The organism is Kitasatospora sp. NPDC101183 (assembly GCF_044767945.1).
Lineage (GTDB): Bacteria > Actinomycetota > Actinomycetes > Streptomycetales > Streptomycetaceae > Kitasatospora.
This window is the reverse complement of the sequence record NZ_JBIWOW010000007.1, coordinates 1-54443: the sequence shown is the minus strand read 5'-3', so window position 1 is coordinate 54443 and position 54443 is coordinate 1. Positions and strand designations below refer to the sequence as shown.

56 protein-coding genes, 1 pseudogene and 1 riboswitch (1 of these 58 running past the window's edge) are annotated in these 54443 nt (G+C 72.8%); of the genes and pseudogenes, 27 read left to right on the top strand and 30 right to left on the bottom strand.

Features of this window, described 5'->3' with window-relative positions; translation table 11 throughout:
* Both ACIRRS_RS11270 and ACIRRS_RS11265 read right to left on the bottom strand, forming a co-directional pair.
* Positions 1-933, bottom strand: partial view of a sacsin N-terminal ATP-binding-like domain-containing protein gene (locus tag ACIRRS_RS11270; protein ID WP_402968129.1) — the beginning only. The gene continues 2370 nt to the left of window position 1, outside the view; only the first 933 of its 3303 coding nucleotides appear in the window; the start codon lies at positions 931-933; its stop codon lies off the left edge, out of view.
* 139 nt (positions 934-1072) lie between these two features.
* The gene (locus tag ACIRRS_RS11265; protein ID WP_402968127.1) at positions 1073-1954 is read right to left on the bottom strand and encodes a DUF3027 domain-containing protein; all 882 of its coding nucleotides are present in this window, start codon (positions 1952-1954) and stop codon (positions 1073-1075) included.
* Between the two features lie 608 nt (positions 1955-2562).
* Between ACIRRS_RS11265 and ACIRRS_RS11260 the strand changes: the two genes are divergently transcribed.
* The 4 genes from ACIRRS_RS11260 to ACIRRS_RS11245 all read left to right on the top strand — a co-directional run bounded on the left by ACIRRS_RS11260 (position 2563) and on the right by ACIRRS_RS11245 (position 6153).
* A complete protein-coding gene (locus tag ACIRRS_RS11260; protein ID WP_402968788.1) occupies positions 2563-3915 on the top strand; it encodes an MFS transporter in 1353 nt (450 codons plus the stop codon).
* A 73-nt stretch (positions 3916-3988) separates the two neighbouring features.
* On the top strand, positions 3989-4519 hold the full coding sequence (locus tag ACIRRS_RS11255; protein WP_402968125.1) for a hypothetical protein: 531 nt from the start codon (positions 3989-3991) through the stop codon (positions 4517-4519).
* A 10-nt stretch (positions 4520-4529) separates the two neighbouring features.
* Entirely contained in the window at positions 4530-5306 is a 777-nt protein-coding gene (locus tag ACIRRS_RS11250; RefSeq protein WP_402968122.1) for a futalosine hydrolase, read from the top strand.
* A complete protein-coding gene (locus tag ACIRRS_RS11245; protein WP_402968119.1) occupies positions 5299-6153 on the top strand; it encodes a 1,4-dihydroxy-6-naphthoate synthase in 855 nt (284 codons plus the stop codon). Before ACIRRS_RS11250 ends, ACIRRS_RS11245 begins: the two co-directional genes overlap by 8 nt.
* A gap of 12 nt (positions 6154-6165) precedes the next feature.
* Here ACIRRS_RS11245 and ACIRRS_RS11240 read toward each other — a convergent pair whose 3' ends face one another.
* Entirely contained in the window at positions 6166-6549 is a 384-nt protein-coding gene (locus ACIRRS_RS11240) for a cold-shock protein (protein WP_402968116.1), read from the bottom strand.
* A 479-nt stretch (positions 6550-7028) separates the two neighbouring features.
* On the opposite strand from ACIRRS_RS11240, the gene ACIRRS_RS11235 reads away from it, so the two are divergent.
* Complete coding sequence (locus tag ACIRRS_RS11235) at positions 7029-7259, top strand: hypothetical protein (RefSeq protein ID WP_402968113.1); 231 nt, start codon at positions 7029-7031, stop codon at positions 7257-7259.
* Here ACIRRS_RS11235 and ACIRRS_RS11230 read toward each other — a convergent pair.
* Positions 7256-7885 carry an HAD family hydrolase gene (locus tag ACIRRS_RS11230; protein WP_402968110.1) on the bottom strand — a complete coding sequence of 210 codons (630 nt, stop codon included), beginning with the start codon at positions 7883-7885 and terminating at the stop codon, positions 7256-7258. The two genes, ACIRRS_RS11235 and ACIRRS_RS11230, sit on opposite strands and share 4 nt — an antisense overlap.
* 152 nt (positions 7886-8037) lie before the next feature.
* Here ACIRRS_RS11230 and ACIRRS_RS11225 point away from each other — a divergent pair, with 152 nt between their 5' ends.
* Complete coding sequence (locus ACIRRS_RS11225; protein WP_402968107.1) at positions 8038-9012, top strand: ABC transporter substrate-binding protein; 975 nt, start codon at positions 8038-8040, stop codon at positions 9010-9012.
* Here ACIRRS_RS11225 and ACIRRS_RS11220 read toward each other — a convergent pair.
* A complete protein-coding gene (locus ACIRRS_RS11220; RefSeq protein WP_402968104.1) occupies positions 8975-9790 on the bottom strand; it encodes a DUF6597 domain-containing transcriptional factor in 816 nt (271 codons plus the stop codon). The two genes, ACIRRS_RS11225 and ACIRRS_RS11220, sit on opposite strands and share 38 nt — an antisense overlap.
* A 67-nt stretch (positions 9791-9857) precedes the next feature.
* Here ACIRRS_RS11220 and ACIRRS_RS11215 point away from each other — a divergent pair, with 67 nt between their 5' ends.
* Together ACIRRS_RS11215 and ACIRRS_RS11210 are read left to right on the top strand one after the other, a co-directional pair.
* A complete protein-coding gene (locus ACIRRS_RS11215; RefSeq protein WP_402968101.1) occupies positions 9858-10445 on the top strand; it encodes a TIGR03086 family metal-binding protein in 588 nt (195 codons plus the stop codon).
* A 37-nt stretch (positions 10446-10482) separates the two neighbouring features.
* Positions 10483-10725, top strand: a complete 243-nt coding sequence (locus tag ACIRRS_RS11210) for a hypothetical protein (RefSeq protein WP_402968098.1) — start codon at positions 10483-10485, stop codon at positions 10723-10725.
* Between the two features lie 27 nt (positions 10726-10752).
* Here ACIRRS_RS11210 and ACIRRS_RS11205 read toward each other — a convergent pair whose 3' ends face one another.
* Positions 10753-12261 (bottom strand): MFS transporter, encoded by a 1509-nt coding sequence (locus ACIRRS_RS11205; protein WP_402968095.1) that lies wholly within the window; start codon positions 12259-12261, stop codon positions 10753-10755.
* Positions 12262-12461: 200 nt separating this feature from the next.
* Here ACIRRS_RS11205 and ACIRRS_RS11200 point away from each other — a divergent pair, with 200 nt between their 5' ends.
* Together ACIRRS_RS11200 and ACIRRS_RS11195 are read left to right on the top strand one after the other, a co-directional pair.
* Positions 12462-12833, top strand: coding sequence for a YciI family protein (locus ACIRRS_RS11200; protein ID WP_402968092.1), 372 nt, complete (start codon positions 12462-12464; stop codon positions 12831-12833).
* Complete coding sequence (locus tag ACIRRS_RS11195; protein ID WP_402968089.1) at positions 12830-14050, top strand: RNA polymerase sigma factor; 1221 nt, start codon at positions 12830-12832, stop codon at positions 14048-14050. The genes ACIRRS_RS11200 and ACIRRS_RS11195 overlap by 4 nt, the downstream gene beginning before the upstream one ends.
* A gap of 4 nt (positions 14051-14054) precedes the next feature.
* Here ACIRRS_RS11195 and ACIRRS_RS11190 read toward each other — a convergent pair whose 3' ends face one another.
* Positions 14055-14930, bottom strand: coding sequence for a LysR family transcriptional regulator (locus ACIRRS_RS11190; RefSeq protein ID WP_402968086.1), 876 nt, complete (start codon positions 14928-14930; stop codon positions 14055-14057).
* Between the two features lie 70 nt (positions 14931-15000).
* Between ACIRRS_RS11190 and ACIRRS_RS11185 the strand changes: the two genes are divergently transcribed.
* Both ACIRRS_RS11185 and metG read left to right on the top strand, forming a co-directional pair.
* Positions 15001-15372 carry a nuclear transport factor 2 family protein gene (locus ACIRRS_RS11185; protein WP_402968084.1) on the top strand — a complete coding sequence of 124 codons (372 nt, stop codon included), beginning with the start codon at positions 15001-15003 and terminating at the stop codon, positions 15370-15372.
* 212 nt (positions 15373-15584) lie between these two features.
* The gene (metG, locus tag ACIRRS_RS11180) at positions 15585-17303 is read left to right on the top strand and encodes a methionine--tRNA ligase (protein ID WP_402968081.1); all 1719 of its coding nucleotides are present in this window, start codon (positions 15585-15587) and stop codon (positions 17301-17303) included.
* Between the two features lie 397 nt (positions 17304-17700).
* Here the strand turns inward: metG and ACIRRS_RS11175 are convergent, their stop codons facing one another.
* Positions 17701-18243: a DUF1707 domain-containing protein gene (locus tag ACIRRS_RS11175; RefSeq protein ID WP_402968078.1), complete on the bottom strand. Its 543-nt coding sequence runs from the start codon at positions 18241-18243 to the stop codon at positions 17701-17703.
* A gap of 4 nt (positions 18244-18247) precedes the next feature.
* Complete coding sequence (locus tag ACIRRS_RS11170) at positions 18248-19057, bottom strand: AraC family transcriptional regulator (RefSeq protein ID WP_402968075.1); 810 nt, start codon at positions 19055-19057, stop codon at positions 18248-18250.
* Between the two features lie 104 nt (positions 19058-19161).
* Between ACIRRS_RS11170 and ACIRRS_RS11165 the strand changes: the two genes are divergently transcribed.
* Positions 19162-19842, top strand: a complete 681-nt coding sequence (locus tag ACIRRS_RS11165) for an alpha/beta fold hydrolase (protein WP_402968072.1) — start codon at positions 19162-19164, stop codon at positions 19840-19842.
* Positions 19843-19939: 97 nt separating this feature from the next.
* On the opposite strand, the gene ACIRRS_RS11160 is transcribed toward ACIRRS_RS11165, so the two are convergent.
* Both ACIRRS_RS11160 and ACIRRS_RS11155 read right to left on the bottom strand, forming a co-directional pair.
* Positions 19940-20194 (bottom strand): hypothetical protein, encoded by a 255-nt coding sequence (locus ACIRRS_RS11160; RefSeq protein WP_402968069.1) that lies wholly within the window; start codon positions 20192-20194, stop codon positions 19940-19942.
* Positions 20194-20553, bottom strand: a complete 360-nt coding sequence (locus tag ACIRRS_RS11155) for an ATP-binding protein (RefSeq protein WP_402968066.1) — start codon at positions 20551-20553, stop codon at positions 20194-20196. The genes ACIRRS_RS11160 and ACIRRS_RS11155 overlap by 1 nt, the downstream gene beginning before the upstream one ends.
* Before the next feature lie 260 nt (positions 20554-20813).
* On the opposite strand from ACIRRS_RS11155, the gene ACIRRS_RS11150 reads away from it, so the two are divergent.
* Together ACIRRS_RS11150 and ACIRRS_RS11145 are read left to right on the top strand one after the other, a co-directional pair.
* Positions 20814-21677, top strand: coding sequence for a helix-turn-helix domain-containing protein (locus ACIRRS_RS11150; protein ID WP_402968063.1), 864 nt, complete (start codon positions 20814-20816; stop codon positions 21675-21677).
* A complete protein-coding gene (locus tag ACIRRS_RS11145; RefSeq protein WP_402968060.1) occupies positions 21670-21861 on the top strand; it encodes a DUF397 domain-containing protein in 192 nt (63 codons plus the stop codon). The genes ACIRRS_RS11150 and ACIRRS_RS11145 overlap by 8 nt, the downstream gene beginning before the upstream one ends.
* A gap of 155 nt (positions 21862-22016) precedes the next feature.
* On the opposite strand, the gene ACIRRS_RS11140 is transcribed toward ACIRRS_RS11145, so the two are convergent.
* Positions 22017-23066: a helix-turn-helix transcriptional regulator gene (locus ACIRRS_RS11140; protein ID WP_402968057.1), complete on the bottom strand. Its 1050-nt coding sequence runs from the start codon at positions 23064-23066 to the stop codon at positions 22017-22019.
* Positions 23067-23482: 416 nt separating this feature from the next.
* On the opposite strand from ACIRRS_RS11140, the pseudogene ACIRRS_RS11135 reads away from it, so the two are divergent.
* A pseudogene (locus ACIRRS_RS11135) lies at positions 23483-23827 on the top strand (hypothetical protein); the annotation flags it as partial.
* A gap of 337 nt (positions 23828-24164) precedes the next feature.
* The gene (locus tag ACIRRS_RS11130) at positions 24165-24689 is read left to right on the top strand and encodes a DUF6879 family protein (RefSeq protein ID WP_402968054.1); all 525 of its coding nucleotides are present in this window, start codon (positions 24165-24167) and stop codon (positions 24687-24689) included.
* 124 nt (positions 24690-24813) lie between these two features.
* Here ACIRRS_RS11130 and ACIRRS_RS11125 read toward each other — a convergent pair whose 3' ends face one another.
* Both ACIRRS_RS11125 and ACIRRS_RS11120 read right to left on the bottom strand, forming a co-directional pair.
* Positions 24814-25221 carry a hypothetical protein gene (locus tag ACIRRS_RS11125; protein WP_402968051.1) on the bottom strand — a complete coding sequence of 136 codons (408 nt, stop codon included), beginning with the start codon at positions 25219-25221 and terminating at the stop codon, positions 24814-24816.
* Positions 25222-25402: 181 nt separating this feature from the next.
* A complete protein-coding gene (locus ACIRRS_RS11120; RefSeq protein WP_402968048.1) occupies positions 25403-26563 on the bottom strand; it encodes an amidohydrolase family protein in 1161 nt (386 codons plus the stop codon).
* 283 nt (positions 26564-26846) lie between these two features.
* Between ACIRRS_RS11120 and ACIRRS_RS11115 the strand changes: the two genes are divergently transcribed.
* The gene (locus tag ACIRRS_RS11115) at positions 26847-27467 is read left to right on the top strand and encodes a peptidase inhibitor family I36 protein (protein WP_402968045.1); all 621 of its coding nucleotides are present in this window, start codon (positions 26847-26849) and stop codon (positions 27465-27467) included.
* Positions 27468-27511: 44 nt separating this feature from the next.
* Here the strand turns inward: ACIRRS_RS11115 and ACIRRS_RS11110 are convergent, their stop codons facing one another.
* Together ACIRRS_RS11110 and ACIRRS_RS11105 are read right to left on the bottom strand one after the other, a co-directional pair.
* Positions 27512-28555: a fatty acid desaturase family protein gene (locus ACIRRS_RS11110; protein WP_402968042.1), complete on the bottom strand. Its 1044-nt coding sequence runs from the start codon at positions 28553-28555 to the stop codon at positions 27512-27514.
* Between the two features lie 87 nt (positions 28556-28642).
* Positions 28643-29239, bottom strand: coding sequence for a TetR/AcrR family transcriptional regulator (locus ACIRRS_RS11105; RefSeq protein ID WP_402968039.1), 597 nt, complete (start codon positions 29237-29239; stop codon positions 28643-28645).
* Positions 29240-29294: 55 nt separating this feature from the next.
* Here ACIRRS_RS11105 and ACIRRS_RS11100 point away from each other — a divergent pair, with 55 nt between their 5' ends.
* The gene (locus tag ACIRRS_RS11100) at positions 29295-30167 is read left to right on the top strand and encodes an alpha/beta fold hydrolase (protein WP_402968036.1); all 873 of its coding nucleotides are present in this window, start codon (positions 29295-29297) and stop codon (positions 30165-30167) included.
* Here the strand turns inward: ACIRRS_RS11100 and ACIRRS_RS11095 are convergent.
* Positions 30139-30879, bottom strand: coding sequence for a DUF6193 family natural product biosynthesis protein (locus ACIRRS_RS11095; RefSeq protein WP_402968033.1), 741 nt, complete (start codon positions 30877-30879; stop codon positions 30139-30141). The genes ACIRRS_RS11100 and ACIRRS_RS11095 overlap by 29 nt on opposite strands.
* Positions 30880-31078: 199 nt before the next feature.
* Between ACIRRS_RS11095 and ACIRRS_RS11090 the strand changes: the two genes are divergently transcribed.
* Positions 31079-32020 (top strand): DMT family transporter, encoded by a 942-nt coding sequence (locus tag ACIRRS_RS11090; protein ID WP_402968030.1) that lies wholly within the window; start codon positions 31079-31081, stop codon positions 32018-32020.
* Here ACIRRS_RS11090 and ACIRRS_RS11085 read toward each other — a convergent pair whose 3' ends face one another.
* The gene (locus tag ACIRRS_RS11085; protein WP_402968027.1) at positions 32021-32593 is read right to left on the bottom strand and encodes a hypothetical protein; all 573 of its coding nucleotides are present in this window, start codon (positions 32591-32593) and stop codon (positions 32021-32023) included.
* Between the two features lie 511 nt (positions 32594-33104).
* Here ACIRRS_RS11085 and ACIRRS_RS11080 point away from each other — a divergent pair.
* Positions 33105-35606: a helicase-associated domain-containing protein gene (locus tag ACIRRS_RS11080; protein ID WP_402968025.1), complete on the top strand. Its 2502-nt coding sequence runs from the start codon at positions 33105-33107 to the stop codon at positions 35604-35606.
* Positions 35607-35622: 16 nt separating this feature from the next.
* Here the strand turns inward: ACIRRS_RS11080 and ACIRRS_RS11075 are convergent, their stop codons facing one another.
* On the bottom strand, positions 35623-35865 hold the full coding sequence (locus ACIRRS_RS11075) for a hypothetical protein (protein ID WP_402968022.1): 243 nt from the start codon (positions 35863-35865) through the stop codon (positions 35623-35625).
* A gap of 135 nt (positions 35866-36000) precedes the next feature.
* Here ACIRRS_RS11075 and ACIRRS_RS11070 point away from each other — a divergent pair, with 135 nt between their 5' ends.
* Positions 36001-38520, top strand: a complete 2520-nt coding sequence (locus tag ACIRRS_RS11070) for an ATP-binding protein (RefSeq protein WP_402968020.1) — start codon at positions 36001-36003, stop codon at positions 38518-38520.
* A 105-nt stretch (positions 38521-38625) separates the two neighbouring features.
* A complete protein-coding gene (locus ACIRRS_RS11065; protein ID WP_402968017.1) occupies positions 38626-40263 on the top strand; it encodes a DNA repair helicase XPB in 1638 nt (545 codons plus the stop codon).
* A 14-nt stretch (positions 40264-40277) separates the two neighbouring features.
* On the opposite strand, the gene ACIRRS_RS11060 is transcribed toward ACIRRS_RS11065, so the two are convergent.
* A complete protein-coding gene (locus ACIRRS_RS11060) occupies positions 40278-40436 on the bottom strand; it encodes a hypothetical protein (RefSeq protein ID WP_402968014.1) in 159 nt (52 codons plus the stop codon).
* A 290-nt stretch (positions 40437-40726) separates the two neighbouring features.
* Between ACIRRS_RS11060 and ACIRRS_RS11055 the strand changes: the two genes are divergently transcribed.
* Positions 40727-42778, top strand: a complete 2052-nt coding sequence (locus tag ACIRRS_RS11055) for a HelD family protein (protein ID WP_402968011.1) — start codon at positions 40727-40729, stop codon at positions 42776-42778.
* Between the two features lie 56 nt (positions 42779-42834).
* On the opposite strand, the gene ACIRRS_RS11050 is transcribed toward ACIRRS_RS11055, so the two are convergent.
* The 3 genes from ACIRRS_RS11050 to ACIRRS_RS11040 all read right to left on the bottom strand — a co-directional run bounded on the left by ACIRRS_RS11050 (position 42835) and on the right by ACIRRS_RS11040 (position 44944).
* Complete coding sequence (locus ACIRRS_RS11050; RefSeq protein WP_402968008.1) at positions 42835-43521, bottom strand: copper homeostasis protein CutC; 687 nt, start codon at positions 43519-43521, stop codon at positions 42835-42837.
* A 98-nt stretch (positions 43522-43619) separates the two neighbouring features.
* Positions 43620-44567, bottom strand: a complete 948-nt coding sequence (locus ACIRRS_RS11045) for a hypothetical protein (protein ID WP_402968006.1) — start codon at positions 44565-44567, stop codon at positions 43620-43622.
* On the bottom strand, positions 44564-44944 hold the full coding sequence (locus ACIRRS_RS11040; protein WP_402968003.1) for a PadR family transcriptional regulator: 381 nt from the start codon (positions 44942-44944) through the stop codon (positions 44564-44566). Before ACIRRS_RS11040 ends, ACIRRS_RS11045 begins: the two co-directional genes overlap by 4 nt.
* Before the next feature lie 65 nt (positions 44945-45009).
* Between ACIRRS_RS11040 and ACIRRS_RS11035 the strand changes: the two genes are divergently transcribed.
* Positions 45010-45633 (top strand): hypothetical protein, encoded by a 624-nt coding sequence (locus ACIRRS_RS11035; RefSeq protein ID WP_402968000.1) that lies wholly within the window; start codon positions 45010-45012, stop codon positions 45631-45633.
* Between the two features lie 7 nt (positions 45634-45640).
* Here ACIRRS_RS11035 and ACIRRS_RS11030 read toward each other — a convergent pair whose 3' ends face one another.
* The 6 genes from ACIRRS_RS11030 to thrC all read right to left on the bottom strand — a co-directional run bounded on the left by ACIRRS_RS11030 (position 45641) and on the right by thrC (position 50538).
* The gene (locus tag ACIRRS_RS11030; RefSeq protein ID WP_402967997.1) at positions 45641-45814 is read right to left on the bottom strand and encodes a hypothetical protein; all 174 of its coding nucleotides are present in this window, start codon (positions 45812-45814) and stop codon (positions 45641-45643) included.
* A 29-nt stretch (positions 45815-45843) separates the two neighbouring features.
* Positions 45844-46203 (bottom strand): hypothetical protein, encoded by a 360-nt coding sequence (locus ACIRRS_RS11025; protein WP_402967995.1) that lies wholly within the window; start codon positions 46201-46203, stop codon positions 45844-45846.
* Positions 46204-46288: 85 nt separating this feature from the next.
* On the bottom strand, positions 46289-47911 hold the full coding sequence (gene groL / locus ACIRRS_RS11020; RefSeq protein WP_402967993.1) for a chaperonin GroEL: 1623 nt from the start codon (positions 47909-47911) through the stop codon (positions 46289-46291).
* Between the two features lie 333 nt (positions 47912-48244).
* Positions 48245-48448, bottom strand: coding sequence for a cold-shock protein (locus ACIRRS_RS11015; protein WP_030289665.1), 204 nt, complete (start codon positions 48446-48448; stop codon positions 48245-48247).
* Positions 48449-48957: 509 nt separating this feature from the next.
* Positions 48958-49236, bottom strand: coding sequence for a ubiquitin-like small modifier protein 1 (locus ACIRRS_RS11010; protein WP_402967990.1), 279 nt, complete (start codon positions 49234-49236; stop codon positions 48958-48960).
* Between the two features lie 21 nt (positions 49237-49257).
* A complete protein-coding gene (gene thrC / locus ACIRRS_RS11005; RefSeq protein ID WP_402967988.1) occupies positions 49258-50538 on the bottom strand; it encodes a threonine synthase in 1281 nt (426 codons plus the stop codon).
* A gap of 17 nt (positions 50539-50555) precedes the next feature.
* Positions 50556-50692: riboswitch (SAM riboswitch) on the bottom strand.
* A gap of 141 nt (positions 50693-50833) precedes the next feature.
* Here thrC and ACIRRS_RS11000 point away from each other — a divergent pair.
* The gene (locus ACIRRS_RS11000; RefSeq protein WP_402967986.1) at positions 50834-51862 is read left to right on the top strand and encodes a glucosyl-3-phosphoglycerate synthase; all 1029 of its coding nucleotides are present in this window, start codon (positions 50834-50836) and stop codon (positions 51860-51862) included.
* Positions 51863-51900: 38 nt separating this feature from the next.
* Positions 51901-53367, top strand: a complete 1467-nt coding sequence (locus ACIRRS_RS10995; protein ID WP_402967984.1) for a trehalose-6-phosphate synthase — start codon at positions 51901-51903, stop codon at positions 53365-53367.
* On the opposite strand, the gene otsB is transcribed toward ACIRRS_RS10995, so the two are convergent.
* Positions 53354-54199: a trehalose-phosphatase gene (otsB, locus tag ACIRRS_RS10990; protein ID WP_402967981.1), complete on the bottom strand. Its 846-nt coding sequence runs from the start codon at positions 54197-54199 to the stop codon at positions 53354-53356. The two genes, ACIRRS_RS10995 and otsB, sit on opposite strands and share 14 nt — an antisense overlap.
* Between the last annotated feature and the right edge of the window lie 244 nt (positions 54200-54443).

The window sequence follows — 54443 nt, the reverse complement described above, 5'->3', positions numbered from 1 at the left end:
GCCGTCCTCGCGCACCGGCACCGCCCAGGTGACGGTCCAGTACGGGCGGGCGCGCTCCTCGGTGGGCCGGTCGGCGAGCAGGGGGGCGTCCAGGGTGCCGGAGGCGCCGGCGGTCTGCCAGACGGTGCGGCGCCCGGGCAGGCCCGGCAGGTCCGTGACGGTGACGACGACCTCGGTGACCCCGTCGGGGCGGGGCTCGGCGGCGGCGCGGGTGAAGGTCCGGGTGCCCTCGGGGGTCTCCACCACGACCTCGGCGAGGCCGGGCAGGGTCAGCAGCAGCGCGTCGTCCACGCCGTCGAGCAGGCGGCGCGTCAGGTCCTCGGCGGCGGCGTCGCGCATCGGCAGCACCACCACGGTGTCGTAGCCCTCGGGCGCGGGGCCCTCGGCGGCGAACGGCAGGCGCAGCAGCGGGACGTGGCCGTCGCGGCGGCGCAGCTCCTCGGCCAGCGCGGGCTGCGCCTCGGCCAGCGCCCGGGCCTCGCCGAGCGACCAGCGCACCCCGCCGGCGCCGCCGAGCACGGCCGGCTCGTCGGTGACGGCGAGGACAGCGGCGAAGCCGACGCCGAAGCGGCCCACGGTGGGCGCCTCACCGCGCTTGGAGGAGGCGCGCAGGGTGGAGAGCGACTCCACGGCGGCGGCGTCCAGCGGGGCGCCGGTGTTGGCGGCGGCGAGCACGCCGTCCGCCAGGGTCAGCCGCAGCCGGCCGGGGCCGTGGCCCGCGCGCAGGGCCGCGTCGGCCGCGTTCTGCGCCAACTCGACCACCAGGCGGTCGCGGTAGCCGCCGAGGGCCAGTTCCTCCTCGGCGTTGGCGTCCTCCCGGAACCGGGCCGGCGAGGCGGCCCAGGCGTCCAGCACCCGCCGGCGCAGCGCGGCGCTCCCGAACGGGTCCGCGAGGTGCTCGTCCGTGCTGCTGCCGATGATCCGAGGTTCCACGGGACCTGCCGCCTTCCGCCGCCCTGTACGTCGTAGGGCATTCTTCCCTGCCCCACCGACTGCTCCCGACCACACGCCTCCCGCGGGAACGCGCAGGCCCGCCCCACCGGGCTGGTGGGGCGGGCCTGCGCAAGGCGTGTCAGGAGTGGCCGAGCTCCTCGGCCGGGGCGTCCGGCTCGACGGAGCCGGAGGCGCGGTCGGGGTGCAGCTGCAGCGGCTCGACGACCAGCTCGTCCAGGATCAGCTCGGACGGCGCCGGCGGGGCCGGGATGACGGCGGCCTCGGAGTGCCCGCCGCAGCCGTACGCGAAGGAGACGATCTGGCCGTCGGCCGGGCCGAACTCGTTGCCGCAGACGCCGAAGGCCTGCCCGAGCGAGCCGCCGATCGGGATCAGGAAGCCGCAGCTGCCGCAGGAGGCCGGCGCGGACTGCGCCATCGGCGTCTGCGGGCCGTGGGCCTTCTCCCAGCGCTCGGCGGCCAGGTGCAGGCCGACCCGGGACAGCACCCGGCTGCGGCCCATGCCGAGCTCCTCGGCGACGGCGTTGATCTGGGCCCGGGCGGGGGCGGGCTGGACGTGCGGGTCGCTGACGACCACGTCCTCCTGGGCCACCAGGGCGACGGCCGAGTTCGGCGCGGGCTCGTCCTCGCCCGTCCAGCCCGGCTCCAGCCGCTCGTCGTCCGCGCCGGTGGGCAGCAGGTCGCCGGGGCCCATGTCGCCCGGACGCAGTCGCTCGCTCCACGGCACCCACTCGGGGGCGAGGACGGCGTCGTCGCCGGGGAGCAGCACGACCTCGTCGAGGGTGATGTTCTTCGCGCGCGGGGCGCGGGCGACGGTGACCGCCCAGTGCCAGCCGCGGTAGGCCGCGTCCAGGCACTCGAAGGTGTGGGTGGCGACGCGGTCGGCGTCCGCCTGGACCCCGAGGTGCGCTCCGACGACCTCTGCTCCGACGGCCTCTTCGGCTGCCTGGCGGGCGAGTTCGACGGCCTCGGCACAGAGCCGGTCGGGGGTACGGCTTCGCATCGCAGCACTCACGGCGTCGATTCTCTCCCAGTTCTTCTGTCACCCACGGCGTGTTTGCCTGTTTCGTCGCGGCTCGGTGGTCCCTGGTCCATTCTGCGTGACCCGGGCCCGCCGCGGTACCGGCCGCGCCGCTCGTCCGGGCCTGCCGGGCCCCCGGCGCCCGACGGGGCGGACCTTGGGCAGGCTACCCGCCGGTCGGCGCCCCGGCACAGTCCGGGGCGTACGCGGGCGCCGAGGCAGCCGCGCCGAGGGCTCCCCGATCCCGCGTCACCGCGGTGAATCTGGGGCAGGATGGGCTTGTGGCGGACGTGAACCCGTCGCAGCACGCACTGCGAGCCTCGCAGGCCGGCGGCCCCGACGAGGCGCAAGCCGTGCCGCGACCGCAGGGCCCGGTCCTCGCAGCGGGAGAACCGCAGCAGGAGGACGGTTCCGCGACGCCCGGCGCCCCCGTGGACCTCACCAAGCACGCGGATTCACCGAGCGACGGACCCGACGGCGAACCCGAGGACTTCGACGGCGACGCGGTCTTCGACGGCTTCGAGGACGACGAGGACGACGAGGACGAGGACTTCGAGGACTTCGAGGACGACGAACCCCACCGCCACTTCCTGCTCCGCACCGCCTCCGCCGCCGGCGCCCGCACCGGCAAGGTGGTGCACGGCACCGGCCGCCGCATCCGCCGCGCCACCTCCGCCGAGGGCGCGGGCGAGTCCGGCCTCGCCAAGCTGATCGAGCTGCACGCGCTGAACTCCTTCGGCGACATGCTGATCACCATCGCCCTGGCCTCGACGATCTTCTTCTCCGTCCCCACCGGCGAGGCCCGCGGCCGGGTCGCCCTCTACCTGCTGATCACCATGGCCCCCTTCGCCCTGCTCGCCCCGGTGATCGGCCCCCTGCTGGACCGCCTCCCCCACGGCCGCCGCGCCGCGATGGCGATGTCGATGCTCGCCCGGGCCGTGCTGGCCTGGACGATGGCCGGGGTGATCTCCGGCGGCGGCCTGGCCCTGTACCCGGAGGCGCTGGGCGTGCTGGTGGCGTCCAAGGCGTACGGGGTGGTGCGCAGCGTGGTGGTGCCCCGGCTGCGGCCGAGCGGGCTGTCCCTGGTGAAGGCCAACTCCCGGGTGACCCTGGCCGGGCTGCTGGCCACGGGCGTGGCGGCCGGGGTCGGCGGGCTGCTGCACCTGATCGGGCCGGGCTGGCCGCTGCGCGGCGCCTTCCTGGTGTTCGTGATCGGCACCCTGATGGCCTTCCACCTGCCGCACGAGGTCGACTCGGCCAAGGGCGAGCAGCGGGCCGTCCTGCACGCCGAGGTGCACGGCGAGGGCCCGCACCTGATCCCGCACCGCTCCGAGCCGGTGAAGGCCTCCCTGCGCGCGGTCGGCCCCTCGGTGGTGCTGGCGCTGCGGGCGATGTCGGCGATGAAGTGGCTGGTCGGCTTCCTGGTGATGTTCCTGGCGTTCCTGCTGCGCACCGATCCGATCGGCGGGCTGCAGCCCACGCTGGCCCTGGGCCTGGTGGCGCTGGCGGCGGGGACGGGCAACGCGCTGGGCTCGGTGCTGGGCGCCTGGCTGCGCACCCGGGGCCCGGAGGCGACGGTCACGGTGATGCTGCTCCTGGCGACCTGCGCGACGGCCTCGGCGGCGCTCTGGTACGGCGTGGTGACGGTGGTGCTGGTCGCCGGGATCGCCGGGATGGCGGCCTCGCTGGGCAAGCTGGCGCTGGACGCGCTGATCCAGCGGGACGTCCCGGAGGCCGTGCGCACCTCGGCGTTCGCCCGTTCGGAGACGCTGATGCAGCTGTCCTGGGTCGCGGGAGGCGCGGTGGGCATCCTGCTGCCGCTGAACGGCGTGCTGGGCCTGTCGGTGGCCGCCGGGGTGGTCGCCGTGGTGCTGCTGTGGACGGTCCGTTCGCTGCTGCGCACGGGCCTTCGGCGGCGCTCGACCGCGCCCCGGGTGGCCTGAACCGGGGCGCGGCAACACGCGGTGTCCGACCCCCGCGTAGCGTGATCGGCCGGGCCCGGTAGATTCTGATCCCATGAGCCTCGATTCCCGTGTCCTCGCCGCCCTCGGCGCCGTCGTCGTGGTCGGCGCCGCCACGGTCGGCGTGTCCGTCAACGCTGCGGCCGGCCAGACGGCGAACAGCGACCACCGCGTCACGCTGACGGTCGGCCGCTCGTCCTCGGTCCACAACCCGCTGTGCTTCAACGACGGCAAGCCGCTGTCCCTGGAGCAGCAGCGCCGGTGCACCACCGATGCCAAGAACGCGCTCAAGGACGGCACCCTGCCGAGCTCGGACGTCCGGCTGAGCGACCGCATCGGCATCGGCGTCACCCCCGAGGTCGCCAAGACGGGCTGGGCCTCCTTCAGCAACGGCGGCGCCGAGGGCGCGGGCGGCCAGTTCCCGATCTCGAACTTCGCCAAGAAGGTCACCTTCTCGGGCCTGCTGCCGGCCTCCTCCGTGGTCAACGGCACCGGCCAGACGCTGATCAGCGTCTACGAGGGCGAGAAGGACGGCGAGAACCCGACCGCCATCTGGTACTTCGTGCTGAACACCAAGGAGGACTGACGGTCCCGCGATGACCGTGCAGACCCCTGACGCACCCCGCGAGCAGTCGGGCCCCGAGCGGGCCCGGCTGCTCGTCGTCGTCGCGGTCCCCGCCGAGGCCGAGGCCGTCCTGCGCGGCCTGTGCGGACTGCCCGGCCTTCCCGACGGGGCCGAGGAGCTGCCGCTGCCCGGCGGCGGGCTGCGGCGCTGCTCCGGCGCCCCGGTGGACGTGCTGGCGGCCGGTGTCGGCCCCGCCGCTGCCGCCGCCGGCGCCTCCGCCGCGCTGGCGGCGCGCCCGTACGCCCTGGTGGTCTCGGCGGGCATCGCGGGCGGGTTCGCCCCGCACGCCCCGGTCGGCGCCACCGTGCTGGCGGACGCGATCGTGGCCGCCGACCTCGGCGCGCAGACCGCCGAGGGCTTCTCCGACGTCGCCGAACTGGGCTTCGGCACCGCGCGGCGCACCCCGCCCCCGGCCGTCCTCGCGCTGGCCGCGAAGGCCCTGGACGGCGCCGTCGTGGGCCCGGTGCTGACCGTCTCCACCGTCACCGGCACCGCCGAGCGGGCCGCCGCCCTGGCCGCCCTGCACCCGGGGGCCGCCGCCGAGGCGATGGAGGGCTTCGGTGTGGCCGAGGCCGCCGCCCGGCACGGCCTGCCCGCCCTGGAGCTGCGGACGGTCTCCAACCCCGTGGGCCCGCGCGACCGGGCCGCCTGGCGCATCGGCGAGGCGCTGGCCGCCCTGGAGCGGGCCTTCGCCGCGCTGCCCATCCCCGCACTCATCGCACTCATCGAGGAGGCCGGCCGTGGCTGAACGGCTGAGCATCGCGTACTCGCCCTGCCCCAACGACACCTTCGTGTTCCACGCCTGGGCCCACGGCCTGGTGCCCGGCGCGGACGCCCCCGAGGTGACCTTCGCCGACATCGACGTCACCAACGGCCTGGCCGAGCGCGGCGAGCTGGACGTCCTCAAGATCAGCTACGGGGCGCTGCCCTGGGTCCTGGACGAGTACGTGCTGCTGCCCTGCGGCGGCGCGCTGGGGCGCGGCTGCGGCCCGCTGGTGCTGACCCGCCCGGGCACGGAGCGTCCGGAGGACCTCGCGGGCAAGGTGGTGGCGGTGCCCTCCGAGCGCTCCACCGCGTACCTGCTGTTCCGGCTGTGGGCCGCGAAGGCCGTGCCGGGGGGCTTCGGCGAGATCGTCGTCCTGCCGTTCCACGAGATCATGCCCGCCGTCCGCGACGGCCGGGTGGACGCCGGGCTCGTCATCCACGAGGCGCGGTTCACGTACGGGCGGTACGGGCTGCACGGCCTGGCCGACATGGGCGAGGCCTGGGAGCGGGACACGGGCCTGCCGATCCCGCTGGGCGCGATCGTCGCCCGGCGCTCGCTGGGCGCGGAGCGGCTGCGCGCGCTGGCCGGGGCCGTGCGCGCCTCCGTCCGGCAGGCCTGGGAGGACCCGTCGGCCAGCCGGGAGTACGTACTGGCGCACGCCCAGGAGATGGACCCGGACGTGGCCGACCAGCACATCGGGCTGTACGTCACGGAGTTCACCGAGGACCTGGGCGAGGAGGGCTACGGAGCCGTGCGCGCCCTGCTCACCCGGGCCGCCGACGAGGGGCTGGTCCCCCCGCTCGGCCCGGGTGCGCTGGCGTTCGTCTAGGCCTCCTCCGGATCAGACGTCGAACTGGTCGGCCACCGCGCGCAGCAGGCCGGCCAGCTTCTGGCCCGTCGCCTTCGCCGGGTAGCGCCCGTGCTGGAGGCCGGGCAGGACGGCGTCCAGCGTGGTGATGAGGTCCTGGACGATCGGCGCCATGTCGTCCGCGCTGCGGCGCTGTGCGGCGGCGACGGAGGGCAGGGCCTCCAGCAGCTGCACGCTCATCGCCTGGTCCCCGCGGTGCCCCGCGACCACGCCGAACTCGACGCGCTGACCGGGCTTCAGCGACGTGACTCCGGCGGGCAGCGCCTTGGTGTGGACGAAGACGTCGTCCCCGTCGTCGCGCGACAGGAAGCCGAAGCCCTTCGTCTCGTTGAACCACTTGACCTGGCCGGTGGGCATCTCGAACAGTCCTCGAATGGGTGTGAGGGATTCCCGGCCCTGGCCGGGGATCACTGGGTGGAGGGAAGTGCGGCCGACCTCGGCTCGGCGCCCTCGGGCGCTCACGGCCGGCCCGCCGACGGGAGCAGACTAACGGTCCGTCAAGGCCTCATCCGCGTTCCGCGGGAGTTCGCGGAGGCCCGGGGCCCGCTCGGGGCGGTACGGACACGCGGATCTCTCGGGTGCGGGCGCCCCGGTACCGGTACGGCCGGGGCGCGGCTCAGCGATGTCCATCGGCTCACACCCCCGGGTCTGAGGACAGGGGGCACATCGGTTGCGGCCCCTCGGCACCCCGTGCATACCCCCGCCCAGCAGGGATCAAAACGCATCGCTGCCGGGAAACTGCGCAACGTGACCGACCCGCTCCGGTGGGCTCCGGGGCCCGGCGCTCTGCCAGACTGGGGGCACCCCCTGAGGCCCTTTCCGAGGAGCGAGCAGTCGTGAGCAGCCAGAGCGCCGATCCCGGCGACGCGTACGTCAAGGCCGGGACGATCGTGTTCGGGCTGGGCGCGCTCGCCACCCTGGTCACCTTCGTTCCGCTGTTCCTGCACCTGACGCCGCTGCCCAGCGCCGCGTACTGGCTGAGCATGCTGATGCCCGCCGGGTTCCTGGCGGCGCTGGTCGGGCTGCTGCGCAACGCCCGGGCCCAGCGGCGGCGGGTGGAGCCCTAGAGCGATCCGACGTGGCCGGCGAGCCAGGCGGGGAACTCGGTGAGGTCCTTCAGGACCACGTCGGCGCCCGCCTCGCGCAGCTCGTCCGCGCCGTACGGGCCGGTGGCCACCGCGACGGCGAGGGCGTCGGCGTGCCGGGCGCCCACGATGTCGCCGAGGTGGTCGCCGACGTACACGCTCGCGCCGTGCTCGCGCAGGGCGACGCCCTTGGTCTCCGCCCAGAGGTCGCCGGCCACGGCGTCCGCGACGATCCCGGCGTGCTCCAGGTGCAGGCGGGCGTTCGGCTCGTACTTGCCGGTGACGACCGCGACCCGGCCGCCGTGCTCGCGGACGGCCTCGACGGCGGCCAGCGCGCCCGGCAGCGGGACGGTCGGGGCGAAGGCGTGGTCGCGGTACAGCTCGCGGTAGCGGTCGACGGCGCGCCCGGCCTCGTCCGCCGGGAACCAGTTGCGGATCTCGTCCAGCAGCGGCGGGCCGAGCCGCGTCACCACCAGATCGGCGTCGATCGGGGTGCCGGTCTCGGCGGAGAGCGCCAGGTAGGTGGCGCGGATACCCGGCCGGGTGTCCAGCAGCGTCATGTCGAGGTCGAAGCCGACGGTGAACGGGGCGGGTGAGGTCTGGGGCATGCGGCCAGGCTAACCGGGCGGGCGGTCGGGCGGCGAGGGTGTTTCGTCCGGCTGACAGGGCGACCGGACCGGGACACTTCACGCGGATCGGACACCCGAACCGGACATAATCGACACGCCCCCAGACCGCCGGCCGCCCCCGAGGACCGCCGATGCACCGGATCACCCGCCGTACGCTGCTCACCGGCCTCGGCGCGGCCGGGCTCGCCGCCTGCACCCCCGGCCGCCCCTCCTCCCCGGCCGCGCCCGTGGGCGGGCTGGGCACGGCGGGCGCCGACACCCCGCCGCCGGTCACGGTGACCGCCGCCACCGGGCTGGTGCAGGTGCCGGGGGCGCCGCTGCGGGTGGTGGTGCTGGACACCGACGTGCTGGACTCCGCGCTCACCCTCGGCATCACCCCGCTCGGCGCCGCGCTGCCCGCCGGGGACACGGGCTTCCCCGAGTACTGGCCGGCCTCCCGGGTCGCGGGCGTGCGCCTGGTCGGCCCGGCGGGGGCGCCCGACCTGGCCGCCGTCCGGGCGCTGCGGCCGGACCTGATCCTCTCCAACCAGGCCCGCGACGGCGACCGCTACGACCAGCTGCGCGAGCTGGCCCCGACGGTGCTCACCCAGACCACCGGGGCGCCCTGGAAGGCGAACTTCCCGCTGCACGCCCAGGCGCTGGGCCGGGAGGCGGCCGGGGCGGCCTTCGTCGCCGCGTACCAGAAGCACGCGGGCCAGGTCGCGCAGGCGCTGTCGGCGGCGAAGCTGTCGGGCCGCAAGGTCTCCCTGGTGCGGTTCGTCGAGGGCGGCGGGGTGCGGGCGTACGGGAAGCAGAGCTTCCCCGGGATCGTGCTCTCCGACGCGGGGGTGGCGCGGCCGGACGCGCAGAACGTCGACCAGTCCGACGTGGAGGTGCCGCCGGACCAGCTCGGGCGGGTGGACGGGGACCTGCTGCTGTACTCCGTGTACGGGGACCGGGCGCGGGCCGGGGCCGACGCCGTGCAGGCGGGCCCGGGGTGGCAGGCGCTGGGGGCGGTGAAGGCGCACCGGGCGTTCCCGGTGGACGACCAGCTGTGGTTCCAGGGGCTCGGCTACACGGCCGCGAACTTCATGCTGGACGAGCTGCAGCGCTTCCTCGGCGCGTAGGACCCCCTGGCTCGGCGTAGCGGGCCGGGGAGACGCCCACGGCGGCGGTGAAGTCCCTGGTCAGGTGGGCCTGGTCGGCGTACCCGAGCTCGGCGGCGAGCGCCGCGAGGTCCAACCCGCCCGAGGCGGCGGCCCGTTCGGCGGCCTCGTGCAGGCGGGCGCGGCGCAGCACCCACTTCGGGGAGGCGCCGACGTACTCGGCGAACAGGCGCTGGAGGCGGCGCACGGACAGGCCGAGCTCCCGCGCCAGGTCGTCGACCCGGCACAGGTCGGGCGAGGCGGTGATGCGCGCGACCATCGCCGCGACCTCCTCGGCCACCGGGTCGGGCGCGGGCAGCCGGGGGCGCAGGAACGCGTCGAGCAGGGCCGGGTCCGGGTCCGCCCGCAGCTGCTCGTTGAGCCGGTCGGCCTCGGGCCCGAAGTAGTCGGCGGCGGGGACGGACCGGTCGACGAGGCGCCCCACCGGGTGCCCGGCGAAGGGGCGGAAGGCGCCGGGGCGGAACCGTGCTCCCAAGGCGTGGCCGACGCCCTCCAGGCGCCGGGTGAACACCGTGCGGTCCACCCCGTACAGGCGGGCGCGCAGGGGCTCGAAGACCAGGTGGACGTTGGGGTGGCAGAGCACCCGCTGCTCGTACGGGTCGTGGCCGGTCACGTTCCAGCGCACCAGCCAGTAGAACTCGACGAACCGGGCGACCTCGGGGTGGGGCGCCGGGCGGTCCAGGGTGATCAGCTCCGCCGCGCGGGCGGGGTGGAGGACGCCGCGGGCGAGGGGTTCCATGACGGCCAGGGTAGGCCGTGTCGCGTTTCTTCAAGACCGGGGCGCGCGGCCCGCGCAGGATCGGGGCATGACCGTTCACCCCCTGCACCCCTTCCTGGCCCGCGCCGCCTCCCTCGCCGCCGGGGCGGCCGCCGCCGTCCCCGCCGACCAGGCGCTGGACGCGCCGACCCCCTGCGCGGACTACGACGCCCGCACGCTGATCAACCACTGGGTGCTGTACACCTCGCACGGCCTGGAGCACCGCGCCCGGCGCGCCGAGCTGCCCGCGGAGCTGACCGCCCGCGACTTCACCGCCGACGCCGACTGGCGCGAGGCGTACGCGGCGCAGCTGGAGCGGGCCGTCGCCGCCTGGGAGGCGCCCGAGGTCTGGGAGGGCGAGGTCGACCTCGGCGGCTCGCCGTTCCCGGCGCTGGGGATCGCCCGGATGCTGATCCTCGAACTGGCCCTGCACGCCTGGGACGTGGCGGCGGCCACCGGCGGCCGCATCGAGGCGGACGCCGAACTCGCCGAGCTGGTGCGGGAGATCGCCGAGGAGTACGCGGAGATGTACCGCCAGTTCGACGGCTTCGCCGGCGAGGTCGACCTGCCCGAGGACGCCTCCGCGTGGGACCGCGCCCTGGCGGCCTCCGGGCGCGACCCCCGCTGGAAGGCCTGACGGCCGGTAGGGTCCCGGTATGCCGTCGAGGATCACAGTGACCAACCGGACCGAGCACCTGCGCTGCCTGTGGGTCGAGCCCTGGGGGACGGACCACTGGATGCGCCCCGGCGAGGAATTCACCGTCGTGGCGGAGCCGGCTCCGGAGGAGTCGCCGTTCGACGTGGTGCTGCACAGGCAGGACGTCACGGTCATGGTCAACGAGGCGTACTCCTCGACCGTCGTCGACCAGGACGGCGCGCCCGTCCCGTGCGGGCACCAGCGGCCGGCCGACCGGTAGCGCCGGGCCGCATCGGACGGGCGCCGCTCAGGAGACGCCGAGGGGTTCCTCCGCCTCCGCCTCGGCGTCCGCCCGGGCCGGGGTGCCGGGCCGCAGGGCGAGGACCAGGACGGCCAGGAGGGCGAAGATGCCGGCCGCGACGAGGCCGGTGGTGTGCAGGCTCGCGGTGAAGGCCGTACGGGCGGTGCGCAGCAGCTCGGCGGCGCGGTCGGCGGGCAGGTGGTCGGCCTCGGCGACGGCGGCGGCCAGGGAGTCGGAGGTGCCGCCCGTGCGGTCGCGGTAGACGACGGCGGCCAGCACGCCGAGCAGGGCGAACCCGAGCGAGCCGCCGAGGTAGTTGCCCGTCTCCGACATGGACGCCACCGAGCCGGCCCGCTCCGGGGCCACCGCGCCCATCACCAGCCCGGTGCCCAGGGCGAACAGCGGCCCGGCGCCCAGCGCCAGGACGGAGACCCCCGCAACCACCAGCGGCTGCGAGCCCGGCCCGTCAACGGCGGCCAGCAGCAGCCCGCCGAGCGCCGACACCGCCAGCCCGCCCGCGATCGCGAGCGGCTGCGGCACCCGGCGGGCGAGCAGCGGCGCCGTCATCGTCCCCGCCGCGACGGCCACGCCCATCGGGGCGAACAGCAGGGCGGAGGCGACCGGCGAGTGGCCGAGCACGTTCTGCAGGTACTGGGTGACCAGCAGGCCCGTCCCGGCCATCGCGACCCCGGCGAGGACGAGGGAGACGAGCACCGCCAGGAACGGGCGGTTGCGCAGCAGGCGAAGGTCCAGCAGCGGTACGTCCAGGCGCAGTTGGCGCCGTACGAAGACGAGGCCGAGCGCCGCGCCGACGACCAGGGCCGCCGCCGGTACGGCCCGTACGCCGTCGGTGCCCGCCACGGCCAGCTGCTTGACGCCGTAGACCATGAGCAGCATCGCCGCCATGGAGAGCCCGACGCTGACGAGGTCCAGCCGGCCGGAGCGCTCGCCCCGGAACTCCGGCAGCAGGAAGGGCCCGGCGAGCAGCACCACCGCCATCGGCGGGACGGCGGCCAGGAAGACCGAGCCCCACCAGAAGTGCTGGAGCAGGAACCCGGCCAGGACGGGCCCGAGCGCGCCGCCCGCGAACTGGCAGGAGGCCCAGAGCGCGATGGCCCGGCCGCGCTCGCGGTCCTCGCGGAAGAGGTTGGTGATCAGGGCGAGGGTGGACGGCGCGAGACAGGCCCCGGCGACGCCGAGCAGGGCGCGGACGACGATCAGCATCAGCGGGCCGGTGGTGAAGGCGGCCGCGACGGACAGGGCCGCGAAGGCCGCCGCGCCGGTGAGCAGCAGCCGGCGGCGGCCGAGGCGGTCGCCGAGCGTGCCCATGGTGATGACCAGGCCGGCGACCGTGAACCCGTAGCCGTCGCTGATCCAGAGCTGCTGGACGTTGCTCGCGCCCAGATCGGCGCTGAGGCGGGGCAGGGCGAGGAGCAGGGCCGTGGTGTCCAGCGCGACGATCAGGGTGGGCAGCATGAGGACGGCCAGTCCCAGCCGTGCCCGGGTGCTTGTCATCTCGGGGGCTCCGTGTTCGTTCTCCGTGTGACGGGTCGGGGGTGGGTCGGAGCGGCGCCGCAGATCTTGACGTCCGGGGCCCGGAGAATCCGAGCGGAGTTTCTCCCGGATTTCTTCGGCGGGGACGTCAAGACGGCCGCCCCGGCTCCGACCACCCGGCGAGAGGCCCGCCCGGGCCGGTGAACGCGAGGAGACGCGAGATGAAGTTCGTCATCAGCATGATCATGAACCCGGCCGTGCTGGACGCCCTGACGGAGGAGGAGAAGGGTGCGCTCGGCGCCGGGCACGGCAGGTTCATCGAGGAGATCAAGGAGTCCGGCGAGCTGATCACCACCCTGGCGCTGGTCGACCCGTCGCAGGCCGCCGTGGTGACCGTCCGCGAGGGCCGCCAGGTCGTCACCGACGGGCCGTACCTGGAGGCCAAGGAGTTCCTCGGCGGCTTCTACCTGATCGACGTCGAGAACCGGGAGCGGGCCGTCGAGCTGGCCTCGCACATCCCGGACGTCGCGATCGAGGGCCTCGGTGTCGAGGTGCGCCAGGTGATGTTCTCCGACGGACACTTGGAGGCGTGACAGCTCCCGACCACGAGGGCCTGCTGCGCGAACTCGCGCCGCAGGTCCTCGGCACGCTGGTACGCCGCTACGGGCAGTTCGAGGGCTGCGAGGACGCCGTGCAGGAGGCCGTCCTCGCCGCCGCCGTGCAGTGGCCCGGGGAGGGCGTGCCCGGCAACCCCCGCGGCTGGCTGGTGACCGTCGCCTCCCGCCGGTACGTCGACCAGCTGCGCAGCGACCACGCGCGCCGCGAGCGGGAGGCGGCGACGGCGGCCGCCGAGGTGGTGCCCGAGGAGGTGCCGGACCGGGACGACACCCTGCTCCTGCTCTTCCTCTGCTGCCACCCGACGCTGACCGCCGCCTCCCAGACGGCGCTGACCCTGCGGGCCGTCGGCGGCCTCACCACGGCCGAGATCGCCCGGGCGTTCCTGGTCCCCGAGGCGACGATGGCGGCCCGGATCAGCCGCGCCAAGCAGCGCATCCGGGCCGCCGGCAGCACCTTCGCCCCGCCGGAGGGGGCGGAGCGGGAGGAGCGGCTGCGGGTCGTCCTCCAGGTGCTGTACCTGATCTTCAACGAGGGCTACACGGCCTCCTCCGGCGCGCTGCTGCACCGCCCCGACCTGGCGCGCGAGGCGATCCGGCTCACCCGGGCCGTCCACGAGCAGCTGCCCGGGGACGGCGAGGTGGGCGGGCTGCTCGCGCTGATGCTGCTCACCCACTCCCGCCGGGAGGCCCGGACGACGGCGGGCGGGGGCCTCGTCCCGCTGGACGAGCAGGACCGCACGCGCTGGGACCGGGCGATGGTCGAGGAGGGGATGGCGCTGGTCAAGGCCTCGCTGGCGGGGCCCGAGCTGGGCCCGTACCTGCTCCAGGCCGCCATCGCCGCCACCCACGCCGTCGCCCCGACGGCCGCCGCCACCGACTGGCGGCAGGTGCACGCGCTGTACCTCGTCCTCGAACGCCTGGCGCCCAACCCGATGGTGACGCTCAACCGCGCCGTCGCCCTCGCCGAGGTGGAGGGCCCGGCGGCCGGCCTGGCGCTGCTCGCCGCCCTTGACGCCGACGCGCGGATGGCCGGGCACCACCGGCTGCTGTCGGTGCGGGCGCACCTGCTGGAGAAGGCGGGCGACCCGGCCGGGGCGTACGAGCACTACCGCCGCGCCGCCCGGGCCACGGACAGCATCGCGGAGCGGCGGTTCCTGGACGGCCGGGCGGCGCGGCTGCGGTCAACCGGCTGACCGGCTAACCGGCTAGCGCCGTACGGAGCTTGGCGCGCAGGAGGCGGACGGCCGGGGAGCTCTGGTCGCGGCGGGCGACCAGGCCGAGGCGGGCGTGGACGGCGGCGTCGGCGAGCGGGAGCGCGCGCAGGCCCTCGCCCTGGGCGGAGGAGGCACTGAGGACGGCGACGCCCGCGCCGCGCTCGGCGAGGCGGAGCAGGGCGGCCGGGGAGCTGGCGTCGAGGTCCACGCGCGGGTCGAGGCCGAGGCGGGCGCAGGAGCGCTCGTAGGCGGCGCGGATGCCGGTGCCCTGGGAGAGGCAGAGGACCTTCTCGCCGCGCAGGTCGGCGAGGCGGGCCTCGCGGCGGCGGTCGAGCCGGTGACCGGCGGGGACGACGGCGGCGATCGGCTCGTCCACGACGACGGTGGTCTCCAGGCCGGGGGCGGTCTCGCCCGCGTAGCCGATCAGGGCGAGGTCGAGGGCGCCGGCGAGGACCTGGGCCTGGAGCTGGTCGGAGTGGTCCTCGTGCAGGCTCAGCTCCACGCCGGGGTGGGTGCGGCCGAGGTCGGCGACCGCGTCGAGGAACGGCGGGATCGAGCACCCGGTGATCATCCCGAGCCGCACCCGGCCCCGTACGGCGTCCGCGAACTCGGCGGCGGTGTGCCGGATGGCGTCCAGCGTCGCGAGGGCGTTCTTGGCGAGCGGCAGCACGGCCTCCCCGGCGGGGGTGAGGCGGACGTGGCGGCTGGAGCGGTCGAGCAGCTTCTGGCCCAACTCCGTCTCCAGCTTGGCGACCTGGGTGCTGATGCCGGACTGGCTCACGTGCAGCCGGGTGGCGGCGGCGGTGAAGGTGCCCTCGTCGACGACGGCGGTGAAGTAGCGCAGCTGGTGCATCTCCATAACTGGAGATGATAGCTGCCATGCCATCCATCTGTTGGACGAATGATCCCGTCGGGCGAAGAATGGAACCATGACGACGACGAAGAGCGCACGCGAGCTGGCCGAGACCTACTTCACCGCCTGGGAGACCGGCGACTTCGACACCCTCCGGGGCCTCCTCGCCGACGACGTCGACTTCGTCGGCGCCCTCGGCACCGCCTCCGGCATCGAGGAGGCCCTGGGCGGCCTGCGCGGCCTCGGCCAGGTGCTGGAGAAGATCGACGTGAAGGCCCGCGTCGCCGAGGGCGACGAGGTCATCACCTGGTTCGAACTCCGCACCACCGTCGCCGACCCGGCCCCGACCGCCAACTGGATGCACGTGGAGAACGGCAGGATCGCCCGCATCCGCGTCACCTTCGACCCGCGCGGCCTCATCGCCGGCTTCGAGAAGCGCCAGGGCTGAGATTCGTCGAGGACCGCCGCTCCCGACGCCTCCGACCCCCTCCGACCCCCTCCGACCGCCTCTGGCCACCGAAAATGTCGGAGGCGGCGGGGGCGGCCCTCGTTAGGATGCGACCACCCGTAGTGGAACACCGCTCCGCGCGGCCGCCCGTCAGCCGGCACCGGTCGGCGGCGCAGGACGGCCCGCGGACTGAGGAATTGGAGCATCCGCGGATGGCTCGGCACCTGATCACCAGCGCCCTTCCGTACATCAACGGGATCAAGCACCTGGGCAACATGGTCGGGTCGATGCTCCCGGCGGACGTCTACTCCCGCTACATGCGCCAACGCGGCCACGAGGTGCTGTTCATCTGCGCCACCGACGAGCACGGCACCCCCGCCGAGCTGGCCGCGCAGGAGGCCGGGCTGCCGGTCGCGGAGTTCTGCGCCCAGGCGCACGACCGGCAGAAGGCGATCTACGACGGCTTCCGCCTGTCCTTCGACCACTTCGGCCGCAGCTCCTCCCCGCAGAACCGGGAGATCACCCAGGAGATCGCCCGCGAACTGCAGCGCAACGGCTTCATCGAGGAACGCGCGATCCGCCAGGTGTACTCCAACGCGGACGGCCGCTTCCTCCCCGACCGGTACATCGTCGGCACCTGCCCGCACTGCGGCTACGACAAGGCGCGCGGCGACCAGTGCGAGAACTGCACCCGCGTCCTCGACCCGACGGACCTGCTGGAGCCGCGCTCCGCGATCAGCGGCAGCTCCGACCTCGAAGTCCGGGAGACCAGGCACCTGTTCCTGCTCCAGTCGAAGCTGACGGAGGACGTCGAGGCCTGGGTCGCCGCGCACGGCGACGACTGGCCGGTGCTCGCCTCCTCCATCGCCCGCAAGTGGCTCACCGAGGGCCTCCACGACCGCGCGATCACCCGCGACCTGGAGTGGGGCGTGCCCGTACCCGCCGACGTGTGGCCGGAGTTGGCCGCCGAGGGCAAGGTGTTCTACGTCTGGTTCGACGCCCCGATCGAGTACATCGGCGCCACCAAGGAGTGGTCGGACGCGGCCCCGGCGGGCGAGGTCCGCGACTGGAGGTCGTGGTGGTACGAGGCCGACGACACCGTCCGGTACACGGAGTTCATGGGCAAGGACAACGTCCCGTTCCACACGGTGATGTTCCCGGCGACGATCCTCGGCTCGCGGCAGCCGTGGAAGAAGGTCGACTACGTCAAGGCCTTCAACTGGCTGACGTACTACGGCGGGAAGTTCTCCACCAGCCAGAAGCGCGGCATCTTCAGCGACGTCGCCCTGGAGCTGCTGCCCTCGGACTACTGGCGCTACTTCATGATGGCGCACGCGCCCGAGTCGGACGACTCCAGCTTCACCTGGGACCTCTTCGCCTCGGTCGTCAACAAGGACCTCGCCGACACCCTCGGCAACTTCGTCAACCGCGTACTCACGTTCACCCGTAAGCGTTTCGGCGAGACCGTCCCGGCGGGACTGGAGGCCGGCGAGGCCGAGCAGCGCCTCGGCGAGCAGGTCGCGGAGCTGCTCGCCGAGTACGAGGCGCAGTTGGACGCGCTCAACTTCCGCAAGGCCGCCCAGGCCCTGCGCGCCCTGTGGAGCGCGGGCAACGCGTACCTGGACGAGAAGGCCCCCTGGCTCCAGATCAAGACCGACCCCGAGGCGGCGGCGCTGACGCTGCGCACGGCGATGAACCTGATCCACCTGTACGCCGTCGTCTCCGAACCCTTCATCCCCGACGCCGCCCGCTCCATGCGCACCGCCTTCGCCCTGTCGGAGGACGCGGTCACCTGGGTCACGCCCGACCGGGCCCGCACCCTCGACTCCGTCCCGGCGGGGACGGGGTTCGCCGTTCCCCCGGTCCTGTTCGCCAAGATCACCGACGAGGACCTCGCAGCCTGGTCCACCCGCTTCGGCGGCGGCGAGTAACGGCGAGCGGAGGGGGCGTGACCGCACACTGCGATCACGCCCCCTCCCCTGTCGTACGCGGCCCCGGGCGTCGTCACAGGTGGTGGCCAGGCTCGCGCTCTAGGCCGACTCTGCCATCGCAGCCCCAGTCGTACGCCGCCCGGCCGGTTCGGCCGGGCGGCGGGGCTACGGCGAGGGTGGGCGCCCGCCGGTAGGCGGGCGGGGGGTGGATGGTGGGGAACGGCGGAGGGCCTGCGCGCGGCGGGATTGGGCGCGGGTTTCACCTGCGCAGGGCTGCGGGCATCCCCCCGGGGAGGGAGGGGGTCGTTCGTGGTGGGGAGGGCAGGGCGGTGGGCCCGGCCGTAGGTTCGAGGTGGCCGGGATGGCCCCGTACTGAGCGCGGGGCCCCCGGCCGCGCTCACCGCCGGGCGTGGCGGACGGTGAGGCGGCCGAAGCCCATGACGCCCGAGATGCGGATCGTCGGCCCGGTCCGCTCGGTGCGCCTGGGCAGCCGGTAACGGGTGTCCTTCCACTGCGTCACGAGCCCGTCGAGTTCGACGATCGCCCCCGCCGGGACGGTGATCTTGGCCCGCCCGGTGCCGACCTGGAGCTCGATGTCGATGACCGGGTCCTCGATGATCGCCCGGGAGAGGTCGAGGTTCACCCGCCCCATCGCGGACGCGACGGTGAGGTGCCGCGGCACCCGCCAGACCCCGCCCCGCTTGATCCGGCCGCTGGCCGCCCCGATGGTGGCCTGGGTCGCCGGCGCCTCCGCCGGGAGCGTGGCCAGGACGGTGTCCAACTCGCCCCGCCCCCGGGCGGCGAGGACGAGGTCGAGCCGCTCGTCCATCTCCTCGGGCGTGAGGTGCCCGTCGGCGAAGGCCGCCTGTACGCGTTGGACGGCCGAGTCGCGGTCGGCCTGGCTGGCGATGGGCTGCGGGTCTCCCGCCGAGATGGTCACCGGTTCACTGTAAGTCCCGTTCCCCGCCCGCGCGGTAGCGCCCCGGGGTGGTGCCGACGAGGTAGGTGAAGGCGGCGATGAAGCCGCTCGGGTTGGCCCAGCCGCAGGCGTGCGCGATGTGGGTGGTGTCGTGTCCCTCCGCGAGGAGGACGAGGGCGTGGTGGACACGGAGTTGGGTGCGCCACTCGTAGAAGGTCATGCCCAGTTCCTCGCGGAAGAGCCGGCTGAGCGTGCGGGTGCTCGCACCGGCCTCCCGGCCGAGGTTCTCCAGGGTGGAGTTGTCCCCCGGCGTCTCGCGCAACTGCCGTGCCACGGAGCGGAGTCGGTCGTCCTTCGGTTCGGGCAGGTGGAGCGGCTGCTCGTTGGGTTCGCGCAGCTCCTCGACGAGGACGCGGAGGAGGCGCGAACGCGCCCCTTTGCTGTAACGCTCCCCGCCGGGACGGTAGTTGCGCGGCCCGGTCAGCGCGAGGAGCACCTCCCGGGCGAGGCCGGAGGCGAGGAAGACGGCAGGGCGGTCCGGGAGGAGCCGGGCGAGGGAGGGCGCGAGGAAGACGATCCTGATGTCCGTGGCCCCGTGGGCGCGGTGGGTGTGCTCGACCCCGGCCGGGGTCCAGGAGACCCGGTTGGCGGGGACAATCGAGTTGCCGTGCACGGAGGCGATCGAGAGCACGCCCTTGGCGGCGTACACCAAGTGCCCACGGTCGTGCGCCACTTCGTTGCTCGTCTCCCCGGACGGCCAGAGGTGGCGCCCGCCGGACGGGAAGAGGTAGGAGGTGACGGTGGCGCTGGGGTGAGGTTGGCGGCGATTGGGCATCGGTTGGCAGCCTATCGGTAGCACGCCACGGCGTGGCCTGGCGAGAATCTTCTCCGTACCCGGACCGAACTGCTCGGTGCGGGTGGAGAGATGGGGGTGCGGTCATGACGACGTTCGTTCTGGTACCGGGCGGTTGGCACGGCGGTTGGGTGTACGACCCGGTGGTCCCGCTGCTGGAGCGCGCCGGTCACACCGTCCACGCGTTGACGCTGACCGGCCTGCGCCCGGAGGACGACGTGGCGACGGTCGCGACCGCCGACCTGGACACCCACGCGGACGACGTACTGGGGCTGTTGGACCGCGAGGGCCTCGACGACGTGACGCTGGTGGGGCACAGCTACGGGGGGATGGTGATCACGGCGGCGGCCGATCGCGCGGACGGCCGGGTCTCACGACTGGTGCACCTCGACGCGTACGTGCCGAGGGACGGGGAGTCGTGCTGGACGGCAACGAACGACCTGTTCCGCGGGGTGTTCACCGCCCGTGCGGCGAAGCTCGGTTACGCCGTCCTGCCGACGGAGCGGGCTGATGGTGATCCGCGTCGCCGGCCGCATCCGGTGGCGGCTTTCTTGCAGGCGATCCGGCTGACGGGGGAGGTGGAGAAGGTCCCGCGCAGGGACTTCATCTACTGCTCGGGGTGGGAGGCGAGTACGTGCTTCCGGGAGACCCGTGCCCGGGTCGCGGCCGACCCGGGGTGGCGGGTGCACGATCTGCCGACGGGGCACAACGCGATGCAGGAGGCCCCGGAGGCGGTGGCGGCGGTGCTACTGGAGGAGTGCTTCTAGGTGTCCTCGTCGGGCGGGGTGGCGCGGAGGGCGGTGACGACGCCCAGGGCGACGGTCGCGAAGGCGAGGGTGAGGAGGACGGCGAAGGCCGCGGTGATCAGGAATCGCACGGGGGCTCGCGATCGGCGTCGAGGAGGAGGGTGAGGAGGTTGACGAGGGTGGAGAGGGGGGCGGTGTTGAAGCAGACGAGGACCTGGCCGTCCAGGGTCTGGTCGGTGGTGGTGGAGGGCCAGACCAGGCCGAACTTGGCACCGCGCTCGTGGAGTTCGGCGAGGAGGGAGCGGACGTGGTCGTGGGTGAAGGAGCGGAGGCGGGGGTCGCTGGGCTTCATGGGGTAGCGGCGGCGGGTCATCAGGCCGCGTCCAGCTCGAACCAGATGCTTTTCCCGTGCTCCTGGGGGTCGACGCCCCAGCGGTGGGTGAGGCCCTCGACGAGCTGGAGGCCGCGCCCGGACTCGGAGAGGAGTTCGGGGGTCTGGGCGGTCGGAACGGTGGGGCTCTCGTCGGAGACGGAGACGCGGAGGATGTGGTCGATCGAGAGGATCTGGACGACCGGGGCGGGGGTCTCGCCGTGCCGCCAGGCGTTCACGAGCAGCTCACAGAGCGCGAGTTGGGCGTCGAAGATGGCCGAGGGGGGCCAGCCGAGGCGGGACATCGCGTCGTGGAGGGACTGGCGGGCGAGGGTGAGGCAGGGCGTGTTGAGGTGACGCATGGGAGTACTCCCGGGCGTGGGGTGGGGTGAAAGTCCGGCGGACGTACGTCGCCGTGAACCAGGCCGTGCCGGAAGGAGGCATGGCTGCTCTGCGGCTCCTGGAACAGGAGTTACTGACGATCCGTCGGATCGATGTGAGATCGACCATAGCGCAGCATGTGGCAAATTTGAGACCGTCGCGCGGAAGTTCCCCCAATCGTGGCCACCACCGCCCCTGAGCCCTGCGGCAGACTGGTCTCAGCAGACCCAGAAAGGACGCCATGGCCCTTCGATCGAACCCGACGCTGCGCCAACGACGGGTCGGGACCGAGCTGCGAAGGATTCGAGAGCAGGCCGGTCTCGGAGGAAGCCAGCTCGCGCGCGAACTGGGCATCCAACCAGCCCAGATCACTCAGATGGAGAGTGGCAAGAGCGGGATCAGCATCGAACGTCTGAGGACTATCGCCGCTGTATGCATGTGCACTAACCAGCCGCTGATCGATGCGCTGGCCAGCATCACCTCAGAACGCGGCAAGGGCTGGTGGGAGGAGTACCGGGACGTCTTGACCGTCGACTTCCTGGAAGTCGCGGAGCTTGAGGGCCACGCTGAGCGAATCACCTTCTGCAACACCGTTTACATGCCTGGCCTGCTGCAGACCAGGGCGTACGCGTCGGCGGTATTCGCTCGCTTGGTCCCCACTCTGCCCGCGCAAGAGATCGAGACCAGGACTGCCTTCCGCCTCAGGAGGCAGGAGGTTGTACGGTCAGGAGAGACTCCTCTGCGCGCCTTCATTCATGAGGCCGCACTGCGCATGCAGTTCGGAGGGCCAATGGTTCTCATCGACCAGCTTGCTTCGCTGCTGGATGACTCCGAGCAACCCGGGATCTCCATTCGAGTAGTGCCGTTCTCCGTCGACACGTTCCCAGGTGCTGGCGAGAATCTGACCTACATCGAGGGGCCCGTCCCCGAACTGGATACGGTCGAGATGGACGTTTCCCAGGGCGCACTGTTCTTCGACTCACCGGCGAACCTGGCCAAGCACCGGACCATCTTCGCCAACCTGGACGCCAACGCGCTGTCCGAGGAGCGGTCCCGCGACTTCATCCGATCCATCATGAAGGAAATGAAAGCCATCCATGCCTAGCTCCAACTGGCAGAAGTCCAGCTACAGCGCGTCAAGCAACGAGTGTGTTGAGATCCGCTCAATGCACAGCCTCGTCGAACTCCGCGAGTCCGACGAGGCCCACCTCACCCTCCGCACTTCTCCAACTGCGCTCGCCGCACTCCTCCACGGCGCCAAGACCGGCGAATTCAACCACCACGCTTAGCAGCCTGGCCCCTCGCGCCGCTCGCGCGAGGGGCCCGGACCAGCTCAGGCCTGGTGCGCGGCGAGGACGAAGGCGAGCGGGCGGCACCGGCCGTCCGCGGCGAGGTGGATCTTCGCACCCTCCATCCCCGTTTTCTGGGGGCGCATGACAAGCGCTCAGCCGCCCCCACCGAGCATCAGCCGCGCGATCAGCTCCTGGCGGCTGCTCACCCCCGTTTTGGCGAACACCGACTTCAGATGGTCCTGCACCGTGTACGGCGCCATCGCGAGCAGCCTGGACACGTCCCGGGTGTCGCTGCCGCGCACCAGCAACAGCGCCACCTCCTGCTCGCGGGCGGTCAGCCCGTACGCGGCCAGGTGAAGCGGTACGACCTCGGCGGGCGAGGCGGAGGAGGCCACCACCGTCACGGCGTCCGCCGTCCCGCCGCCGCGCAGTGCGGAACCGTGCAGCAGGTACCAGCGCTCGTCCCTGGTCCACACCCGCACCGGTGTACGCGGCGTGCTCAGCCCGTGCGCCGCCCGGCGGGCCCGTTCGGCGGCCATCGCCACGGCGGTCGGGACGGTGAGCGAGCTCGGGGTGGGGTCGGCCAGCCGGGCGAGCAGTTCCTCGGCCGGCCCGGACAGGGCCTGCAGCCGGTTCGACCGGTCGAGCACCAGCACCGCCGGCCCGGGATCCACCCCGGGATCCACCCCGGGTTCCGTACCGGTCGGCCGGTGACACGCCCTCAGCGCATGGCCCAGGTGCCGGGCGGCGGCGTCGGCCAGCTCGCGCTGGTGCCCCAGGTACGGGCCCCGGTCCGGGGCGCGCAGGAACGCCGCGCACCCCCACATGCCGCCGGCCGCGTCGAACACTGCCCGCAGCTCGTCCCCGAACCCGGCCGGCGCCACCTGCTCCCGGAACCGCACGCTCTCCCGCAGGCGCCCCCGGGTCGCCCGGCTCAGCGTCTCGGCCTGCACCCCGCTGCGCCGGATCTTCGAAAAGGTCGCCAGATCGTCCGCCCACACCTCCAGCCACACGGCGTGCTCGAACTCGGAGAGGCTGAGGTCCTCGCTCTGCACCGAGTTCACCACTCCGGTCGCCGGATCCGCGGTGTGCCAGCACACCGCGTCGAACCCCAGCGCCGGGCGCAGCAGTTCATCCGCCCGCCGGAAGATCTCCGGTGGCGCCAGCCCCGCCCCGGCGAGCTCCCGCATCCCTTCGAGCACCGACCGCGCTATCGCATCACGAGCCCCGCGTGTTCCCATTCCGGGAAGCTAACATCCCGTCAGCTCTTCTCCGACAGGCCGACGTGTCACTGCCGAGAAGCCTGCGGGGCGATCCGGACGATGCACCGACGATGGCCGTCGCCGAGTTCCTCGCCCCCTCTGTCATCATCAGCCGGGACAGCGTCCTCCACCGATTAGGCTTCGCAACGGCCGCCGCAGCGTGGCTGACCGAGTTCGCGATGCGCCTCCTGGCCGGAGCCGGGCAGTCCATCGCTCGGAGTGCGCCCAGGCCGGCGACCTCGACCATCGCCTCCAACACGACGGCCCCTCGCACCTCTTGTGCGAGGGGCCGAACCGCCTGCTCTGCAAGGACTGCCTCGCCCGGGCTCGGCCCGGGCGAGGCAGAGCAGCCGCACGTGGCCGTTCAGCCAGGCTGCGGCCGGGATCGACCAGCGACCAGGGGCATCCCCGGCGCATCGTCCAACCCTGACTCGCCACTGACCTTCGATCTCACCGTCGACCGAAACGTTGTCACCGGCTCATGGGTCGAGCAAACCACCCAGGACGGCTACGACCAGGGGGCGCGGTACCACGGCGCCCTTCAGCTGCTGATCGACCCGACCGGGCGGCTCATGGCCGGCAAGTGGGTCGGCTTCGGCAAGGAGTTCGACGTCAACACCGGCCCGTGGGAACTGCGCCTTCTCGACAAGTCCACAGCTGACCACGTCATCAGCCGCTACAGCGTCCCGCCCAAGGCATAGCCTGACCGCAGCGCCAAGACCGGCGAACTCGACCACCACGCCAGAAATCCCGGCCCCCTCGCGCACCAGCGCGAGGGGGCCGAACCACCTGCACTGCAAGGACTCCCCCGCCCGGGCACGGCCCGGGCGGGGGAGCGTAGTCGCACGTGACCGTTCAGCGGGACTGCGGGACGACGAACCGTCGTGGCACAGTGGCACTGCGGTTGATCTGAATCCCCTGAGGGAAACTCCCCGACCATCTTCGTTGACGAGGAGGCCAGGGATCTGGTGGTCCCGGACATCGAGAACGTCGTCCGGGTGCCTGCACAGGTGGTGGATGCAATCAGGAAGGCGTGCGATGTCTCGGACGGCGGTGACTAGGCCCGATGAGTTGCTGAAGGCAGCTCGTCACTCGGCAGTTCACCTGGAGATGCGCGACGGTTACATGCTCGACGACCCAGCGCTTCACGCATGGCGACAGGGTGTTCGGCACGATCCGGCTGACCGATCGGCGTGGTGGCGGCCGTGGCTCGACGTCGTGGTCGAGGCGGTCTCGCGCGGTGTGGAGATTCGTCGGGCCCGGATCGTGTCCGAGCCGGTCAGCGAGTACATCCAGTACGAGTACGACGTGACGTTCCCCAACGTCGCGGCGGGCGAGCAGGTCCGGTGGCTTCCACGCCGTCTGGCATCCACGCTCGCCCTCCCCGGAAACGACTTCTGGTTGATCGACGGCCGTCTTGTCGTCTGGGGTCATTTCGCCGGCAACGGCGACTGGCTGGAGAACGAGGCCACCGAGGACCCGGCAGCCGTCGAACTCTGCTCCGTCGCCTTCGAGGCCGTGTGGGGCCTGGCCACGCCGCACGACCAGTACAAGATCACCTGAATCCAGCGGACACCGGGCAGTCAATCAGCACATGTCGTCATCGCCATCGTCCAACGTTGTCGCTGCACCGCGAGCGGGAGCCTGGCCCCCGCTCGCGGTCCCGGTGCGGCGGGCGCTACGGGACTCAGCAGACAGCCGGCACCGTGACCGTGGCGCTCACTGTCGGCCGACCCATCCTCGTAGTGGTGAAGGTCGCGATGATCCCGACCCCGCACGGGACGCTGCTGACCAGCGGGCCGACCGTGATTCCGCTGCCCGACACCACGGCGCCGAGGTCCTCTCTATCCAGACTGCCGCCGGCCGTAGTCCGCAGCTCCAGCTCGAACTGGGCCATCTGCGGGGCCCCACCGGCCGATCCCACCCAGCCGGTGGCGGACGCGACACGGCCATCCATCGTCAAACAGACCTGCGTCCCGACCCCGTAGCCGCACGTAGTCGTACCCAACGGCCGAGCGCCCGCCTGGGTGGCGCCGGCGACACCGACCCCGGTCATCACCACACCGGCCGCCAGCACCGCAACAAGTCGCTTCATCGGAGTTCTCCCCTTCGAGACAGAGCGTGCCATGTCACGCTTCACATGGCAGTTGCTCTCCCTCACCCCCGGTCGAACCGAACTCCCCGCACCCGTACCGGATTTGACCCCCCAATGGCGCGAACCCGCCCAACACCACGGCCCCCCGCGCCATCGCGCGAGGGGCCGTCGACACACCCGCTCAGTCCTCGTCCTCCTCCACCCCGACCCCCGCCGGAGCGGGCCCGGGCAGTGGCGGGATGGGCCGGTTCCTGCACACCCGAGGCGCCTTGTCCTTCAACCCCACCAACGTGAAGTAGTTCTGCCCCAGCGCGATGTCCCGGAACGCCACATCGTCCAGCGCCGCATTGATCCGGCTCGTCACCTCCAACTCCTGCTCGTACACCGCGTAATCCTTGTTCCGCGCCGCCACGAAGTCCGTCCCCGTGATCGCCCGCGTCGGGTACCGCCCCAGGAACGCCGCGTACTTCGCCCGCACCCCAGGCAGACTGAAGTACGAGTCCTCCAGCACCCTCCAGCTCAGGTCCACCGTCAAGTTGGGATGCTCGTCCAGCAACCGCCCCAGAATCCCGATGTGCTCGTCCGGGTCCATGTGGGCCAGCTCCTTCGACAGCCCCATGTGCGCCCAGACGATCTTGTTGTTCGGGTACTGCGCGAGGATCTCCTCCATCAGGTGCAGGTACTTCGTCGGCTCCCCGTCCTTCCCCAGGTCCGAGTGGAACGTGATCGGGGTTCCCCGGTCCTCGAACACCTTCATGAACGGCGCCCACTGCGGGATGTCCTCGCTCGTCGCCGGCTCCGCCAGGTTCGGGAACAGCGCCTGCTTCACCACGTTCACCTCCCCCGCCCACCGCCACATCCCCGGGTACTCGCGGTCGAGCAGCGCCACCCCGTCCGGCACGGTCTCCGGGTGGTGCAGGTCCATGAACGTCATCGACAGCGCCAGGTTGGGGTCCGTCGGCCGGTTCTCCCTCAGCGCCTCCGCGTTCGCGAAGTCGTTCCTCATCCGGGGCCTCACCGGCGTACCGGGGCAGTCCAGGTAGTACACGCAGTCCGAATCCGCGGGCAGCACCTGCCCGATGCCGAACATGTTCGCGTAGTGCACCCCGCTCTTGTTCAGGTACCCGGCGACCTCCTCGAACGGGATCGCCTTCCCGCCGAACGGGCGGAAGTGCAGGTGCGCGTCGACCACCGACGTGTACGGCTCCTTGGACCGGTCGAAGCAGTTCCGCGCCGCCGCCAGCGCCTCCCCCGCCCCCGCCGGCGAGACGACGACCACCGCCGCCGCCACGCTGACGGCGACGGCCGTCACCCGCTTCCCCGTCCGCCCGCTTCTCCTCATGTGTCGCCTCCGCGTAGTGCCGTGAGCTGCCACACAGAAGAGTGAACTGACGTGTCGTCACCTGCCGTCTCTTGTCGGAGTGTCGCCCCCGCCGCCCGCCCGAACGGACGCATCGACCCTGACGGGCCTGCACCCCACAGTCGATCGCCCGACTCCCGCCCGTCGTCGCAATCGCACGTATACACCCGATCGACTGAACATCCCTGCCATCCCTGGCTGATGCATCGTCAGCGCCGCCATGATCGTGCCGACCTCCCCTACCACCCGAAAGGGAACACGCACGATGAAGCTCCACGCCCTGACCCGCCGAGCCCCCTCGATCGCCGCCGCGACCGTCATCGCCGCAGCCATGCTCACGGGCTTCGCCCCGGCGCCCGCAGCCGACGCCTGCGAGGACGGGAACCTCTGCCTCTACCTGGACTACGACGCGAACGGGCCGACCGTCCAGACGCCCGCAGCCATGAGCCAGTGCATCCCGGGGTACGTCCAGTGGCAGGACGGCCAGTACTCCAACCCCCTGAGCGTCAACAACCGGGCGAAGTTCGGCCTCTGGGTCTACAACAGCTCGGACTGCTCGGGTAAGCCCCAGTACATCGCCCACGCGGGCGCGGTGACGAACCTCCGGGCGGGCTCCTGGTCCTTCTACAGCTCCGAGTGTCCGCAGGACAAGGTCTGCTTCTTCAGCGACGGCGACCTGACCGGCGAGCAGGTGAACCGGAAGCCCGGCTCGTCCTGCGACAACGGCACGAGCCACGGCTCCTACTCCGTGATCAACAACTCCTCCAGGCCCATCCGGATGTTCAACAGCGTGTTCTGCACCGGTGCCTACACCATCGGCGAGGTCCCGGCCGGCGGCCAGTACCTCAACAGCGGTACGAAGATCACCGGCTGGAAGAACATCTGACCCCCTCGCGCCCGGGCCCCGTCCCCGGGCCCGGGCGCGCCCCCTCACTCCCCGGAGCGCAGCGGCTCCCCCGTCCGGTGCAGGTGCCCGAAGATCTCCCGGTACGAGCGCATCAGCCCCACCTCGTAGTACGCGATGCCCTTCTCCTCGCAGAACTCCCGCGTGATCCGCGCGGCCCGGCCCAGCGCCGGCGTCGGCATGCTCGGGAAAAGATGGTGCTCCACCTGGTAGTTGAGCCCGCCCATCACCGCGTCGATGACCGCCCCGCCCCGCACGTTCCGGGAGGTGAGCACCTGCCGCCGCAGGAAGTCGAGGTTCATCTCGGGCGTCACCATCAGCATCCCCTTGTGGTTCGGCGCGAAGACGCAGCCCAAGTAGAGCCCCAGCAAAGCCTGGTGGACCGCGATGAACGCCACCGCCTTGCCCGCCGGAAGCGCCGCGAACACCAACCCGAAGTACGCCACGAAGTGCGCGACCAGCAACACGCCCTCCACCACCGGCCGTTTCATCATCGGCCGCCGCAGGGCCCGGAAGCTGTTGAAGCTCAGGTTCAGCCCCTCCAGCATCAGCAGCGGCACGAACAGGAACGCCAGCCACCGCCCGATGAACCGCGAAGCCCCCTTCGCCCGCCGCGCCTGCCCCTGCGACCAGACCACCAACTCCGGTGCGACGTCCGGGTCCCGCTCCTCGTGGTTGGGGTTCGCGTGGTGCCGGGTGTGCTTGTTCATCCACCAGCCGTAGCTCATCCCCATCAGCAGGTTCGCCGCGAGGAGCCCCCCGATCTCGCTCGACCGGCGCGTGTCGAAGACCTGACGGTGCGCCAGATCATGGGCCATCAGCCCGACTTGGGCGAACACCACCGCCAGCCCTGCCGCCAGGCCCAGCTGCCACCAGCTGTCCCCCAGGGCGAACACCGCCCACCAGCCGCCCGCGAACGCGGCGAGCACCAGCCCCGACCGTGCGGCGTAGTACCCCTTCCGCCGGTCGAGCAGCCCCTCGGCCGCGATCCTCCGGCTGAGCTGCGCGAAGTCGCTGCCCTCACCCTGGCGGGATCGGGCAGGGGCCTTGATCATGGTCTCTGTGGACATGCTCCGAGTCTCGCCCGAGCCGCCGTCCACCAGAACGGGGAAAACTCCCCTCCCATGGGGGTGTTAACCCCCGAACTCGCCCTGGTGTCAGCGCCCCACGAACAGTTCGTCCAAGTGGTGCCGCAACACCGCCATCGCCTCCTCGCCGTCCCGCTGCCCGCCCAGCACGCTCGACCCGAGCCCGTTGACCATCGCCAGCAGCCCCGCCGCCGCCATCCCCGGATCCCGCCCGGGCGCGAGCTGCCCGGCCTCGCCCGCCAGTGCCAACTGCCGCGCCAGGAAGCCCTCCAGGACCACCGGAGGCTGCGCGGCCTGCTTCTCCAGCACCTCGGGGTCGCTGAGCACCAGCGCGTAGTACGCCGCGTACGTCCGGGCGATCCGCCGGCTCTCGGCGTCCGTCGGCAGGATGCAGGACAGGATGGCCGTCACCACCTCCCGGGGCTCCCGCGCCTCGCCGATCCAGCGCTCCATCCGGGCCTGCAACTGGCACCCCAGCCGCCCCAGCGCGTCCAGCAGCAGCCCCTGCTTGGTCGTGAAGTAGTACTGGACGAGCCGCAGCGAGACCCCCGCCTCCGTCGCGACCGCGCGCATGCTCGCCGACTGGAGCCCCTCCGTGTCCGCGATGCGCAGCAGCGCCTCGGCGATCTGCCGCCGCCGCTCCTCGTGCTCGGCCTTCTCCGCCATGTCCCGGCTCCTCCTCCTTGGTACACCCGTATCATGCCTGTGATACACATGTACCATGCGAATCAGCGAGTTCAAGAACGGCAAGGCCGAAGCCCGCTACCGCACGGCCTACGAGCGTGCCCTCACCCGGCTCCTGCCCGACGACCGCACCACCCACGACGTCCCCACCGGCTACGGCACCACCCGCGCCTACCAGTTGGGCCCCGCCACCGGGCAGCCGATCGTGCTGCTCCCCGGCTCCGGCGGCAACGCCCTGATGTGGCACGCCTACCTCGCGCCGCTCGCCGAACGGCACCCCGTCCTCGCCGTCGACACCGTCGGCGAACCCGGCGCGAGCGTCCAGAGCGCCCCCGTCAAGGACGGCCGGGACGCCGCCGACTGGCTCGAAGAACTCCTCGCCGCCCTCGACGTCACCGGCGCCCACCTCGTCGGCTGCTCCTACGGCGGCTGGATCGCCCTCCACCACCGGCTCCGCCACCCCGGGCGCACCGCGCGGCTCACCCTCGTCGACTCGGCGGGCCTGGCCGACCTCGCCAAGGGCTTCTACCGCTGGATCATCCTCGGCGGCCTCGCCGCCCTCGCCCCGCGCCCCCTCCGGCCCTCCCTCGCACGGAAGTTGGGCAACAGCGCGATCCTCGACGAGGAGCTGATGTCGCTGCTGCGCGCCTCCACCGGCTTCCGCCGCCGCCTCCCGCTCGCCACCACCCTCACCGACGAGGACCTGCGAAGCCTCAGCACCCCCACCCTCGCCCTCCTCGGCGAGCGCAGCGCCCTGCACGACGCGGCCGGCACCGCCGAACGCCTGCACCGGCTCGCCCCGGGCGTCACCGTCCGGACCGTCCCCGGCGCCGGGCACTCCCTCACCACCGACGCGCCGCAGGACGTGCTGGAGGCGATCCTCACCCCTCTTCCGCACCGGGCGGGTTGAGGATCGAGGCCACGACGAGGGCAGCGGCCTCCTCCGGCGTCTCGCAGCGCGCGACCACCTCACTGCGGTTCCACACCCCGTACAGCCCCTCCCCCGCCCCGTACAGCCCCTCGTCGTACGGAACGAGGGTGTACCCGACCTTCTTCTTCGAGTACTCGTCGCTCTTCTCGGCAGTGGAGAACCACAGGTTGTAGTGGCTGTTGACCGGCATCAGGGCACGCAGCACCGGCTCGGCGTACGCGGCCTCGTGCAGCGCGTGCACCCGCGGGTGCCGGCTGTACGGCGCCGTGTGGACGCGGTCGAGCTTGATGCGCCACGCCAACTCGACGGCGTCGAACGGCTCCCGCTCGTGCTCGAGGGCCCAGGGCCGGAACCGGATGAACGGGGCCCGCGCCTTCGTCGTCCCCAGCCCCTCGCCTCCCATCCACGCCGCCGTCGCCCGGGCCGCCCGGGCCAGGTCCGAGGTGCCCCCGGAGGCCAGGGGCGCGCGGAGGCCGTGGAGGCGCACCTGGAAGGTCCGCCTCCCGCTGCCGGGCGGGGACACCGTCGCGCGCCGGCCGCTCTCCTCGTCGGCGTACTCCGCGAGGCGCCCCCATCTGCCGTCGTGCTCGGGCAGCACCAGCCCGAGCCCCTCGGCCGTCTCCCTCATCGCGGCCGCCAGGGCCCCGTCCTCGTCCCAGTACCGCCTGCCCTGCCCCGCCCCGGAGTTCATCGTTCCAGTTTGCCTCACCCCGAGCCCGTACAGTGGTGGCCATGTTCCCCGCAGCGCTCCTGCCGCCGCCCGCCCTCTGAGGCGGGCCGCCCCCGACACCGGCGCGTAGGACGGCCCCGGCCGCCGCGCGCGGACCGGTCGTGCCCGCAGACGCGAGTCCACGACCCTCCGCTCCGCCGTCCGTCGGGAGAACACCTCCGTGCCGAACACCGCTCCAGCCTCCACCCCTGCCCGCGTGCGCCGCGGCCTCGCCTGCCTGGCCTTCGCCGGGCTCACCTGGGGCACCACCGGGGCCGCCGTCGACCTCGTCTACCGGGCCAGTGACCTCGGGCCCGCCGCCGTCTCGTTCTGGCGTCTCCTGGCCGGCCTGGCACTGCTGCTCGCCGCCCGTCCGCTGCGTCCGACGGCCCGCCGCAGCTCCTCAACGCCCGCGCCCCGGCGGGCACTTCTGTTCACGGGTACGGGCCTCGGCCTCGCCGTGTTCCAGACCGCGTACTTCGCCGCCGTCCAGCACACCGGCCTGGCCGTCGCCACCATCGTCACCCTCGGCGCCGCGCCCGTGCTCACCGCCGCCGGCGCCCGCCTGTTCCTCGGCGAACTCACCGGACGCACCGGGCTGCTCGCGATCGCGGGCGCGACCGGCGGCCTGGCCGTCCTCGTCCTCGGCAACCGGGCCGGGGCCGTCGACCCGGCGGGCGTGGCCTGGGCCCTGCTCTCCGCCGCCGGATTCGCCCTCTCCAACGTCCTGGGCCGCTGGACGGGCCGCCACGGCGCGGGCGAGGACCCGTACACCCTCACCATCGGCTCCTTCGCCGTCGCCGCGGCCGCCCTCCTCCCCTTCGCCCGGCACGAGGGGCTGCTGCCGCACACCGAACACCCCGGCCGCGTCCTGCTGCTGATGCTCTACGTCGCCACCGTCACCACGGCCCTCGCCTACCCGCTGTACTTCGCCGGAGCAGCCGCCGTCCGGGCCACCACGGCCTCCGTCGTCATGCTCGTCGAACCCCTCAGCGCGGCCGCCCTCGCCGTCCTCCTCCTCGGCGAACACCTCACCCCCGCCACCCTCACCGGCACGGCCCTGATGCTCACGGCCATCGCCGCCCTCGCCACCGCCGAGTCCCGCCTGGCCACGGCCGACTGATCACCCCTGCTGCGGCGGGCGGCGGCGGAACGCCACCAGGAGCAGCACGGCCGCCGTCACGGCGGCGGCCGTGCGCAGCACGCCCGGGGCCATCGACCAGCTGAACTGGCCCAACGGGGCGGAGGTCTGGACCCCGGCTCCGGCGGCGGCGGCGTGCTTGGCGCGCTGCATCGCGAGCAGGGTGGTGACGGTCATGGTGACCATCGGGATGCCGAGGATCACGAACTTGCGCATCAGGTCCGACATCTGGCGCGACAGGTAGCCGAGCCCCCAGCCCGCCAGCATCGCCGGGAAGAAGCCGGTGACGGCGCCGCCGGTCAGCAGGCCGATGGAGAGCAGGAGCAGCGGGGACGGCTTGCGCGCGCCCTTCGGCGAAGCCGAAGCCGCCTTCGCCGCAGCCTTCCTGGCGGCGGGGGTGGGCCGGGCCTTCTTCTCCCGGCGCCCCTTCCTCCCCGGCGGGGCCTGCGGCGGTGCGGGCGGCGCGGCGGCGGCGGGCTGCTCCTCCTCGCCGGTGCGCTGCTCGGGGATCGGCCCGGGCCTCGGGGGCGCGCCGTCCTCCGAGAAGTCGAACATCGTCATCGTCCACGGCCCGTGCGAGGACACCGAGCTGGGCGGCGGCCCCGGCGGCGCCTGCTCCTGCGCGTCGACGCGCGGGGGCTCCAGGGGGACGGACCGGACGCCGCCCGCGCTCGACGCCGGGGGGTCGTAGACGCTGTCCTCAGCCGGAGACGGCGAAGAGGCCGGAGGGGCCGGCACCGCAGGAGTCGCCGGCTCCGAAGGCACCGAAGCACCCCCGGAGGAGCCTCCCGAACGATCGCTCCACGGCCCGCTCTTGCGCCACCACTCGCCGTCCGTCATCCCGCCGACACCCCGCCTCGCCCGTACCCGAACCCGAACCCGTACCCGTACCCGAAACCCGTAGCCGCGCCCGGCCCGTACCCGAACCCGCCGCCGCACCCGACCCGTACCCGACCGCCCTGGCCGTGACGCTACCGACCCCGCCCCCACCCGCGCGAGTCCAACACCGCGGCGCCCGAGCGCACGACACCCCCCGCCGTCGGCCCGCCCGACTAACCTAGGTCGAATGACCACACAGCAGGGCCCCCAACGCCAGGGCAGGGCAGCCGCCGGCCCCCGCACCCTCGCCGAGGAGCTGCGCGCCCGCCCCGACGACGCGCTCGCCGTCCTGCTGCGCGCCCGCCCCGACCTGCTGAACCCCGTCCCCGGCGACCTCACCCAGCTGTCCGCCCGGCTCTCCTCCCGCGCCTCCGCGCTGCGCGCCCTGGAGCGGCTCGACCGCTTCACCCTCCAGACCGCCGAGGCCCTGGCCACCGCCCCGGACGGCACGAGCCTCGCCACCGTACGGACGCTGCTGACCGGCCCGGCGAAGGTCAAGCCGCACCCCGGCGCCACCCCGCTCACCCCCGCCGACCGCTCCGCCGTCGCCGCCGCCCTGCCCCGCGCGCTCGCCACCCTGCGCGACCGGGCGCTGCTGTGGGGCCCCGACAACGGCCTGCGCCTCGTCCTCGCCGCCCGCGAGGCCCTCGCCCCGACCGCCGTCAACCCCGGCCGCACCGGCCTCGGGCCGACCCTCGCCGAGGCGACGGTCGGCATGTCCCCGGCCCGGCTCCAGCAGCTGCTCGCCTCCGCCGGCCAGCCCCCGACGCCCGACCCGGTCACCGCCGTCGCCGCCCTGACCGCCCTGCTCACCGACCGCGCCCGCTGCGCCGCCCTCCTCGACACCGCGCCCGAGCCCGCCCTGCGGCTGCTGGAGCGGCTGGTCTGGGGCCCGCCCACCGGCACCGTCCCGGACGCGACCCGCGCGGTGACGGCCGAGGACGCCCAGAGCCCCGTCGAGTGGCTGCTCGCCCGCGGCCTGCTGCTGCCCAGCAGCCCCGGCAGCGTCGTCCTGCCCCGCGAACTCGCCCTGCACCTGCGCGGCGGGCGCAGCCACCGCACCGTCGAGCCCGTCCAGCCCGAGCCGCGGCCCGCCGCCGCCCCGCGCGACCCGCACACCGTGGACGGCGCCGCGGCCGGGCAGGCGCACACCGCCGTCAGGACCGTCGAGGAGCTGCTGGAGGCCTGGGGCCTCAACCCGCCGCCGACCCTGCGCGCCGGGGGCCTGGGCGTACGGGACCTCAAGCGCGCCGCCCTGATCCTGGAGACCACCGAGCAGCAGGCCGCCTTCTGGCTCGAACTCGCCTACACCGCAGGCCTGCTGGCCCCCGACGGCGAGGCCGACGAACGCTGGGCCCCCACCCCCGGCTACGACGCCTGGCTCCACCTGGACACCGCCGAGCGCTGGTCCGTCCTCGCCGCCGCCTGGCTCGCCGCGACCCGCGTGCCCGCCCTGGCCGGCAGCCCGGACGGCAAGGGCAAGCCGCGCGCCGCCCTCGGCCCCGAGCTCGACCGCACCCTCGCCCCGTCCGTGCGCCGCGCCGCCCTCGCCCTGCTCGCCGAGCTGCCGCCCGGCACCCCGGCCACCGCCGAGGAACTGCTCCCCACCCTGCGCTGGCAGCGCCCGCTGCGCGGCGGCCCCGTCCGCCCCGACGGCCGCGACCTGCGCGACGACCTCACCACCTGGGCCCTCGCCGAGGCCGAACTCCTCGGCGTCACCGGCCGGGGCGCTCTCGCCGCCCCCGCCCGGGCGCTGCTCACCGCCGAGTCCGACCCGGCCGAGGTGCTCGCCCCGCTGCTGCCGCAGCCGCTGGACCACGTGATCCTCCAGCCGGACCTCACCGCGATCGCCCCCGGCCCGCTGCTCACCCCGCTCGCCCAGGCGCTCGCGCTCTGCGCCGACATCGAGTCCAAGGGCGGCGCGACGGTCTACCGCTTCACCCCGCACTCCGTGCGCCGCGCCCTCGACGCCGGGCGCACCGCCGCCGACCTCCAGGCCTTCCTCGCCCAGCACAGCCGCACGCCCGTCCCGCAGCCGCTGAGCTACCTCATCGACGACGTCGCCCGCCGCCACGGCATCCTGCGCGTCGGCGCCGCCTCCTCGTACCTGCGCTGCGACGACCCGTCGCTACTCAACGAGGTGCTCGCCGACCGCCGCTCCGCCGAACTGCGGCTGCGCCTGCTCGCCCCGACCGTCCTCGCCTCCCAGGCGGCCCCGGACGTCCTGCTCGCAGCGCTGCGCACCATGGGCTACGCGCCGGCCGCCGAATCCACCGACGGGGACGTGCTGATCACCCGCCCCGACAGCCACCGCACCCCTCCCCGTACGGCCCCGACGCCCGTCCCGGACGGCCCGCCGACCCCGGACGACACCCTGCTCGCCGCCGCCGTGAAGGCCGTCCGCGCCGGGGACCGCGCCGCCACCGCCACCCGCCGCGAGCCCGCCCCCGACCCGCGCGGCCTGCCCCGCACGGCGGCCGCCGACACCCTGGCCGCACTCCAGACGGCCGTCCTGCTCGGCGAGCGGATGTGGATCGGCTACCTCAACGCCGAGGGCCTCGCCAGCCAGCGCATCATCGACCCGGTGAAGGTCGAAGGCGGCTACGTCACCGCCTTCGACCACCACGCCGACGAACTGCGCACCTTCGCCCTCCACCGCATCACGGGCGTGGCGGAGCTGGACGAGTAGGGCTTCGGTGCCCGCCTCAGCCCTTCATCTTCTCCTTGACGGCCTGGTTCGCCAGGTTGCCGATCTCGCCCTGGCCGATCGGCATCGAGCCGCCGCCGCCGACCTGGTCCGCGATCAGGAACCCGGGGGCCGCCAGCAGCCCGCCGGGCCCCTCGCCGATGCCCGCGAGGGCGTGGGCCGAGCCGGCCGAGGAGGCGGTGGCCGCGAAGGCCGTGCCCATCAGGGCGAGGGCGGTGAGTACACGCTTCGAGGTCTTCATGGCCAGTTCAACGAGCGGGTACGCACTGTGGTCACTCGAAGCCGCTGACACGTCCGCACTGTCCACGTTCGTCAGCGCGGAGCCCACCGCTCTCCTACTGTTGACGTTCTGGTACCGGGCGAAGGCGAGGACCATGTGACCGGTTCGGGAAGCGGGTACAACGTCCGCACTGAGATCAGTGGTGGGCTGTACCTCAACGCCGTGATCCAGGGCGCCGATGTGACGCTCCAACTCCCTCCCACGGTCCAGCCGGGGCTCAGTGGCCTCCCCCTTCCCTCCTCCGCTTTCACCGGCCGGGACACCGAAAGGGATGCGCTCTTCACGGCGCTCCGGCCGGGCACCGGGTCAACCGTCGCGGGCCGCGTGATCGCCGGGCTACCGGGAGTGGGAAAGACCGAGCTCGCCCTCCAGGTCGCCCATCTCGCGCTGAACGAACCCGGTTTCCTGCCGGGTGGGGTTCTCTTCATCGACCTGTTCGGCTACGACGACCAGCGTCGTGTCGATCCGCACCGAGCCCTCGCCTCGTTGCTCCGCTCCCTGGCCGTGCCCGACGAGTACATCCCGGACAACACCGAGGACCGGGCGCGGCTGTACCGCTCCATCCTGGCCGCCTACGCCGCAGACCAGCGGCGTGTCCTGCTGGTCCTCGACAACGCGATGAACAGTGCCCAGGTGCGTCCGCTGCTTCCCGGAGATCCATGCGTCCCCGTACTGGTCACCTCTCGACACACACTGAGCGACCTCGGCATCCGCCTGCTCGAACTGCCCGTGCTCGAACAACAGGCTGCCGTCGACTTCATCGAACGGAGCCTGCACGAAGTGGTGGGCCCCGAGGACACCCGGGTGAGGGACGAGCCGGAAGCGGCCAACGACGTGGCTGTTCTGTGCGGTCGGCTACCCCTGGCGCTCTCGATCGTCAGCGCCCTGCTGGCCGACATCCCTGCACGACCACTACGGTCCCTGGCAACGGCCTTGAGCGACGTGCACCACCGGCTGAAGCGACTCAGTCGCGAGGACCTGGCTGTCCGCACGGCCTTTGCCCTCTCCTACCAACACCTCCAGTCGGCCCAGGCAAGGTTGTTCCGTCTGATGCCGCTCAACCCGGGGCCCGATCTGTCCACCGAGGCGGTGGCCCAACTCGCCGACATGGGGCCCGACGACGCCGAGGGTTTGCTGCTCTCCCTCTCCCGTGGGCACTTCATCGAGCCCGGTTCGACCTACGGACGCTGGCGAATGCACGACCTCATGCGCCTGTTCGCAGACGAGCTGTGCCGCACGCACGATGAGCCACGCGAACGGGAGGCAGCAGTCGACCGGCTCTTCCAGCACTACGTCGCCAGAACCCTCTGCGCTGACACGATCTTTGAAGCCGCTTCCCGCCCCGGCCCCCACTTCCCCGATCGCGAAACCGCCCTGGAGTGGCTGGACACGGAGCGGCACAACCTGCTCGCCGCAGCCCTCGCTGCCCCGGAACTGGGACGGCCGGACGTGTTGCTCCACCTGCACTGCTCACTGATCGAGTTCCAATCCTTCCGTCGCCACCTCGACGACTGCGCAGTTCTGGCGTCGGCGGCACTCGCTGTCACTCGCTCCGAGGCCCACCCGATGCTGCGGGAGTTCGAGGCCGATGTCCTGACCAACCTTGGTACCGCCCACCGCGAGCTGCGCAGGTTCGACGACGCCGTGGCCTCGTACAAGGAGGCAGGATCACTCCACGCCATGAACGCGGACACCCAATCCGTGGCGATCACGCTGAACAATCTCGGTCTGACCTACCAGCAGATGAACCGTCTGGAGGAGGCGGCAAGTGCCCTCCAAGAGGCGCTGGCCCTGTTCCCGCCGGAGACCGATCGTCGCATCCGCGGCATGGCCTACAACAACCTCGGCAAGGCGCTGCACGGCCTGCGAAAGCTCCCGGAAGCGGCCGAGGCGCTCGCCGAGGACATCGCGATCTGCCATGAGATCGGTGATCTCCGAGGTGAGGGCATCGCGCTCAACAATCTCGGCATGGTTCTTCGCGACATGGGGCGGTTCCAGGCCTCAGCCGATGCACATCGACGGGCCCTGGCCGCTGCACGAAAGAGCGGGGACGTCTACAGCGAGGCTCTGGCCCAGGCGAACCTTGGGCTTGCCCTGGCCCTGGCCCACGACGCGGCCGGACCGCAGGAGGCAATCGACCTGTTGACGGTCGCCGTGAACACCCTGGACTCCTTGGGCGACGAGCACATGGCAACACAGGCACGGAACCACCTCGCCCTGATCCTCATCGAAGCCGGCCGCGCATCTGACGCGATCGAGCCTCTGACAGCAGCAATCGACGTGAGCCACCGGACAGGCGACCTGCGCTCCAGAGCAATGACACTGACCAATCTCGGCACTGCCCTGGAACTGTCAGGAATGTACGACGCGGCCGTGCAGGCCCAGTCCGAGGCCGTCACGGCCTTTCGGCAGTTGGGCGACCGACATCATGAAGCGAAGTCCCTGATGAACCTCGGCCTCGCCATCCGACGCACCGGCGACCTCGAGGCCGCCGAAGATGCCTTCGGGAAGTCCGCCCGCATCTTCCAGGAGGACGGGGAGGACGAACTGTTCGCCCAGGTCAGCCGACTCCGGGACGAGACCAGGAGAATGCGCCGCCAGCCCCCGAAGCGGTAGGTGCTCGGTGACCACTCGAAGGGCCCCGTACGCGGTTCACCCGAGATGCGCGACACTGGAGGGTCTGCGTCAATCCAGCTGTCAGCCAGTGGAGGGCTCCCCCGCGTGAACGACGGACCGCTCATCGTCCAGAGCGACAAAACTCTCCTTCTGGAGATCGACCACCCCAAGGCCGCCGACTGCCGCCGCGCCATCGCGCCGTTCGCCGAGCTGGAGCGCGCGCCCGAGCACGTGCACACCTACCGGATCACGCCGCTCGGCCTGTGGAACGCGCGGGCCGCCGGGCACGACGCCGAGCAGGTGGTGGACGCCCTGGTGACGTACTCCCGCTACCCGGTGCCGCACGCGCTGCTGGTGGACGTGGCCGACACCATGGGCCGCTACGGGCGGCTCCAGCTCCTCAAGCACCCCGTCCACGGGCTGGTGCTCGCCACCACCGACCGGCCGGTGCTGGAGGAGGTGCTGCGCTCCAAGAAGATCGTGCCGCTGGTCGGCGCCCGGGTCGACCCGGACACCGTGGTCGTGCACCCCTCCGAGCGCGGCCAGATCAAGCAGGTGCTGCTCAAACTCGGCTGGCCCGCCGAGGACTTCGCCGGGTACGTCGACGGCGAGGCGCACCCCATCGACCTGGAGGAGGACGGCTGGCAGCTGCGCCCGTACCAGGCGCAGGCCGTCGAGGGCTTCTGGCACGGCGGCTCGGGCGTCGTCGTGCTGCCCTGCGGCGCCGGCAAGACGCTGGTCGGCGCGGCCGCGATGGCGCACGCCAAGTCGACCACGCTGATCCTCGTCACCAACACCGTCTCCGCCCGCCAGTGGAAGCACGAGCTGGTCAAGCGCACCTCGCTCACCGAGGACGAGATCGGCGAGTACAGCGGGACGCGCAAGGAGATCCGCCCGGTCACCATCGCCACGTACCAGGTGATGACCACCAAGCGGAAGGGCGTCTACGCGCACCTGGAGCTGTTCGACGCCCGCAACTGGGGCCTGGTCGTCTACGACGAGGTGCACCTGCTGCCCGCGCCCGTCTTCAAGTTCACGGCCGACCTCCAGGCCCGCCGCCGCCTCGGCCTGACCGCCACCCTGGTGCGCGAGGACGGCCGCGAGGGCGACGTGTTCAGCCTCATCGGCCCCAAGCGCTTCGACGCGCCGTGGAAGGAGATCGAGGCCCAGGGCTACATCGCGCCCGCCGACTGCTGCGAGGTCCGCGTCACCCTGACCGACTCCGAGCGGCTCGCGTACGCCACCGCCGAGCCGGAGGAGCGCTACCGCTTCTGCGCGACCACGGCGACCAAGCGGCGGGTGGTGGAGGCGCTGGTCAAGAAGCACGAGAAGGACCAGACGCTCATCATCGGCCAGTACATCGACCAGCTGGACGAGCTCGGGGAGGTCCTGGACGCCCCGGTGATCAAGGGCGAGACCAGCAACGCGCAGCGCGAGAAGCTCTTCGACGCCTTCCGCAACAAGGAGATCGGCGTCCTGGTCGTCTCCAAGGTCGCCAACTTCTCCATCGACCTGCCGGAGGCGACGGTCGCCATCCAGGTCTCGGGGACGTTCGGCTCCCGCCAGGAGGAGGCCCAGCGGCTCGGGCGCGTCCTGCGGCCCAAGGCGGACGGGCACGCGGCGCACTTCTACTCCGTCGTCGCCCGGGACACCGTGGACCAGGACTTCGCCGCCCACCGGCAGCGCTTCCTGGCCGAGCAGGGCTACGCGTACCGGATCATCGACGCGGACGACGTGCTGTAGCCCTTGGAAAAAACTCAGTACCGGACACCGTCGCGCCCGAGGAAGATCACGCGCGCGGCGGTGTCCAGGGCGATCCCGACGTTGCGGAACGCGGTGCTCAGCGGGCTGCGGTGGCGGGCGGCCGCGACGGTCGCACCGGCCGGGACAGTGGGGTTCTCGTCTCGTGTGCTCATGTCTTCAACGGTAGGTACCCGACCGGCCCACGGCATCACCCCGAAGGCCGTATCCACCGCGCCGCCCGTCCTCCTGCGGGTGTAGGAGCACCCCCGAGACCTGCGGGGCTGGAACCCGGAGACGGACGGGTCTAAGATCGTCCGTCTGCCCCCTCCCGCACCGTGGTACCTGCTGAAGTCACGCAGGCAGCCGGGGGAGGCGTCGACCGCACGGCAACCGGTCGGCTGTACCCACCGTGAGCTCCATCGATCCGCTGCGCCCGCCACCGGGGCAGCCGGGAAGGTTCGCTGTGCCCGCCACCCCCACCACCGACCCCCTCCAGCGCGAACGCGACCACCTGGCCGCGTCCAGGGCCGCGCTGCGAGCGATGCGCGAGGACGTCGAGTCGCTCGACATCCGCGACGTGACCGGCACCTGGGTCACCGCCGTCATCCTCCAGAACCAGATCGAGGCCAGGATCGCCGCCCTGGCCGACCTCTCCGACACCCCGCTGTTCTTCGGCCGCCTCGACTACCTGCACGCGATCAGCGAGGAGCTCAGCGAGGGCGGAGGCGGGGAGAACTTCTACATCGGCCGCCGCCACGTCCACGACGCCGACGGCGACCCGATGGTCATCGACTGGCGCGCGCCGGTCTCCCAGCCGTTCTACCGGGCCAGCCGCACCGACCCGATGGACGTCGACCGCCGCCGCCGCTTCGGCTACACCGGCGGCGAGCTCACCGCGTACGAGGACGAGCACCTCTCCGACCCGGACGAGAAGGAGACCTCCTCCGCCCTCCTCGCCGCCGAGATCGAGAAGCCCCGCGTCGGCCCGATGCGCGACATCGTCGCCACCATCCAGCCCGAACAGGACGAGATCGTCCGCTCCGACATCACGGGCACCATCTGCGTCCAGGGGGCGCCCGGCACCGGGAAGACGGCCGTCGGCCTGCACCGCGTCGCGTACCTGCTGTACGCGCACCGCGAGCGCCTCGCCCGTACCGGGACGCTGGTCATCGGCCCCAACAACGCCTTCCTCTCCTACATCGAGCAGGTGCTCCCCGCCCTCGGCGAACTGGAGGTCGGCCAGGCCACCGTCCAGCAGCTCGTCGGCCACGTCGAGGTGCGCGGCGAGGACACCCCGGAGGCGGCCCGGCTCAAGGGCGACGCCCGGATGGCCGAGGTGCTGCGCCGCGCCGTACGGGCGGGCATCGCGCTGCCCGCCGAGCCCTGCGTGGTGGTCCGGGGCTCGCGCCGCTACCGCGTGCCGGTGCACGAACTCGCCGTGATCATCGAGGAGTTGAAGGCCCGTGACGTCCGCTACGGCGCCGCCGGGGAGGCCCTGCCGCAGCGCATCGCGCACACCGTGCTGCTCAAGATGGAGCAGTCCGGAGAGGCCCCGGACGACCGGGTGCAGGACGCGGTGGCCCGCAACGCCGCCGTGAAGGCCGTGGTCAAGGAGTGCTGGCCGGCCGTCGACCCCGCCAAGCTGGTGCTGCGGCTGCTCTCCGACCCGGAGTTCCTCGCCGCCTGCGCCGAGGGCGTGCTCACCGCCGAGGAGCAGGCCGCCGTCCTGTGGCCCAAGCCGGGCCGCTCGGTGAAGACCGCCCGCTGGACGCAGGCCGACGCCGTCCTCGTCGACGAGGCCACCGACCTCGTCCAGCGCACCCCCTCGCTCGGCCACGTCGTCCTCGACGAGGCGCAGGACCTCTCCCCCATGCAGTACCGCGCCGTCGGCCGCCGCTGCACCACCGGCTCGGCGACCGTCCTCGGCGACCTCGCCCAGGGCACCACCCCCTGGGCGACGGCCAGTTGGCCCGAGGCGCTGCACCACCTGGGCAAGCCGGAGGCGCACATCGAGGAGCTGACCAAGGGCTTCCGGGTGCCCGAGGAGGTCATCGTCTACGCCTCCCGGCTGCTTCCCTCCATCGCCCCGGGCCTGGCCCCGGCCACCTCCGTCCGCGAGACGCCCGGCTCGCTGGCCATCCGCGAGGTCCCGGCGGACGGGCTGACGCGGGCCGTCCTCGACGCCTGCCGGGAGGCGCTCACCCACGAGGGCTCGACCGGCCTGATCGCCGCCGACGCCCGCGTCCCGCTGTTCGCCGAGGCCCTGGAGGCGGCCGGCCTGCCGTTCCTCTCCCCCGGCTCGGAGACCAGCGCGGACGCCCGGCTCACCCTCGTCCCGGCCTCGCTCGCCAAGGGTCTGGAGTACGACTACGTGGTGCTGGACGAGCCGGCCGCCGTCGTCGCCGGGGAGCCGGACGAGCGGACGGGCCTGCGGCGGCTGTACGTGTCGCTGACCCGCGCCGTCTCCGGGCTGACGGTGCTGCACGCCGAGCCGCTGCCCGAACAGCTGGGCTGAGCACGCGAAAGGGCCGGTCCCCCCGTTCGAGGAGGCCGGCCCTTTCCCCGGCACGCTCAGGCGTCGATCAGCGCCCGCCACTCGGCGACCTTGCCCGCGTCCACCGGCGTCGACCAGCCGTCCGCGCGCACGGCCCCGCCGACGTGGAAGGCGTCGAAGCCCTCCGCCCGCAGCCCCTCGATGTGCTCGGCCCGCAGGCCGCCGCCGATCAGGATCCGCTGCCCGTAGCCGGGCTCGCCCCGGCGCGCCAGCTCGGCCGCGAGCACCTCGCGCCCGGCGTCGACCCCGGCGGCCGCGCCGGAGGTGAGGAAGGTGTCCAGACCGGGCAGCCCGGCGACGGCGGCCCGCAGGGCGGCCCGGTCCGCGCTGTGGTCGATCGCCCGGTGGAAGGTCCAGCGGCAGCCGGCCACGGCCTCGGCGACGGCCGTGGTGGCGGCCAGGTCGACGCCGCCCTCGGCGTCGAGGAAGCCGAGGACGAACTCCTCGGCGCCCTCGGCCCGCAGCGCGGCGGCCCGGGCGCACAGCTCGTCCAGGCTGCCCGGCGCGAAGCCGTCCCGGATGCGCAGCATGACGCGCAGCGGGATCGCGACGGCGGCCCGGATCCGGGCGAAGTCCTCGACGGACGGGGTGAGCCCGTCCGCGGCCATGTCGGTGACCAGTTCGAGCCGGTCGGCGCCGCCCGACTCGGCGGCCTGGGCGTCCTGGGGCGTCAGCGCGATGACTTCGAAAATTGGTCTAGACATATCAGACAGCCTGCCACATCGCGCCGAACGCGGCGAGCCCCCGGCACCCGGCCGGGGGCTCGCCCACTCGCGTGACGATCAGCGTGACGATCGGACGGTCACGCACGCACCTGCTCGGGGCGCCGCCGCAGCCCGTAGGCCGCCAGCGCCACCATCCCCAGCAGGATCGCCACCGGCACCGCCGTCGGCATCAGGTGCGAGATCCCGCGCGACTCCCGCCAGATGTTGAACAGGCTGCCCGGCGCCGTCAGCGCCAGCACCGCCACCCCCACCGCCGCCGGAACGGCCCGCCCGCGCAGCGCCGTCAGCGTCAGCACCAGCGGGGCGATCAGCATCAGCACGAACCACTGCTGCTCCACCGGGAAGCGGGTGTCGTCCCAGCGCTGCGCCGTCTCCAGCAGCCCGCCCGCGGCCACCGAGGCCAGCACCAGGCCCGCCGAGCGCACCGAGAGCCGGGGCAGCAGGTCCTTCGGCGCCGCGACCAGCAGCAGCGCGGCGAAGACGAACGGCAGCGTGGCCATCCCGATGTAGCCCGGCCACCAGAGGTCCTCGAAGTGCGAGTCCACGAAGGCCCCGCCCAGCTCGCCCAGCGCCATCACGCCGAGGAACAGGGCCAGCCCGCGCGCCGCCGTCCAGCGGCCCAGTGCCGCCGCCACGATCAGCAGCATCGCGCCCACCGGCTGGAAGAACACCTCGGCGTACGCGCCGAGGGAGTGGTTCCAGCTGAGCAGGTGGGTGGTGCCGTCCGGGTCGGCCAGCCAGGGCACCAGCGCCGCCCCGGCCACCGCGCCGGCGATCATCGGTGCGACGAGCGCCAGCAGCCGGCCCGTCTGCGAGGAGCCCGTCAGCCCGACCCGCACCCGCAGGCCGTACAGCGCGAGGTCGAACACCTCGCGGGCCACCGCCGTGCGCCCGGCCCGGGCCGTGGTGTCGGCGAAGACCGCGGCCAGCTCCGCGCCCCGCTCACGCCGGTAGCCGGCCGGGTAGAGCTGGAGCACGGCGCGCAGTGCGGCCGAGGGCGCTCCCACCATCGTCGGTGTCGTCATGTCGTGCTCCCCCCTGCCGAGGACGCGCCCTTCGGGCCCGCGCCCCACAGCATCGACCGCATCTTGGAGAGGCGGCGCTCCGCCTCGGTGGCCACCGCCCGCAGGCGCTCGGCCTCGGTGGCCAGGGCCGCCCGGCCGGCGTCGGTCAGCGCGTAGCTGCGCCGGGCCCGGCCGTCGACGACCTCCTCCGCGGCGACCTCGATCAGGCCCTGCTGGAGCAGGCGGTCGAGGGCGCCGTACAGGGTGCCGGTGCGCATCTTGACCCGGCCGTCCGAGATGGCGGCGACCTCCTGGATCAGGGCGTAGCCGTGTCTGGGAGCGTCGGCCAGGGCGGTGAGCAGCAGCAGCGTCGGCTCCTGCATGGAGCGTTCTGTCATACGACTACATATATCGCCGAACGGCATATCTGTCCAGGGGCCTCCGCCCGGCGAAGAATGGGCGCATGACCGAGGACCTGCTCGCCGACTGGACCGCCCTGCTGACCCGCTGCGGCGCCGCCGTCGACCCCGGGCCGTACGGGCGGGAGCTGCTGCGCCGCTGGTCGGAGCCGCAGCGCCGCTACCACGGGGTGGACCACCTGCGGGCTGTGCTGCGGCACGTCGACGCGCTCGCCGGGCATGCCGGGGACGCGGACACCGTCCGCCTCGCCGCCTGGTTCCACGACGCCGTCTACCGGCCCGACCGCACCGAGAACGAGGAGCGCAGCGCCGCCCTGGCCCACCGCGCCCTGACCGCCGCGGGCCTGCCCGCCGAGCGGGTCGCCGAGGTCGAGCGGCTCGTCCTGCTGACAGTCACCCACGCCCCGGCGCCGGGCGACCGCGACGGGGAGGTGCTCTGCGACGCCGACCTCGCCGTCCTGGGCGGCGCTCCGGAGGCGTACGCGGCCTACGCGGCGGCCGTCCGCGAGGAGTACGGCTTCGTGCCCGAGCCGGACTTCCGGGCGGGGCGCGCGGCCGTCCTGCGCGCCCTGCTGGCGCTTCCCCTGCTCTTCCGCACGCCGGACGCGCGGACGCGCTTCGAGGAGCCCGCCCGCGCCAACCTCACGGCCGAACTGGCCGCACTCTAGACCGGTCTCAACTCCGCCGCGCCACCAGCAGGTTCGCGACGGCCACCCCGGCGGTCACGCACAGGACGCGCCCCACGATGACCCACCACCCGTCCTGCCCCAGCCCCGCGGCCTCCAGCACGGCCCACCAGGCCGCGAAGCCGCCGATGCCGCCCACCACACCCCACATCCAGCGCTGCATGACGGCACCGTACCGAATCCACATGAACGTCAGGGGCGCAACTCTCCTACTGCTGCGACCACTTCGCCCTTCTTCCCGCACACCCAGTGCGGGTCAGGACCCAACTCCGGCTCCACGCCCAGCGCGTGAGGGTCGCCCTCCTCGGCGCAGACGGCGCACAGCGGCCACCGCCCGTACGCCTCCAGCAGCGCGTCCTGCACGTCCTGGGCGACCAGCCCCAGCACGTACTCCGTGCCGTCCGGCCACTGCTCCAGCCACCAGCGGCGGTGCGCGACGGCCTCCTCCACCAGGGAGACCACGGCGGCGTCCGCCACGTCCCGGGCGGTGAGGTCGGCCAGGATCAGCGCCCGCGCGTTGTGCAGGGCGTTCTCGATGTCGTCGGAACCCATCCGTCCATTCTCCGGTAGAACGCCGCGTGGGCGGCCCCCCGAGGGGGACCGCCCACGCGATCAGAACCTGCTGATCCGATCAGGATCAGAAGTCCATGTCACCGCCCGGCATGCCGCCGCCGGCGGCCGCGGCGGCCTTCTCCGGCTTGTCGGCGATGACGGCCTCGGTGGTGAGGAACAGCGCCGCGATGGAGGCGGCGTTCTGCAGCGCGGAGCGCGTGACCTTGGCCGGGTCGATGATGCCCGCGGCGACCAGGTCGACGTACTCGTTGGTGGCGGCGTTCAGGCCGTGACCGGCGGGGAGGTTGCGCACCTTCTCCACCACGACACCGCCCTCGAGGCCGGCGTTGGTCGCGATCTGCTTGATCGGGGCCTCGAGCGCGACCTTGACGATGTTGGCACCGGTGGCCTCGTCGCCGTCCAGCTCCAGCTTGTCGAACGCGACACCGGCCTGCAGCAGGGCGACGCCGCCACCGGCGACGATGCCCTCCTCGACGGCGGCCTTGGCGTTGCGGACGGCGTCCTCGATGCGGTGCTTGCGCTCCTTGAGCTCCACCTCGGTGGCCGCGCCGGCCTTGATGACGGCCACGCCGCCGGCCAGCTTGGCGAGGCGCTCCTGGAGCTTCTCGCGGTCGTAGTCCGAGTCGCTGTTCTCGATCTCGGCACGGATCTGGTTCACGCGGCCGGCGACCTGGTCGCTGTCGCCGCCACCGTCGACGATGGTGGTCTCGTCCTTGGTGATGACCACCTTGCGGGCGGTGCCCAGCAGGTCGACGCCGGCGTTCTCCAGCTTGAGGCCGACCTCCTCGGAGATCACGGTGCCACCGGTGAGGATGGCGATGTCGCCGAGCATGGCCTTGCGGCGGTCACCGAAGCCCGGGGCCTTGACGGCGACGGACTTGAAGGTGCCGCGGATCTTGTTCACGACCAGGGTCGACAGGGCCTCGCCCTCGACGTCCTCGGCGATGATGACGAGCGGCTTGCCGCTCTGCATGACCTTCTCCAGCAGCGGCAGGAGGTCCTTGACCGAGCCGATCTTGGAGTTGGCGATGAGGATGTACGGGTCCTCGAACGTCGCCTCCATGCGCTCCAGGTCGGTCGCGAAGTAGGCGGAGATGTAGCCCTTGTCGAAGCGCATGCCCTCGGTGAGCTCGAGCTCCAGACCGAAGGTGTTGCTCTCCTCGACGGTGATGACGCCTTCCTTGCCGACCTTGTCCATGGCCTCGGCGATGAGCTCGCCGATCTGGGTGTCGGCGGCCGAGATGGAGGCGGTGGAGGCGATCTGCTCCTTGGTCTCCACGTCCTTGGCCTGGGCCAGCAGCTGGTCCGAGACGGCGGCGACGGCCTTCTCGATACCGCGCTTCAGGGCCATCGGGTTGGCGCCGGCGGCGACGTTGCGCAGACCCTCGCGAACCAGGGCCTGGGCGAGCACGGTGGCGGTGGTGGTGCCGTCGCCCGCGACGTCGTCCGTCTTCTTGGCGACCTCCTTGACGAGCTCCGCACCGATCTTCTCGTACGGGTCCTCGAGCTCGATCTCCTTGGCGATGGAGACACCGTCGTTGGTGATCGTGGGGGCGCCCCACTTCTTCTCCAGCACGACGTTGCGGCCCTTGGGGCCGAGCGTGACCTTCACCGCGTCGGCGAGCTGGTTCATGCCACGCTCAAGGCCGCGGCGAGCTTCCTCATCAAAGGCGATGATCTTGGCCATCAGAAGTGGTCCTCCGGGACACGGTCGACTGCTCGGACCAAGGGGTGCCCGCGACGGACGGCCCTGGTGTGCGGAGGTCCATTCCCTGCCGCTCCTGGGGCCTCACCGACCCGGTCCGCTTATCACTCTCAAGCTGTGAGTGCTAACGCCAATGATTAGCACTCCGGGTGGTCGAGTGCAAGCCCCGTGACCAACCCGCGAGCCCCCTCGGAACCCCCGCGGAGCCCCGTCCGGGCATGCGAACGGGCCCGCACGACAGGTGTCGTACGGGCCCGCCGAAGAAGCGAGTGGTCACCAGCCGTGGGCCGTGACGAGCCTCCTGGAGCCGGAAGGTCAGACCGCCGCGCGAACCATGTCCGCCTGCGGGCCCTTCTGTCCCTGGGAGATCTCGAACTCGACCCGCTGGCCCTCCTCAAGGGTGCGGTAGCCGTCCATCTGGATCGCGCTGTAGTGGACGAAGACGTCCGCACCACCGTCGACCGCGATGAAGCCGTAGCCCTTCTCCGCGTTGAACCACTTGACGGTGCCCTGAGCCATTCCGAACTCCCCTAGTGCTGTGCTGGCCCTTCACGCGCCCGCAGGTCGCGGACCCGGTTCTGGAAGGCCGGCCCGGGGAACCCCCCCTGGGCGCAGCCGCGGCCGCCGTGGAACGCCGGGCGAGGCGATTACGTCGACCGCGGCTGAATGTATCCGGATCGACGCCCTCTGCAACAGGGCCAATCACCGGGAATTCCGACGCGGCGTCAAGGGGCAATCCCGAGCGAATCGGAAGGAAATCGGCATTTCAGTCCGGACATAGCGGGCGAACATCCTCAAAAGCCCGCCGGAATTCTGACATCTGCCTGACATGTTTCACGGCCCGGGCCCCGACCGGTCCCATCAGCCGGACGCCGCACGGCGATTCAGGAAGGAGCCCCCGTTCCCAGCCGAGGCTCACTCTACTCCCACTCGACCAGGAAATATTCCCGCCGAAATGCAACCGGCCGCCCACACATACGGAGAAGTGAATTCCGTACACGTGGACGACCGGTTCGGGTGCCGTTCGCTCAGCAGCCGCCGGCGACCGCCGGAATGATCGAGACGCTCGCGCCGTCCTTGATCTCCGTCGCCAGGCCCTCGGCAAAACGCACGTCGTCGTCGTTCACGTACACGTTCACGAAACGGCGCAGCTTGCCGGTGTCGTCCAGGATGCGGGCCGCGATGCCCGGGTGGTTCTTCTCCAGGTCGGCGACGACCTCGCCCAGGGTGGCGCCCTCGGCGCTCACCTCGGCGGCGCCGCCGGTGTAGGTGCGCAGGATGGTGGGGATGCGGACGTTGGCGCTCATGACTCTCCTACTCGGGGTGGTTCAGGCGGACGCGAGGCCGGCGTCGCGGAAGGACGCCAGGGTGGGGCGGATGACGGCGGTCATCCCGGCGTCGGAGACGGCGTCCAGCGTCTTGAGGCCGTCGCCGGTGTTGATCGCGACGGTCTCCTTGGCCGGGTCCAGCTGCCCGGTCTCGACCAGCTTCTTGAGCACGCCGACGGTCACGCCGCCCGCGGTCTCGGCGAAGATCCCCTCCGTACGGGCCAGCAGCCGGATCGCCTCCACGACCTCGGCGTCCGTCACGTCCTCGACGGCCCCGCCGGTGCGGCGGGCGATGTCCAGCACGTACGGGCCGTCCGCCGGGTTGCCGATCGCCAGCGACTTGGCGATGGTGTCCGGCTTGACCGGCCGGATCACGTCACGGCCGTCCTTGAAGGCCGCCGACACCGGCGAGCAGCCCTCGGCCTGGGCACCGAAGATCCTGTACGGGCGGTCCTCGACGAGGCCCAGCTTGATCAGCTCCTGCAGCCCCTTGTCGATCTTCGTCAGCTGCGAGCCCGAGGCGACGGGGATCACGATCTGCTCCGGCAGCCGCCAGCCGAGCTGCTCGCAGATCTCGTACGCCAGCGTCTTGGAGCCCTCGCCGTAGTACGGCCGCAGGTTGACGTTCACGAAGCCCCAGCCCTCGCCGGCCGGGTCCCCGATGAGCTCCGAGCAGAAGCGGTTCACGTCGTCGTAGTTGCCCTCGATGCCGACCAGCTCGCCGCCGTACACCCCGGCCATGACGACCTTGCCCTGCTCCAGGTCGTGCGGGATGAACACGCAGGACCGGAAGCCCGCCCGGGCCGCCGCCGCGCCCACCGCGCCGGCCAGGTTGCCGGTCGAGGAGCAGGACAGCGTGGTGTAGCCGAAGGCCCGCGCCGCCTCGATCGCGCAGGCGACCACGCGGTCCTTGAACGAGTGCGTCGGGTTGCCCGAGTCGTCCTTGACGTGCAGCTGGGCGGTGAACCCGAGCTCGCGGCCCAGGTTGTCCGCCTTCACCAGCGGGGTCCACCCCGGGTTCAGGTTGGGCTTGGAGGCGACGTCGGCCGGCACCGGCAGCAGCGGCGCGTAGCGCCAGATGGACGCGGGGCCGGACTCGATCCGCTTGCGCAGTTCCTCGGCGCCCTCGCTGCCGAACTCGTACGCGATCTCCAGCGGCCCGAAACACTCCAGACAGGCGAAGCTGGGGCCGAGCGGGAAGCGGGTCCCGCACTCCCGACAGGACAGGGCGGCGGCGGGGCCGAGGTCCACGGAAACGGGTGCGGCGGTGTCGATAGCCATGATGGCGGAGGCCTCTCTCCTCATCTTCCCCGCGGCGCGGTCGCGCCACAGGCCGGAATTGGCACCTGTCCCGCCGGGGCCTGTCGACAGACAGCCGCGCGAGAAGGTTGCCGGGACGTCAACGGGCCGTTCCCTCAGTCCCTCTGGATGAGCTTGTGAAATTGTGGTGGTACGTCGGCGGTGACCCCGGTGTGCCAAGGTTCGAGCGCCGTACGAAGACTGTATCCGAAGGCGTCAACCCCGAACGGGACTGTCCGCCACCCGAGATGACACGTCCCAACCGAGGAGGCCCCCCGTGCCCGCCGAACCGACCCCCGAGCTCCTCCCGCAGGCGGCGTCCTGGCTACGCCGCCGCTCCTGGAGCGCGGCGGACCGGTCGGTCGCCGACCTCCTGCGCGCCAAGGAACGCACCGGGCACACCGTCAGCGTCGTCCTGCCCGCCCTCGACGAGGAGGCCACCGTCGGGGACATCGTCCGCACCGTCCGCCGCGAGCTGATGGAGCGCCTCCCCCTCGTCGACGAACTCGTCGTCGTCGACTCCGGCTCCACCGACGCCACCGCCGCCGTCGCCGCCGAGGCCGGCGCCCGCGTCGAGCACCGCGACGCGATCCTGCCCCGCCTGCCCGCCGTCCCCGGCAAGGGCGAGGTCCTGTGGCGCTCCCTGCTGGTCACCCGCGGCGACATCGTCTGCTTCATCGACGCCGACCTGCGCGAGTTCGACCCCGCCTTCGTCTCCGGCATCCTCGGCCCGCTGCTCACCGAGCCCGACATCCAGCTGGTCAAGGCCATGTACGACCGCCCCCTGGAAGTGACGATCAGCGGCTCCGCCGCGGGCGAGACCGGCGCCGTCATCCCCACCGGCGGCGGCCGCGTCACCGAACTCGTCGCCCGCCCGCTCCTCAACCTCCACTGGCCGGAACTCGCCGGTTTCGTCCAGCCCCTCGGCGGCGAGTACGCGGCCCGCCGCTCCCTCCTCGAACGCCTGCCCTTCCCCACCGGCTACGGCGTCGAGCTCGGCCTGCTCGTCGACGCCCTGGAGACCGTCGGCCTCGACGCCCTCGCCCAGGTCGACGTCGGCGTCCGCCACCACCGCCACCAGGACGGCCAGGCCCTCGGCCGGATGGCCGCCACCATCCACCGCACCGCCCTCGAACGCCTGGAGCGCACCCACCGCCTCAAGGCCGGCCCCGACCTCGTCCACCCCTACCTCACCCAGTTCACCCGCGACCCCGACACCCGCGAGTTCACCGCCCACACCCTCCCCGTCACCGCCCTCGAACGCCCCCCGATGCACACGATCCCGGAGTACGCGACCCGGCACTGAGGGGTTTGCCGCCCCCACCCCCCGGCAAGATGCCAACCATGGGCGATCTCACGACCGAACGTTCGAGCGCGACCGGCACCGCCCCCGTCCTGGTGGCCTCCAACCGGGGCCCGGTGTCCTTCGGCACCGCGGACGACGGCACCCTGACCCTCCGCAGAGGCGGCGGCGGCCTGGTCTCCGGCCTCTCCGCCATCGACGACCCCAACGCCGTCTGGGTCTGCGCGGCCCTGAACGACGCCGACCGCAGAGCCGCCCGCGAGGCCCCCCACGGCCGCCTCGACCTCGCCGGCCACGACGTCGGCGGCCAGGCCGTCCGGATGCTCGACCTCGACCCCGAGACCTTCGCCCACGCCTACAACGGCGTCGCCAACTCCACCCTCTGGTTCGTCCACCACCTGCTGTACGCGACGCCCACCGCCCCCGCCTTCGACGCCGACTTCCGCACCCAGTGGGCCGACTACACCGCCTACAACACGGCCTTCGCCGAAGCCCTCGCCGCCGAAGCCGCCCCCGGAGCGGCCGTCCTCGTGCAGGACTACCACCTCTCCCTCACCCCGGCCCTGCTGCGCGCCACCCGCCCCGACCTGCGGATCGGCCACTTCTCCCACACCCCCTGGGCCCCGCCCGAGTACTACCGGCTGCTCCCCGACGACGTCGCCGCGGCCGTCCTCACCGGCATCCTCGGCGCCGACCGCGCCGGCTTCCTCACCGAACGCTGGGCCCGCGCCTTCGCCGCCTGCTGCGAAGCCGTCCTCGGCGCCACCGTCGACCACGAGGCCCTCACCGTCACGCACGCCGGCCGCACGACCCGCCTCGGCGTCCACGCCCTCGGCGCCGACGCCGACTTCCTGCGCGAGCGCGCCCACCGCCCCGACGTCGACGAGCGCCTCACCGCCCTCCGCACGGCCGTCGGCGAGCGCCGCACCATCGTCCGCGTCGACCGCACCGAGCTGAGCAAGAACATCGTCCGCGGCCTCCTCGCCTACCGGCACCTCCTGCGCACCCGCCCCGAGTGGCACGACCGCGTCGTCCACATCGCCTTCGCCTACCCCTCCCGCACCGACCTCGCCGAGTACCGCGACTACACCGCCGCCGTCCAGCAGCTCGCCGCCGAGATCAACGCCGAGTTCGCCACCCCCGCCTGGCAGCCGCTGATCCTCCACGTCAACGACGACTTCCCCCGCAGCCTCGCCGCCTACCGCCTCGCCGACGTCGCCCTCGTCAACCCCATCCGCGACGGCATGAACCTCGTCGCCAAGGAGGTCCCCGTCGTCTCCGACCACGGCTGCGCCCTCGTCCTCTCCCGCGAGGCCGGCGCCCACGCCGAACTCGGCGAGGACTCCCTCGTCGTCAACCCGTACGACGTGATCGCCACCGCCGACGCCCTGCACGCCGGCCTCACCATGCCCCCCGAGGAACGCGCCGCCCGCACCAAGCGCCTGGCCGACGCCGCCACCGCCCTGCCCCCGCAGCAGTGGTTCCTCGACCAGCTCAACGCCCTCTGATCTCCTCCCCCAACGCCCCCAGCAGCCCCACCACACCCTCCGGCCCGGCCACCACCACGTCCGCCCGCTCCGCCAACTCCCGCACCGGCGCGTCCCCCACCGCCCCGGCGCACACCAGCACGCCCTTCAGCCCCTCCTTCCGCAACTCCTCCACCGCCGCGAACGCCGCCACGTCCCCCAGGTCGTCCCCCGCGTACAGCACCGCCCGCGCCCCCCGCTCCCGCAGGAACCCCGTCAGCGCCGCCCCCTTGTCCACCCCCGGCGGCCGCACCTCCAACACCAGCCGCCCCGGCTCCACCACCAGCCCGTACTCCCGCGCCAGCTCCCCCACCGGCGCCCGCAACGCCTCCAACGCCTCCTCCGGCGCGGCCGTCCGCCTGGTGTGCACCGCCACCGACCGCCCCTTGTCCTCCACCCACGTCCCCTCCGGCGCCCCCACCCGCGCCAACACCCCCGGCAACGCCGCCCTCGCCCCCTCCACCCCCGGATGCACCCCGGGCGCCGTCACCACACCCCCCTCCCACCGCTCCGCCCCGTAGTGCCCGAGCACCACCACCCCCGGCACCTCCTCCAACCCCCCGAACTCCACCGCCAACCCCGCCGGCCGCCCCGTCACCACCACCACGGCCCCCACCACCGGCGCCAGCCCCCGCAACACCCCCACCACCCCGGGATGCGCCCTCGCCGCACCCGGATCAGCCACGATCGGCGCCAACGTCCCATCGAAGTCCAACGCGATCACCGCCTCCCCCGGCGCCCCCACGATCGCCCGCACCCCGTCCCGCCCCGGCCCGGCCCCAACCATCTCCACAACAGTCATACCGACGCCCATACCCCACCCAGCCCCGCCCACCCAACCCACCCGGACGGCGAAACTCACGCGGGGTGTGGGGGCCCGAAATCCCCAGCGGCCGCGCAGGGCGAAGCCCGCGCGGCCGCAACAGAACCCACCCACAGCAACCCACCCCCACGACCCAACCCAGGCGAGAGGGACGCGCTGCGGGAGGGGGCGGCGCAGGGGGTGGCCCGGAGTGGGGCGTTGCGGGTGATTTTCAGACTGCCAACGGTCCGCACCA

Bases quoted from the DNA above. Each gene is read 5' to 3' on its own strand.
- ACIRRS_RS11075 (WP_402968022.1), bottom strand. From the start codon at position 35,865: ATGAAGACCTCGAAGCGTGTACTCACCGCCCTCGCCCTGATGGGCACG.
- ACIRRS_RS11125 (WP_402968051.1), bottom strand. From the start codon at position 25,221: ATGAAGCGACTTGTTGCGGTGCTGGCGGCCGGTGTGGTGATGACCGGG.
- ACIRRS_RS11095 (WP_402968033.1), bottom strand. From the start codon at position 30,879: ATGAACTCCGGGGCGGGGCAGGGCAGGCGGTACTGGGACGAGGACGGG.
- ACIRRS_RS11100 (WP_402968036.1), top strand. From the start codon at position 29,295: ATGCGAATCAGCGAGTTCAAGAACGGCAAGGCCGAAGCCCGCTACCGC.
- ACIRRS_RS11185 (WP_402968084.1), top strand. From the start codon at position 15,001: ATGACGACGACGAAGAGCGCACGCGAGCTGGCCGAGACCTACTTCACC.
- ACIRRS_RS11190 (WP_402968086.1), bottom strand. From the start codon at position 14,930: ATGGAGATGCACCAGCTGCGCTACTTCACCGCCGTCGTCGACGAGGGC.
- ACIRRS_RS11165 (WP_402968072.1), top strand. From the start codon at position 19,162: ATGACGACGTTCGTTCTGGTACCGGGCGGTTGGCACGGCGGTTGGGTG.
- ACIRRS_RS11220 (WP_402968104.1), bottom strand. From the start codon at position 9,790: ATGGAACCCCTCGCCCGCGGCGTCCTCCACCCCGCCCGCGCGGCGGAG.
- metG (WP_402968081.1), top strand. From the start codon at position 15,585: ATGGCTCGGCACCTGATCACCAGCGCCCTTCCGTACATCAACGGGATC.
- ACIRRS_RS11105 (WP_402968039.1), bottom strand. From the start codon at position 29,239: ATGGCGGAGAAGGCCGAGCACGAGGAGCGGCGGCGGCAGATCGCCGAG.
- ACIRRS_RS11110 (WP_402968042.1), bottom strand. From the start codon at position 28,555: ATGTCCACAGAGACCATGATCAAGGCCCCTGCCCGATCCCGCCAGGGT.
- ACIRRS_RS11085 (WP_402968027.1), bottom strand. From the start codon at position 32,593: ATGTTCGACTTCTCGGAGGACGGCGCGCCCCCGAGGCCCGGGCCGATC.
- ACIRRS_RS11040 (WP_402968003.1), bottom strand. From the start codon at position 44,944: ATGACAGAACGCTCCATGCAGGAGCCGACGCTGCTGCTGCTCACCGCC.
- ACIRRS_RS11025 (WP_402967995.1), bottom strand. From the start codon at position 46,203: ATGGGTTCCGACGACATCGAGAACGCCCTGCACAACGCGCGGGCGCTG.
- ACIRRS_RS11045 (WP_402968006.1), bottom strand. From the start codon at position 44,567: ATGACGACACCGACGATGGTGGGAGCGCCCTCGGCCGCACTGCGCGCC.
- groL (WP_402967993.1), bottom strand. From the start codon at position 47,911: ATGGCCAAGATCATCGCCTTTGATGAGGAAGCTCGCCGCGGCCTTGAG.
- ACIRRS_RS10995 (WP_402967984.1), top strand. From the start codon at position 51,901: ATGGGCGATCTCACGACCGAACGTTCGAGCGCGACCGGCACCGCCCCC.
- ACIRRS_RS11225 (WP_402968107.1), top strand. From the start codon at position 8,038: ATGCACCGGATCACCCGCCGTACGCTGCTCACCGGCCTCGGCGCGGCC.
- ACIRRS_RS11010 (WP_402967990.1), bottom strand. From the start codon at position 49,236: ATGAGCGCCAACGTCCGCATCCCCACCATCCTGCGCACCTACACCGGC.
- ACIRRS_RS11060 (WP_402968014.1), bottom strand. From the start codon at position 40,436: ATGAGCACACGAGACGAGAACCCCACTGTCCCGGCCGGTGCGACCGTC.
- ACIRRS_RS11115 (WP_402968045.1), top strand. From the start codon at position 26,847: ATGAAGCTCCACGCCCTGACCCGCCGAGCCCCCTCGATCGCCGCCGCG.
- ACIRRS_RS11130 (WP_402968054.1), top strand. From the start codon at position 24,165: ATGTCTCGGACGGCGGTGACTAGGCCCGATGAGTTGCTGAAGGCAGCT.
- ACIRRS_RS11250 (WP_402968122.1), top strand. From the start codon at position 4,530: ATGACCGTGCAGACCCCTGACGCACCCCGCGAGCAGTCGGGCCCCGAG.
- ACIRRS_RS11080 (WP_402968025.1), top strand. From the start codon at position 33,105: ATGACCACACAGCAGGGCCCCCAACGCCAGGGCAGGGCAGCCGCCGGC.
- thrC (WP_402967988.1), bottom strand. From the start codon at position 50,538: ATGGCTATCGACACCGCCGCACCCGTTTCCGTGGACCTCGGCCCCGCC.
- otsB (WP_402967981.1), bottom strand. From the start codon at position 54,199: ATGGGCGTCGGTATGACTGTTGTGGAGATGGTTGGGGCCGGGCCGGGG.
- ACIRRS_RS11200 (WP_402968092.1), top strand. From the start codon at position 12,462: ATGAAGTTCGTCATCAGCATGATCATGAACCCGGCCGTGCTGGACGCC.
- ACIRRS_RS11230 (WP_402968110.1), bottom strand. From the start codon at position 7,885: ATGCCCCAGACCTCACCCGCCCCGTTCACCGTCGGCTTCGACCTCGAC.
- ACIRRS_RS11150 (WP_402968063.1), top strand. From the start codon at position 20,814: ATGGCCCTTCGATCGAACCCGACGCTGCGCCAACGACGGGTCGGGACC.
- ACIRRS_RS11050 (WP_402968008.1), bottom strand. From the start codon at position 43,521: ATGTCTAGACCAATTTTCGAAGTCATCGCGCTGACGCCCCAGGACGCC.
- ACIRRS_RS11240 (WP_402968116.1), bottom strand. From the start codon at position 6,549: ATGCCCACCGGCCAGGTCAAGTGGTTCAACGAGACGAAGGGCTTCGGC.
- ACIRRS_RS11265 (WP_402968127.1), bottom strand. From the start codon at position 1,954: ATGCGAAGCCGTACCCCCGACCGGCTCTGTGCCGAGGCCGTCGAACTC.
- ACIRRS_RS11170 (WP_402968075.1), bottom strand. From the start codon at position 19,057: ATGCCCAATCGCCGCCAACCTCACCCCAGCGCCACCGTCACCTCCTAC.
- ACIRRS_RS11205 (WP_402968095.1), bottom strand. From the start codon at position 12,261: ATGACAAGCACCCGGGCACGGCTGGGACTGGCCGTCCTCATGCTGCCC.
- ACIRRS_RS11035 (WP_402968000.1), top strand. From the start codon at position 45,010: ATGACCGAGGACCTGCTCGCCGACTGGACCGCCCTGCTGACCCGCTGC.
- ACIRRS_RS11155 (WP_402968066.1), bottom strand. From the start codon at position 20,553: ATGCGTCACCTCAACACGCCCTGCCTCACCCTCGCCCGCCAGTCCCTC.
- ACIRRS_RS11145 (WP_402968060.1), top strand. From the start codon at position 21,670: ATGCCTAGCTCCAACTGGCAGAAGTCCAGCTACAGCGCGTCAAGCAAC.
- ACIRRS_RS11255 (WP_402968125.1), top strand. From the start codon at position 3,989: ATGAGCCTCGATTCCCGTGTCCTCGCCGCCCTCGGCGCCGTCGTCGTG.
- ACIRRS_RS11215 (WP_402968101.1), top strand. From the start codon at position 9,858: ATGACCGTTCACCCCCTGCACCCCTTCCTGGCCCGCGCCGCCTCCCTC.
- ACIRRS_RS11160 (WP_402968069.1), bottom strand. From the start codon at position 20,194: ATGACCCGCCGCCGCTACCCCATGAAGCCCAGCGACCCCCGCCTCCGC.
- ACIRRS_RS11030 (WP_402967997.1), bottom strand. From the start codon at position 45,814: ATGCAGCGCTGGATGTGGGGTGTGGTGGGCGGCATCGGCGGCTTCGCG.
- ACIRRS_RS11015 (WP_030289665.1), bottom strand. From the start codon at position 48,448: ATGGCTCAGGGCACCGTCAAGTGGTTCAACGCGGAGAAGGGCTACGGC.
- ACIRRS_RS11120 (WP_402968048.1), bottom strand. From the start codon at position 26,563: ATGAGGAGAAGCGGGCGGACGGGGAAGCGGGTGACGGCCGTCGCCGTC.